Genomic DNA, 57545 nt, shown 5'->3' with positions numbered 1-57545 from the left:
CATTTACATCTGGTTAAAATAGTGCCGTGCATGTTGAAGAACAGAGCTCGTAATAAGAGCTCTGTTCTTTTTTACATCCAAAAATATAGAAAGTGGTGAGTCATTCACGAAATATTACAAATTCTTAATAACACGAAAACGAACACTTAATAATCCTCTGCTAACCTTGAGTTATAAGACTCCAGTTGAAAGGCGTGAGGAAGATGAGTGGACCACTTCTGAATACGGCGCCCCAGCATGCCAAGCTGTCGGTTAGGCTTGCAAGCAGCGCACAAGAGATTGAGCAGGCTATGCGACTTAGGTATCAAGTTTTCGTCGAGGAAGAGAAGAATATGAGGATGCTGAATGAGCAGGGGCTTGAGAGAGACGTCTACGATGCTTACTGTGATCATCTCATTGTGAAAGATATCGAAACCGAGCAAGTGATCGGTACCTATCGGTTGCTGCCTGGGGATCGAGCATTGAGCGGGATCGGATTTTATTCCGAAACTGAATTTGATCTTACTGCCTTTTCAGATTTGAAAAGTCAAACGCTGGAGCTTGGACGGAGCTGTATTGCTCCCGAATATCGTGGTGGAAAAGCGATTCAACTCCTATGGGAAGGCATTGCTGGATATATTAGCGAGCGGAATTATACGCACTTAATTGGTTGTGCAAGTGTGCATATGGGCAATTTAGAGGAACTCAATTTGATCTACTCGATGCTGCGCCATAAGCAGGTGATAACAGACCGATTCGGTATTGAACCGCTTGCCACACATCGAATCCCTGGCCTTGCTCGCATAGAAATCGATGGCAACGAAAAAGAACTATTCCGTAAACTGCCGCCTCTAATGAAAGGCTATCAATGGCTCGGAGCGGAGATTGGCGGAGACCCGGCATATGATGAGCTGTTTGAAACCGTTGATTTCTTTATTATTTTACAAAAAGATCGGGTTACACGTCGTTATAAACGCCACTTTCTGACTACTTAAGCAGGTAAGGAGGACTTACCTTGTATGAATGGATTTCCAAGCTGACATTGAATGAACGTAGGTTACTTCGCATCGAGAGAGTGCTTCGCGTTTTTCCCATATGGATGATGTCGGCTGCTTGTTCTATGTTAGCGATTGCGCTTTATCAGGTTTTCCAAAAAGGGTTTCTAAAGCGAGTGGAACACAATTTAATAGACTTACTTGGTGAAATGCCTAAGAGCTCATTAAAGGCTATCTCCAAGCATTATGTTCAAAATGTCGTGTATACGCTTTATGAAATTCTATTCCTTTCTGCTCGGTTGAAAAATCTTCATGCTAATCACTTTGACGTGCAAGGTGAGGAACATCTGGAGGACGCACAGCGTCAAGCGAAGGGAAAGGGATTCATTGTCTATGCCCCGCATGTTGGTAATTTTTTCAACTATTATTGGTATTTGACTCAGAAATTCGATTGCTTAACGGTGGCTTCCGCGGGAAGTCCCGAACTTAAACCTCTGTATATGAAGTTCGCCGCTATGGGATGTAACGGCTTAGATTACGACAGTGTCCCCCCGTTGGAGCTATATCGTACATTAAAAAAGCACGTACAGAACGGCGGGGTTATTTTCATCCTCGGTGACTTCTGGAGACCGACATTTCCTTTATCCAGGCTATTTGGCCGACTAACTCGTACGCCTGAAGGTGCAGCCATGTTAGCGCTTGAGCTTGATGTGCCGGTTGTGCCTTTCTACGGGTATCGCGTCAAAGGGTTTAAACATAGGTTAGTTTATGGATCTCCAATGCTTTTACACAAACAATTTGAGCGTTCAGGACGTTCAGAGCGTGCTGAGGTAAATTTGCATTTGAATGCGTTCATGGAGCGAGTTATCCGCGAGCAGCCTTCGGCATGGTTTTATTGGTTTAATGTCCATGAACGGTGGGAGAATGTTCCATCAATAACGGCTGATAACACAAGTAACGATGTGATCGGAAGTATAGATTTGACCGCGGAAGCAGCAGGATGACTCACACAACGACCAAAAGGATTGGTGATCGACACATGGACACAGGAAGCCACTTATTGTTCGGCGTCACGTTAGCGGGATTGGCATGTTTGGAACCGGCTGTTGCGCAGGAACCTGCGCTGGCCCATGCCATACTTGCAGGAACACTCATTGGTTCGCATGCCCCTGATTTTGACACTTTTGCACGTCTGAGAGGATATGCGAATTACGTTCGTGTACATCGCGGAATCACACATTCGTTGCCGGCTTTGTTCATTTGGCCCATCCTTCTAAGTCTGCCCCTTGCTGCCATGTTTGGTGTGTGGGAGCATCTGATTAGCTTATATCTATGGACTTTTGCAGCTGTCGTGTTCCACGTATTTCTAGATTTGTTCAATGTGTATGGCGTCCAGTGCTTCCGTCCATTTTCGCAGAAATGGTTCCATCTCGACACCCTCTGTCTCTATGAACCCTTCTTATTTGGTCTTCATGGCCTTGGTGTCCTTCTATGGTTGTTCATCTGGGATGGAAATAGTGGCAGCCATATCGGAGAGATGTTCGCTTTGATATATGCGGCAACCTTCCTCTATATTGCTATAAGAGCCTCGCAGCGCAATCGATTCGTTAAGCTTGTAAAAAGCGAGTTGAACCTCGCAGAGGGCATCTGTCATCTCATTCCGAGCCTAAGTTGGTTTCAATGGCAGTTTGTTCTTGAGGGTGACACATGCTTCTATCTAGGAGAGATCCGACATGGTCGCGTATTCATTCAAGAGGAATACAGTAAAGCGGATTACAATCAGAATGACTCACATCCTATTGTTCAGGCTACCATGGCCACGGATGGCGTTCGCGCCTTCTTACACTTCGCGCAACGGATTCACGTGTGTTGGAAAGAGAAGAACGACGGTTATGAAGTGCAGTGGCGCGATGTGCGCTTCTGGCACAAGCGCAAGCTGCCTTTCGGCGTCAACGTGATGCTGGACCGGGACATGAACGTGGTCAGCGATAAGCTCGGTTGGGATAAGAAAGCGTGGGATCCGCCGTACGTTTGATAGATTTAAAATGAATGGATAAAGTTGAATATTCTTATAAAATGAAAGAACACCTCATGACACGATTTCACTCGTGATGAAGTGTTCTTTTTTCATGAACTTAAAGGGTCTGACCAAATTCTCCACCGAATAAAAGCTCGCTTAACTCTCGTCTGCCTGATGGGATTTCGCGTTCTTGGAACTTCTCATCAAGTGCGTTGACGGGGCCACGGTAACCAATGGCGATCACTGCATGAATATCGTACTCTTCAGGGATTTGAAGGGCTTCACGGGCTTGATTCCGATCGAATCCGCCCATAGCGTGAGTGATAAGACCTTGATTGTTGGCTTCTAGAGCGAGGTAGCCCCAAGCTGTACCAGCATCGAACGCGTGACTTGGGTTATCGCCGCCTTTTGGCGTTTTGGTATGTGAAATGACAAGGGTGAGGACGGGAGCTTTTTCACACCATTCTCGGTTGCCTGGCATAATGAAGTTGTGGAATTTGGCTCTTTGCTCGGGTGTACGGGCAATAATGAAGCGCCATGGCTGCAAGTTGCTTCCGGAAGGTGCCCACCTAGCGGCTTCAAAAAGACTAAGGAGAACATCTTCTGTCACTTCTTGATCGGTAAAGGAGCGGGGCGACCAACGTGTTAGGAATTGAGGGTTTATTTCGTGGTCAGGTTGACGATTGGATTCGACTTCAGCAGGTAAAGAAGTTGTCATTATGAATTCCTCCTTATTTTGTAATCTTACTAATATTACCTGATTTCAAAGTGGATTACGAGTTTCTGGATATTCCCTTGAACGGTATGGTTTTTCATGATTATGGCAAAACTAGTTGTTATGAAATGAAGGACCAAGAAGAGGTGCGAGAAACCGTGAATATTACTAGTCATGATGTTATTATCATTGAAAGAGCGCTAAGAACAGCGATGAAACATGATAGGGAAGAGCATCGTTCAAGAGATTATCATGAAGTTTTGCTCAAAATGCAAGAGAATGCGATACAAGCTCTCTCTGTCAATGCTCAACTGGCAACTATAGAACATGAAGGAATTCGGTATGATTATGATGATTCATCCGATCTCATGTAGACATATGAACGTATTAAAGAGGCCCTAGTAAATAAATGGGGCTTTTTTATTTTGTGTGAGACGTTTATAATAGGGGAACAATCGTTCTATGCGGAGTGGTGAAAATATGATAAGAAAAAAATCCCTATCGGATTTAATACAAGGATTAAAAAGTAATGAAAATATAGTTAATTGGCATGAAGTTGAACCGCAAGAAGCAAAGACCCGTTCAATGCCTGAAAGCGTAGACCTAAGAATAAAGGCCGCATTAGCTCAAAGAGGAATAGAACAGTTATACACTCACCAGCACACAGCTTATGAAACTGTACGTAAAGGTGAAAATATTGTTGCTGTTACTCCAACTGCTTCGGGTAAAACACTTTGTTATAACCTTCCTGTATTACAGGCAGTAGCCGAAGACGACGGAAGCCGTGCGCTTTACCTATTCCCAACCAAAGCCCTGGCGCAAGACCAAAAAAGCGAATTAAACGAAATCATTACTGAAATGGGCATTGATATTAAAAGCTTTACATATGACGGCGATACTGCCCCAGCAATTAGGCAGCTTGTAAGAACAGTAGGGCATATTGTAATTACTAACCCAGATATGTTACATTCCGCAATCCTTCCCCATCATACGAAATGGGTCAGTTTATTTAGTAATCTTAAATACATTGTCATTGACGAACTACATACGTACAGGGGCGTTTTCGGCAGCCATGTAGCAAATGTTATACGTAGATTACAACGAATCTGTAAATTTTACGGCAGCAATCCACTTTTCATTTGCACGTCTGCAACTATAGCAAATCCGAAGGAACTAGCTGAACAGCTTACAGGAAAGCCTATGCGGCTAATTGACGATAACGGCGCACCAAGGGGAAGGAAGCATTTTGTTTTCTATAACCCGCCAATTGTAAATAAGTCGTTAAACATTCGGAAAAGCGCAACAGTAGAAGTAAACCAGTTAGCCAAAGAATTTTTATCAAATAAAGTACAGACCATTGTTTTTGCCCGCAGTCGGGTAAGAGTTGAGTTAATACTAAGTCACCTACAACAACTAGTAAAAAATGAACTAGGGGCCAAATCCATTAGGGGATACCGGGGCGGCTACTTACCGAATCAGCGCCGGGAAATTGAAAGAGGATTAAGGAACGGGGAGATTTTAGGCGTAGTTAGTACGAATGCTTTAGAACTTGGGGTAGACATTGGGCAGCTGCAAGTCTGTATCATGTCGGGGTATCCGGGGAGCGTCGCCAGTACATGGCAGCAAGCAGGCCGGGCTGGAAGACGGCATGGGGAAGCCCTGGTCGTTATGGTAGCCAGCAATACCCCTATAGACCAGTATCTCGTCTTAAATCCCGAATACTTTTTCGAACGTTCCCCGGAATCAGCAAGAATTAACCCGGAAAATTTATTAATCCTGGTAGATCATTTACGATGTGCAGCGTATGAACTTCCTGTGAAAATTGGGGAAGAATTCGGTCCATTGGAGATAACCGACATATTGGAATACTTAGTAGAAGAAAGGGTACTTACTCATGCTGGGGATTCGTTTTACTGGGCCAGTCAGTCATTTCCTGCCCATGAAGTAAGTCTTCGATCCGCAGCGCAGGAAAATGTAGTCATTATCGATCAGTCAGATGTAGCGAATGTAAAAATTATTGGCGAGATGGACAGATATAGCGCCATGACCCTTTTGCACGACGAAGCTATCTATCTACATGAGGGAGTACAGTTTCAAGTAGAAAAATTAGACTGGGAACATAAGAAGGCATACGTACGGGAAGTCGATGTAGAGTATTACACCGACGCGAACCTGGCAGTAAAGCTAAAAGTCTTATCTATAGACCGAACGGGAAAAAGGCGAACAACGTCAATTCATTACGGCGACGCTGCAGTAAATGTTATGGCAACCATGTTTAAAAAAATCCGTTTGACCAGTTTCGAAAATATTGGATACGGTCCGATTAAGCTTCCCGAAGAAGAACTGCATACCAGCGCGACCTGGGTAGAAATAAATGAGGTTGACCCGGCTTTAGAAACAAAAACACTAGAGCAGCTATTAATGGGAATATCCAATGTAATAAGGCATATCGTACCCATTCTTGTCATGTGCGACCGTAGCGACATTCACGTAGTTTCACAAATAAGGGCAGAACATTCGCAGCTGCCTACGATATTTATATACGACCATTACCCCGGCGGTATCGGATTAGCGGAAGACGTATATAAACGATTCGACGAAATAAAAGAAGCAGCCAGAAACTTAATTCGAAAATGCCCCTGTGAAGATGGCTGCCCTTCATGTATTGGAACTGAAATAGAAGGGATGGACGCAAAGAAAAAATCCCTTCTTTTAATGGAGGGATTATAAATGCGTGGTTCTGTAGCCTACTACATAAAAATCCGTTTGAAAAAGAATGGGGACATATGTTCCGGTCCTATTCGGTTGTCGCATCTGGTTCCGCTGTATTTGATGTGCGATCCGATGGACATTCGGGTTGTTCCGCAGCTCGAAGGCGGTGCCCGATGAGCGGGCTCCGTGAGAGGCTGGGCCGCCTGCGGGGACCTGCGGCGGCTCAGGCAGCACCGCCGACCCTGTCTGTGCCAGAAGGCGAGTGGGCGCAGCTCGGCGCCCATGTAGAAACGAGCCCGGCGGGCTCGTTCGTCATGCGGCGCCGTATGTACGGCGCGGACAGCGTGCACGGCAAGTATCGGCTGCGTGAGCTGGCCGATGTTGCGCAGCAGCTGTCCTGCTTTCACGACCGTGACGCCGTCGTCCGGCTCGAAGAGCTGCTCTTCTTCGACACCGAAACGACCGGACTCGGCATAGGTAGCGGCAACGTGCCGTTCATGGTCGGCATCGGCTTTTATACCGGTGAGCTGTTCACGGTAGAACAGCTCTTGATTCGCAACCCAGCGGAAGAGCATGCTATGCTTGTTTACTTGCAAGAACTGCTCGACCGCTTCACGCATATCATTTCCTACAATGGCCGAACGTTCGATTGGCCTATTCTAAAGAATCGGTATGTTCTTAATCGACTCCAATTTGACGATGCGAAGCTGTTTCAGCTTGATCTCCTTTACCCCTCGCGAAGCTTGTGGCGAAACACGCTGCCATCTTGCCGTCTGAGCAAAGTTGAAGAGAGCAGACTAGGTTTTGAGCGAGTAGATGATGTACCGGGGTCCATGGCACCCGCTTTATATTTTCAATATTTGGCGGAGAAAAATCCATCCGTACTTGAAGGTGTGTTCGTTCATAATGAGCACGATATCGTTACTTTAGCTGCACTTGCCATACATTTCGGCAAACTAGTGAGTGGAGAAATTGAACTTGATCCCGAACTCGAACTAGAAGAACTGTTCCGAACAGGTGTATGGCTAGACAAAATGGGCCGTTCTGCAATTTCAGAGAATTACTTCGATATATTATTTGCTAGGTTAATGAATGATCTGGAATCATCTAATCCAGCTGATCAAGAATCAGCCATTCTTCTATTGGCTGCCTTTTACAAGAAGAATGGTGAGTATCTTCACGCAGTTGAATTATGGAAACGCTGGATTGTTATCAAAAACGCGAGCATTGCGCTTCATTTGGAGCCTTATTTGGAGCTAGCGATGTATTATGAGCATCGAGAGAAGAACTTTGCTCAGGCGATATTTTACGCTGAGGAGGCTTGGGCGAAGCTCTGGCGCCGCCGTTCGCTTCATCGTGGAGATAAAAGGCAAAACGAGGTCGAGGAAGCACTGGAGAAACGAATCCGCCGATTGAAAGGTAAGTTGAGGAAAACGGAAAGTCATTCGTTTGAGATGACATCTCCTGCTTTGAAGAGTAATAACACATCGACAACGAAAACCAAAACACGCAAAGTAAAGCCGATTTACGTTAGTGAAGGCCTAATTTAAAGAGGATGGATGTCAATCCTCAGAATCCTTGTGAGTAGTTAGATAAGAGCTTCTAAGACTGCTAAATTTCATTTTTCATCAATGAATCAAGAAATAGAAGCTTCTAGAGGCTCCTAATTTACGCATTTTCACCAGTTTTGATAGCATTCCAGAGTAATAGAAGTCCCTAAAGACTGCTAATACTCATTTTAATATCATTTTGATTGAAATAAGGGTCTCAAGGGGCTCTTATTTTTGAATTTCAAGACGAAGGACCCTCTATGTTTTGAAGGTAGTTCCGTTTACATTCCCAGTCATTTGGATATACAAGGAAGAAAACGGCAAGGAGAGTGTGCCATGCCCGAACTTCCAGAGATGGAAACGTATCGTCAGCAGTTGACGCGATTGATCCAAGGTGCGCCAATCACAGGGGCGGAAGTTACGCGTCCGAAATCATTAAATGTGGAGCCGGATAGTTTCATTCGAAAGCTAACCGGAAACCGTATTGTACGAATAGATCGCAGAGCTAAACATTTGCTGTTTCATCTGGAATCAGGTGAAGTTTTGTTATTGCATTTAATGCTTGGTGGTTGGATGTTCTATGGCACGGAGGATGAGAAGCCGGACCGGACAACGCAGGTTGTGATCCATTTTGGCGCGAAGCACTTATATTTCATCGGTTTGCGGTTAGGATATTTGCACATGCACACACTGCCTGAGGTCGATTTACTTTTAAGCAAGCTTGGGCCTGAGCCACTGGATTCCAGGTTTACTTTTACACAATTCCAGCAGGTGTTGAAAAGTAAGAAAAGCAACTTGAAATTATCCTTTGTTGACCAATCGTTTCTTTCGGGGATCGGGAACTGCTATTCGGATGAGATCTGCTTTTATGCGGGCATTCTACCTCTTCGTAAGCTGTCTTCACTGACAGAAGAAGAGCAAAATCGCTTATTTCAAGCCGTGCGCTCGGTTCTTCTTGAAGCTATTCAATTCGGTGGATATATAGACGAGCCTCTGTTTATTGGGGACCGTTTGACGGGGCAGTTCGATGCTAAGTGTCGTGTATATGATCGAGAAGGGGAGCCTTGTCTGCGCTGTGGACATCCACTAATCAAGGCAGAAGTTTCGAGTCGCAAATGCTTCTACTGTGCTAATTGTCAAGCGTGAAAGGGCTGATTCATAATGTTTATTGGCGCTCATGTTAGTACGCGTGGCGGCTATTTAGGTGCGGCCAAAACCGCTCTGTCTATAGGTGCTAATGCATTTCAATACTTTCCCATGAACCCGCGCAGTCTTTCTACCAAATTAATTAATCAAAGAGATACAAGCGCATGCGCACAATTTTGCCGGGAACACGGCATTTTGTCGATTGGGCATGCTCCGTATCCCCTGAACCCTGCAGCTGATGAGGCTGAACGCGAGCATATGATAATGCTATTGAGGAATGGTTTGGAAATTACGGATGCCTGCGGTTCGGTAGGATTAGTGGTACACTTTGGAAAATATATTGGAAAAGACCCGTTACAAGGCTATAAAAATATAATACAATGTTTGAATAGCGCTGCTCAGGGATATGAGGGTTCTTCTTTGATTTTGCTCGAGAATCAAGCAGGGGAAGGTGCTCAGCTTGGTCTAACCATGGAAGAAATGGTTCAAGTGCGCAAACTTAGTGAAACTCCAGATAAGATTGGATTTTGCATGGATACGTGTCATGCATTTGCAAGTGGTTTATGGCAAGGGCATAATTGGTTAGAGCTTGAGACCAAGGGGAAACAGCTTGACTATTTCCCGCATCTGAAGGCTGTTCATTTGAATGACTCCGTCCATCCTTATGGTTCCCGTCGAGACCGCCATGCGAATATTGGGGCTGGTTATATTGGCCGAGAGAATATACAGCAGATGCTAAGTTCTTCCTTTTTGAAGCAAATTCCAATCGTTCTTGAAACAGGTTCAGGCAGTGACGGTACACATGCTCAGGAAATTGCACTGGTGAAATCTTTGGTTACTAGTACTTGATTGCATTCCATCATGAACAGGGAAGGAAATCCGATCATGATTCATGTATACTTAGATGACTTGCGCCCTTGTCCCCAAGGATTTACTTTAGCCAAAGATGTCAAAGAATGCATTTTACTGCTTCAAGAGTTTGAAGTTGATATTTTATCGTTAGATCATGATTTGGGTTGGACTACGATGGAGACTGGCATGGACGTCGTCACTTGGTTGACTCAACAGCGTAAATTTCCCAAAACAATTTATATTCATACTTCCAGTCCCTCGGCTTGTACGGCAATGTACCAAGAGCTTTACACGGCCAAGCCCGAAGGGATGAGTCTATACCCTCACCGAATTCCTGACGATTTGCTCATGCAGATTGCACAAGGGACTTATAAGAGTGAGCCGTAGTCAGAAAGGAATCGACCGCAAATGATCCATTTATCCGGTATTCATTTTATTAGAGAAGAACGTCATATTTTACAGGATGTGAATGTACACATTCAGCCAGGTGAACACTGGGTATTGTTAGGCCGTAATGGTTCAGGAAAGACAACATTGCTTGAAATGATGAATGGATACGAGTTCCCGAGTCGGGGAACGGTAGACGTGCTGGGCAATCGATATGGTCAATGTGATGTGAGGGAAGTTCGCAAAAAAATCGGCTATATTTCACAGTCTTTATTCGAAAAATTGAACCTGAGTGACCCTGTCCTCGAGGTTGTCGCTACTGGTGAATATGCCTATTTACGGTTTTATCAGGAAATACCGCAAGAGGTGAAAGATCGTGCTCTAGTCATGTTGGAGCGTGTTCGCATTCCTCATTTGGCTCATCAGCCTTTAGGAAGTCTTTCGCAAGGAGAACGTAAAAAAGTCATGCTTGCCAGATCGCTCATGATGAAGCCTTCCATTCTCATTATGGACGAACCAGCGGCTGGTCTAGATTTATACGAGAGAGAACGTTTTCTTACAGATGTCAACGACCTCAGCAAGCAAAACATTACGGTCGTATATGTGACGCATCATATCGAAGAAATAATCCCTTTATTTACACATGTTGCTATCATTGAACAAGGTGAAATCATTGCTGCAGGGCGCAAAGAAGAGGTACTGACTCCGGAACATATTCATCGAGCTTTTGGGATCGAAATCACGTTGGAATGGTTCCAAGAACGACCATGGATTAAGGTTATTGAATCAAGATAGTAGATTACATAAAGGATGCGGCTATGACACATTTAACGACATATATTGGTACCTCAAATCACGGGTTCGCTCAATATGCACAAGATGAAATTCGTAAATTATTTCCATTAACTAAGTTTACTTTGTTGGTGCCGACAGAGGTGTTTTTATTCGAAGTGCCTGGGGGTACAGATGATACGATCACAACGCTTAAAGAACAGGAGCCTATGTTTCTTAGGCATGTTCAGCCTGTGAGTCAAGATTGGGATTTGAGCCGAACGGATGCGGATATCGAACATCTCAAGGCTTGGCTAAGAGAAGCCATTATTTCAGGGCTTATTAGTTCAGGCGAGAAAATAGCCACCCAAGTGCGCAAAGAAGAGCGGGCGGATGTACCTTATGCACCTTTCACCGTCAAGGCAGCTTTAGATGAAATATTGGTTTCAGAGATTCAGGCAGAACCCGTAGTTCGGTATGCGGATCAAATCATTTCCGTGTATGTTAGCGCCAAGAAGCTATTCGTGGGGCTATCCAAGCCTGCCGACAATTTGTCGGATTGGTCAGGCGGTGCGATCCGATTTATGAAGGAAGAGGATCAAATCTCGCGTGCCAAATTCAAGCTTTTGGAAGCAGAACAGCGATTCGGTATTGATTTCAGTGTTGCTCGTACGGCACTAGATATTGGTGCAGCCCCTGGTGGATGGACATCGTTACTTTTGGAGCGTGGCTTGCGTGTCACGGCTATTGACCCTGCATCCATGAGTCCCAGACTTCAAGGTAACCGTCTTCTCACGATTCTTAAGAAAAATGCTGGCGAAGTAAAGCTGCGGGAAAATGAGTTTGATTTGCTCGTCTGTGATATGAGCTGGGACCCACGCCAAATGGGTCGTTTAGTCGCTGATTTGCTCTATTCCTTACAAAGTGGGGGAACGGCAATCATTACGGTCAAACTCATGCACAAAAAACCGTTCCAAACGGTTCGAGATATTTTGAAGATTTTGGAGCCGACGCTATTTCTGCTTAAAGCCAAACAATTGTTTCACAATCGAGAAGAATTGACACTTTATTTGCAAAAGACGTAGAATGTGGAAAAAAATGTAGATTTTTAAAGAAGACCCTCTTATAATCAAGGTAAATCTTACCTGATAAGGGGGTCATTTATTTATTGATGAGTAAACAAAGCTGGATTGGAACATGTATTGGAGGAAGATATCGAATTGGAGATTTGCTCGGTCAAGGTGGAATGAGCCATGTTTATTTAGCAGAAGATTTGAAGCTGAAAGGGAAGAAATGGGCAGTGAAAGAATGTTTGCCTTTAGAAGCCGATGATATGACTCTCTTCCTGGAAGAAGCGGAAATGCTCGCTAGGCTCCAGCACCCACAGCTGCCGCAGTTAGTTGATTATTTTACAACCGAGGATGGAAAAGGCTTCTTGGTAATGGATTATATTCAAGGGCCAACGTTGCAAGATTTATTCGAAGAAAAGGGCCGCGAGCTTCCCGTTGCGAAAATTGTTCATATGGCCTTTCAGCTATGCGATTTACTTCACTATTTGCACACGTTTCAACCTCGTCCGATTATTTACCGCGATCTCAAGCCTTCCAATGTGATGTTGAATGAGCAGAACCAAGTTCGATTAATCGATTTTGGCGTTGCCCGACACTTCAAACACGGTAAACAATCCGATACCATGCAAATGGGTACGATTGGCTTTGCAGCTCCCGAGCAATTCTTGGGCTTACAAACCGATGCACGTACTGATTTATTTACACTCGGCTCCATGTTGTATTACTTATTATCGGGCGGCCAATATGCGTATATCACCCAAAAACCGTTGGAACAGATACGTCCAGAATTACCAGAAGCTTTAACCTCCACCGTACGACTACTCCTGCAAGAGCACCCGCAAAACCGTTGTCAAACTGCCATGGAAGTAAAAATGAGACTTCGTTCCATCTATTCCGAATCAGCAGCAGCCCCAGAAGCTCTAAATCTGCACACATCATATACCACTTCAACAACTGATAAATTAATTGTTATTGGCGGTTTATTTGCTGGTGTAGGTACGACATTCATGGCGATTACACTGGCAAGAATTCTTCATTCCATGCACATTCCAAACGCACTAGTTGAGCAGCCAACAATTGAACCTGATTTGTATATGCTCCTTTACGGCGATAGCAAGGCTCCCAAGGATTACCAATTCGCGTCTAATCTTATTAGTGACCGAACGTCTGCAACGATTTCATCATGGACCAACGGTTTTACAACATGGGTCCCCCTTCATCCAGAGGGGTTTCAAAGCTCATGGCATCCTGCGGATTCCTTCAAACTTCTACATACGATAAAAAAACCGATCGTCATCTGGGACATCTCCACGCATTGGGAAGATCCTTCCGTTCAAGAAATTTGTCATAGTGCGGATGAGATCATTGTAGTTGTAGACGCCTCTCCAGGAAAGTGTAATCGCCCAAGTTCAAGAGTACATTTCAATCGATTTGATACGTATCAGCAGCGTGGTAAAAAGGTGCATTATGTGGCGAACGGCACGATGCCGGGACATTTCCGGAATGAGTGGGTAGATTCGCTTCCGGAAGCACCGTTATGCACCCTACCTGAAATTCCGCGTGTTGAAGTCATGCGTGCAGTTTGGAAAGGGGAATGTATTCAAGATCAAACCGATGTTTTGGAGAAGTTGAAAGATGCTCTGACCCCTTTACTTAGAGAAATTCTGCCGGCAGATACGATCAGAAAAAGTAGTTTGAAGGGGAGTAAATCATTATTCTCACGATTCAAAAAGCATAGTTAGCCCCTTTAATAAATTTGTAAATTGATTCTCAAGTTATAACCAAACGACCTTAATTGTGTTATGATGATTCATATTTCATTTAGATGCAGATAGAGGGGGCCATACATATGGAACAACGCTTTGCTAGAGAATCCAGATGCTTCAAGACGTCACGAATTTTTCCGACCGATGTAAATAATCACAACACGCTGTTTGGTGGGAAATTGATGTCCTATATTGATGACATTGCATCGATTGCGGCACATAAACATTGCCGGAGGTCTGTCGTGACAGCCTCAACAGATTCTGTTGACTTTTTGTCGCCCATACATACGTCAGACTCGGTTTGCTTGGAGTCATTCGTGACATGGACAGGCAAAAGCTCGATGGAGGTTTTCGTCAAAGTCGTAACTGAAGATTTGAAAACAGGGGCAAGAAAAATTGCCGCAACCTCTTTCCTGACATTCGTAGCACTCGATGACAATAAAGTTCCGGTTGAAGTTCCAGATGTGGTTCCAGAAACGGAAGAAGAGAAGAAGCTGCATGAATCGGCGCCACACCGAGCAGAAATGAGACGTCTACGAAGAGTTGAAAGTAAGAAACTGGCAAGCTTCTTCACGATGAAATACCCTTGGGAATAAAAGGGATTGATTTTCTTTTAAAATGTGGTACAATTTGGATAAATTAAATCGGACAAGCGGAAGCACCGCTGATCGTGGAGATCTTATCTCCTCAATCGGCGCGTGCTTTTTTTGTTTTCTCCGAATCGCGAAGGAGGCTGATGCATGAAGGTTGAGACGACCATTCGTATTGCCATTGTGCTTACGGTTATTAGCTTTGTCTTAATCGCCAGTGGCGTGTATGCCAATGTTTCATGAATGAAATAAGAAAAGGGAGGTAGGAATGAATAAAATTCAACTTTATGTCTTAGATGATGACATCGTTTACGCAGAGAGACTTGCTGCCTTCATACGGTCTTCTGATTTCGTTGAGAGAATTCAAGTGAGGCTTTTTTCGAAAATAGAATTGGTCATTGAGTTACTTGAGAATCAGCAATTAGAAGGTGTTTTATTGCTATCCGAGGCGTACTATCCCCAGTTGATGAATCGGAGTACATCCTTATGCAAAATGATTTTGAGTGAAACGATTGCAAATTCCAAAGAAGCGGAGACGAAGATTCCGTTCTTATACCGTTTTCAATCCCTGCACCAATTAATTTCGCGCCTTCAGGCTTTTTATACGGAAAAGCATAGATTTGATGTGGGTCCTGGGACGAAAAGAACTAGAGTTCTATCTGTCTACAGCAGCAGCGGGAATTGTGGGAAAACAATGACCGCCGTTCATTTGGCGAAGCAGTTGTCTTTTCGTGGGGAACAGGTTTTTTATCTCAGCCTGGAGTTGGTCAGTTCAGCCTCTCAATGGCTTCAGGGGGATTTAGGACGATTTTCACAGCTTCTATACTACATGAAAAGCACGCCTGAGTTATTGGGACCTAAGCTGCAGCTGCTCAAATCCCACGATTCTAGGCTGCGTATCGATTATCTGACTCCCAAAGATCAAATCAGGGAGATGCAAGAAATGAGCGGTGAGCATGTCCGTCTGCTTATTGAATCATTGATCTCGTTGAACGAGTATGACTTTATCATTGTTGATTTAGAAGCTACAGTGCATCCGAGAATTGTAAAAAGTTTGGATGTCAGTGATCATATCATCTGGATTGTGCGGGACGATTTGAATGATTTATATAAAACAGAGGCACTCCAGAAGCAAATGGGTTCCATGCAGAATGTACAGTTCGTAATCAATAAATATACGGGCAAGCAAACGAATGATATCTCAGTTTTGGGCAAGGAAATAACGTATAAGCTTCCGTATATCCCCGAGTGGAAAGTTTTAAGCACCCCAGAACAGATCTGGCACTCTGGCTTATTTTCAGAACAGACGTATGACATGTTTACGGCTATACAAATAGGAAAAGGATATTCTTCTTCGGATAGGGAGGGGACTGCTGCTTCATGAAACATGAGTTGTTTCTCACATTGAAACAGCAGATTAAGGAGAGGATTGATCTTTCCAGTACGGTCAGCGATGTCACATTAATTGAACTTATTGAGGAGTCCGTTTTCAGCGCAGCAGGAGAGCACGGTTGGACTTCGAGCGAAATGCAGGCTCTAGTAAAGCGAATTTTTGATTCATTTCGGGGCTTGGATATCCTTCAACCGCTGATCGACGATCCATCCGTGACAGAGATAATGGTCAATGGGCACGAGTGCATCTTTTTCGAAAGGAAGGGCGCTGTTGAGCGATATCCGTATCCTTTGGAAAGTGCAGAGAAGCTAGAGGATCTCATTCAGATGATTGTTTCTAAAGTGAACCGGATTGTGAATCAAGCAACGCCAATTGTCGATGCGCGTCTGCCTGATGGGTCGAGGGTCAATATTGTACTTCCGCCAGCTTCCCTGAGTGGTCCCACATTAACGATTCGTAAGTTCCCAGAAAAGCCCCTGCTAATGGCGGATCTGATTGGCATGGGAAGTATATCGGAGGAGGCAGCAGAAGTCCTGCGAGTGATGGTTGAATCAGGTTTTAATGTCTTTATTGGTGGCGGAACAGGTTCAGGGAAGACGACATTTCTAAATGCACTAAGTGCTTGGATTCCCCCGCACGAACGCATCATTACGATCGAAGATTCTGCTGAGCTTCAGATACAAACTGTACCTAATTTGGTGAGAATGGAAACCAGAAATGCCAATACCGAAGGGAAAGGAGAAATTACAATTCGAGAGCTCATTCGTTCTTCCCTGCGCATGCGTCCCAATCGAATTATTGTTGGGGAGGTTCGTGGGGCTGAGGCACTAGATATGCTATCTGCAATGAATACCGGTCATGACGGTTCTCTCAGCACTGGGCATGCGAACACATCCGTGGATATGCTCAGCCGATTAGAGACGATGGTGCTTAGTGGAGCCCCACTTCCAGTGGACGTCATTCGCAAGCAAATTGCCTCAGCGCTGGATGTTATGGTTCATGTAAGCAGAATTCGTGACCGTACTCGAAGAGTAACAGAAATTCATGAGGTGTTAGGTGTAAATGATGGCGAAGTCCAATTGCACCCGCTATTCATTTTTAATGAAAAAGGGGAAACGATGGACCGCAAGGTTATTGGTGAGCTCGCATATACCGGAAACCGACTGCAAAACATGCACAAAATTCGAATGGCAGGCAAGAAGCTGCCAGATTGGTTTATACAGGTTCAGGAAGAGCGTGATGCAGGATGAAGATTTTGTTGCTTCTCCTCATTTGTGGAGTTTTCAGCTGGTTTTTTCTATTGTATTTGGAACGAAGAAAAGGATCATCTAAGAGAGCTGAATCTCAGCCCAACTTGCAACTATCCAGAATTAACCATTTGATCGACTACAACCACTATCAGCTAACCTCCAAGGAAAAAGTAAGTGCTATCCTGATGCTTGCCTTACCAGCGTTCATTGTAGGCTACATTTTCTACAAAAGCTTCGTTCTTGCAGCATCATTGGCTGCGATAGGCTTCGCTTTTCCTCGTATACGTAAGCAGCAATTAATTCAATTACGTAAAAACAAATTGTATGTACAGTTTAAACAAGCACTAAGCTGCCTATCCTCCTCCATGACAGTGGGAAAGTCGATTGAAACAGCGTTTAGGGAGGCATTAGAGGATCTGAAAATGCTGTATCCAGACCCCGCTTGCCTGATCGTCGTTGAATTTAGTATTATCTGCCGAAAAGTAGAGAATGGGGAGCCCATTGAAACTGCGTTGAAAAATTTGGCGGATCGCAGTCATTTAGAAGATGTAAGAAGCTTCACAGACGTTTTCTTAACTTGTAAGCGGACTGGTGGCAATTTGGTGGAGGTCATGAAACGAACGGCTACGGTGATTGCCGAAAAGCTTGAAATTTCTCAGGATATTTCCGTGATGATCGCACAGAAACGTTTTGAATCGAGGGTGCTGCTCTTTGCGCCGATCGTCATTGTTGCCGTGCTAGCGTTCTCTTCTCCGGAATACATGGTTCCTCTTTATTCGGGCAGCGGTGTACTTATCATGTCAGCGAGCTTGGTGCTGCTTGGTGCTTGCTATATACTCACTCAAAAAATCATGAATATCAAGGTGTAGCATGTGGATCACGATTGTATTTATTACTCAGATTGCCGTTTGTATCCTATTATTCCTTTGGGGGCGAGTGCAATATGCTGAGATTATCAAGGCTCACCCTTATCCGTTCCAAATGAAGCTGATATTGCCTTATAGCTACTTGCTCATAGACAAGCTTAATTTGATGGAAAAATTACCCGATTTTACGGCAAAAGTACATCATAAATTAATCACACTGCATGGAAGAAGCTTCGCTGCACATGGAAGTAAATGGTTTCTCGCTGAGCTTATCTCAGCATCGACTTTATGCTTAGTAATCCTAACTCTGTTATCCGTTCTGGCCGGAGGAGATAGTTCTCTGTTCGGGTTTGGTTTGCTAGCAACTGCCATTATTCCCTTGATCATGGTACGTGATTTAGATGCGAAAATCCGCAAGAAGCAGCAGCTGATGATCCTTGAATTGCCTGAAATATTGAGTACAATCGTGCTGCTCGTAAACGCAGGAGAGACCGTAAATCGAGCATGGATACGCTGTGTAGAGACCCGACCGCACAAAGCACAAACCCCACTGTATAAAGAACTGGCACAAGCCGTTCATGAGTTGGAGATGAATGTATCTTTTGCAAAAGTAATGGAGGATTTCAGCAAACGCTGTGCCCTTCATGAAGTGTCCTTGTTTACTTCTACTCTACTGCTGAACTATAAGCGAGGCGGTAGCGATTTTGTTGTTGCGCTTCACGCACTTTCGTTGGATCTTTGGCAAAGAAGGAAGTCGGTGTCACGAACATTAGGTGAAGAAGCATCATCGAAGCTTGTATTTCCCATGGTGCTCATTTTCGTTGTCGTGATGGTCATTGTTGCGGCCCCAGCTTTACTTATGATGAAACAATAATGGAGGTATGTAGAGATGAAAACGGCGTTAGATTGGCTGAAACAGTTTTGGGAAGATGAAGAAGGATTAGGTACTTTGGAGATTTTATTGATCGTTGCTGTGCTTGTAGCTATAGCTATCATTTTCAGAAAATGGATCGTCTCGTGGTTCCAGAAGTTAATTGGGGATGCCAACTCTGATTTGAAAGACAACAGCGCGGTTGTTCCTTGTGCGCCTAGTCCAACAACTAGCTGTGCGCCATAGGCGTTTACAGAGTCTCCGTGTTAATGAGGAAGGAAGCTTTACTTTAGAAGCTTCTCTTGTATTTCCGCTGATTCTATTTTGTACGGTTACGCTTCTTTTTGTGGGTATGTATGCGTATCAGAACGTATTTGTTCAGCAGCTTGCGAGGACTGCGGCAGAGCGTCTTGCCTTTAGTTGGAATAACAGCCACAAAGATTTGGTAACAGGAAACTATAACCCCAGTGAAACAGATGGCCTATATTGGAGACTTACAAATGATAGTGTGACAGATTTATTCGGAATACTGAGTGGTAGTGGCACAACAGAAGTCATTATTCCCTCGGGCAGGGCTAGTGGTCACGTGGAGAAAAAACTTACCAAATCCTCAGCATTACTACCTAAGGGAGTGACGGGAACTGCAAAATACGCTAACTATCTTTTTGACCATCAGGTTGAGGTGAAATTGACAAAGTCGTTTCTTATGCCGAAGCAGCTAAAGAGATGGTTGGATTCTGAGCACACAACTGGCAGGGCTGTTTCACATGTTGTAGAGCCTGTTGAACTTATTCGATTAACGGATATTACACGTACTTATTTCAAAGTGATCAAAGGCCGAATTTCCCCTCAAAAGGCGAGAGAGGCACTCGTAGAACCTATTCAGGATATCTTGTCTGGTCCTAGTGTGTCGATCCAATCAGAGCGTCAAGCCGCGGCATATTTGAAATCACTGGTTGGGGGTACAGAGGTCATTTTGACGACAACATCAGGAAAAAGCAGAACGATCGATGCGCTGGATGCTCGAGGCATTGGTCATCAGGCTTTTTACAATATGACGGAATTTCAGCTTCGCACCGAGCAAATGCCTAAGGATATAGAGCTCCTTGATCAAAGAACACAAGTAAAGGGCATCGTGTGGCACTTTTTCAAAAAAGATGCCAGCGGAAAAGGAATGCCATCTAATTCATTTCGCAAGGAGCTGGAGCGCAAAGGCATTGTAGTTGTCATCCATAATTAGAAAGGGGGGAGTTTTTGAGGAAATTCGTTCGTTCAGAGAGAGGCGCAGTGTCTGTCTATCTGATTCTCATCATTGTGCCCATTTTCTTATTTCAAGCTGTACTCATTGATTTCGCAAGAATTAAGCTAGCTGAAAAAGAGACGGAATCAGCGGTCAAAGCTGCGGCGCGATCGGTTATGTCAGCTTACGATTCACAGCTGCAAGCGATGGGACTCTATGGTCTTGGCATTTCGCAGGAAGAAACGGAGGCGTTATTCCGGAAGGTTTTTGCAAGCAATTTGTCAGGTCAAGTGTCGCCAGGAGCATTTCATTATGTGGATACAAGACCAGTAGAGAATGGCATGCGTGTTACCCCGGTGTATACCTTGGCAAGTCATACGATTTTTGAGCGGCAGGTGCTGGAGGATATGAAGATCAAGGCTCCGATCGAGTATACACTTGAGATTACCGATAAGTTTCGGAAAAGCGGGACGAAAGCCCCTTTTCACCTTGGGTCTCAGTTTTCGAAAGAAGCGGCTGAGATTGAGAAACTCCTTGATCAAAGAGAAAGCGCGCTAGATGAAGCTTGGCAGAGCAGTGAAGAGCTGAATGAAAAAATATCGAAATATCATGCTTATTATCAAAAACGCATCACCGAATTAGGCGAATTAGCTGCCCAAATCGGCATTCATACAGCAGATGAAGTGAGAAGCGAAATCGTAGAAGTGAAAAATCAGTTGAGATCCATTCAAGATTCCATACGGGATCTGGATATGTCAATAGCAGCGCTAAGCCAAGCTGGACCTGGCGCAGTGGCGAGCATACAATCCCTCGCAGCTTCTAAACAAGTATTAGGGTCTCAGGCACAGGTCTTCGCCCAGAAGTTAAATGAGCTAGAAGCGTTGTTGCAACTGATCATTAAATACGCAGCTCTCCTAGCTGCTACGAAGCTGGAGGTGCCGGCTAACGGAAGAGAAATCCAGCTATTACAGCAATCAATTGAACCAGCTCTACGATTAGCAAAGCAGCGAAATGATGAGATACGTACGAAGTTAAATGGGATAGCTCAAAGTTCGGGAAGTGGAACACAAGGTGGAACCTCTGGTGCCTATGATGTGTTTCAAAATGTTCCTGTTATGGGTGATGATTATTTCTACAGATATCAGACAGCTATAGCCAGCATAACAGCGTTATTTACTTCGTTCCAAGAAGTTATTGACTCCGTATATCTATACACGTCTGATAATACAAGCAGAGCAAACCTAGCGAATAATGCTTACTTTTCTGAATCTAGTGAATTCAATAAACAGCAAAGTGTTTTGGAAAAGACAAGAATGGACAAAAATGAGGCAACGGCAACGAATAAGCGTCAGCAAAAAAACAAGATTCAAGCCATCTTGGATCAAGCGAAACAATCAATCGGTTCTTGCAGCTTGCCGAATACTCAAAGTAGTGAAACTGACCTATACAACCGCCTACAGGGGGACACCGGACAAGCAGCGGGTGAGAGAGGATTGTACCAAAAGTATCGGGAAGCTAATGCTCAGGATACAATGATCGGCAACGAGGTTGCTTATGATTTAGAGAAACCAGAACCTGTTAGCTTAAAAGCGATGGGGATGCTTGAGGCGTTTAATAACGCGGCGGAATCAATGAGAAATGAGCTTTATGTGAATGAATTTGCCCTTACGAAATTTAATTACCGAACATATGGATTGGAAAAAGACCCTGCGGGTCAGCCCAAATTGTCCAACGAGCTGGTGGATCCAGGTTCGCATAAGTTGGCAAATCAAGAGGTGGAGTATCTGTTATATGGATTTTCTTCCTGCGGGGCTAATATTTCGTCCGCATATGCGGAAATGTTTGCATTCCGTATGGCGATCCGCACAGTCGAGGCACTCCTGGATCCGAAAAAAGAGCTGCTCGGTATAGGCTCCCCCTTACTTGTGCTCTTGGCTGCTGCCGCGGAAGGCGCGCTGGAAGCTTTTCAAGACATGAATAAATTAACAAAAGGTGAATCAGTAGAGTTATCTGCGAAAATCACTACATCAGCTTTAAGTTTGACGTACAAAGACTATTTACGCATTTTTTTACTCTTACACAGTAATAATACGAAACTTATGGCTAGAATGCAGGCGCTTATCGAACTGGAAACAGGTAAGGATTTGGTTCAAGAAACGACGTATATTCAGGGAAACGGATCAAGCGAAGTGAGGTTGTGGTTTATCCCGCAAATCATGAAGCTGCTAGATGGAACTGGGATATTAGGGTGTAAAGTACAAGGGAATCGCTGCCAGTTCAACAGTACTTCAGCTGTAGCTTATTGAAGAAAAGGGGGCTGTTCATGCTTCGAAAGTTTCATCGAGAGCAAAAAGGCGGCATGGTGCTTGAGGCTTCTTTGGTGCTCCCCTTCTTTTTAGCTTTTGTGATTGGTCTGATCATATGTATTCAGATTGCCGTTTTAGAAATAGAGCTGCAAGCCGGGGTTTCGGAGGCAACAAAGTCGGTTGCCGGTCAATTATACCCTGTACGGCTTCTTGTCCAAGAAGCCAAATCGAAATTCGATCAGAGCCGTGCTGCTGAAATGTTGAGTTCAGTTGTAGATCGTGTGCAAACGGCTCGAGATCAAGTGAAGAACACTGAGAATCTGGCTGATGAATACGCCGCTTACATTCCGAATTCACTCCTGGAGCTTGTTAAATGGGAAAAAGAAAAGCGTGAGTTAGGAGAGGGGAAGGCTCAAGAAGAACTGGACGAGCTTTACGAAAGTCAAGTTAAACCGCGCATTCACGCTGCTTTCACACCGATTGTTTATGCATTTTGCAATCAAACAATCATGAAGAAAGAGAAATTTAAGGTCATTTCTGTGACCCTCCCGAGTATGGAAAGCGGTGGCAATGCTTTTTTTGGAATAGAAGCTCAAATGACCTACAAGCTTCCGCTGCCTTTTATAAGTCACACGATAATATTAAAGAAAAAGGCTGTTGAGCGGGCATGGGTAGGCGCCTAATAACGTTAAGAAAACTTTAGGAGGGACCTTTTTCCTTTGATTCATTTGATCTTATTTATTCTTATAGCCATTGCATTTGTGATAGATGCACGTAAATCACTGATCCCAAACAAGGTTACTTTCTGTGGAACAATGATTGGCTTCATATTCCACGCATGCACGGAGGGTTGGAGTGGTGTGTTTTTTGCTGTGATTGGTGCAATTACTGGTTTTACGGCTCTTCTTTTGCTTTATTTCTTCGGTGCTCTAGGTGCAGGTGATGTGAAGCTTTTTGCTGCAATTGGGGCGATAATGGGATTTACATTCGTCCTTCAATCGATGCTTTATGCCATTTTATGTGCAGGTGTTATCGGACTTATTTTGCTCCTTATTCGTAAACAAATGATAAAAACAGGTCATAAACTTGCCACATGGCTAGTTTCTATTGTTGTATGTCAAGACATGGGCAGTTTGCTAGGCATGAAACATCAAAAAAACATGAAATTTCCGTTTATGTATGCAGTTGTACCTGGCGTTGCATTGACTTGGTATTATTCGTTTTTATGAGAGAGGTGAATCCATGACGCAAGAAGTATTTGGACTTCGTTATGAATTTGTATATCGACATGGTCATTATATGGTGTTGTATAAAGAGGATGGATTGGATTCAAAGAATCTCTCGACTTTGCAGGTCAGGATGCTTGAAGCCAACGATGTACCGAACCTTCTACCGCTAGAAATACAAGAGGTGGATTTACGTATCAGTTTACTGTATAAATTGTCGGCTAAACGAATGCTGGCCCACGTTCTGAAAGTGGAGGGATTGTCTAAGCAGCATTTTGCAAAGCTCATGTATGCAATTGTTTGTGCATTAGGAGAAAGTAAAAATTACATGCTTTCTGAATCTGGATACGTTTTGAAAGATAATTTCATCTTCATTGGCAGTGATTGGTCGGACGTATATCTGACTTATGTGCCGCTGGAACCTATGAATGATGAAGAATCCGTCTTCAACTCGCTTGAGTCTCTGATGAAACAACTCTCACAGAAATCGAACGATGATGAGAGGAGCGTGGTGCTTTCGTGGATGGAGACATTAGCGCAGGTACAAAGCCTGCAAGGGTACAAGGAGAAACTGCTTGCTCTAATGGATGAACAACCACTTGTGCAAGCAGCATATCTGACTTCTAGTCATGACAACGAGCAAGTTCCAGAAATTCGTCCAAGCACGCAAATGCCTCCTGTAAAAGAAAACGGTTTGCCTAAGCCGCTTTGGAAGAGGGGTGAAGATCAGCAGCAAGTTCGGATAGACACATCAAATGAAGAGTTACTGCAGCCCAATAGTGTTCCGAAAATGAATGAAGGACAGGGAAGTCCGGTTTCCTTTATCACTTTATCGGGACGGTCACGAACGATAGTCCTTGCAGTTGTTATTTTGCTAACCGCGTTTCTTTGGCAGAATTATTTAACTTACCCATCTACAGGTACTTTGCAAATAACCTCAGGAATCTCGATTCTACTCATGACTGTTTGGTTTGTTATTCGATTTTTAGGATTACCGCGCTTTCTACGATACACAAAAGGAAGCAATGATGCTAACCTGCCCATCTTCCCGGTTGTAGAAAAGCAGCAGGATCCAAAGCTAGAAGCACCATCACCTGAATCGACCAATATCCAAAATTATTATCAAAATTTACATATGCATACGACCTTGCTCACTCACAAAAAGCCAAACGCTACGGTTTTCCTTGGCCGGCTAATGAATCAACCGTTAGGAGCCAGGATTGAATGGCAAATCGAAGGCACTACTAAAACTGCTCCACTGAATAACGATCATTTTACAATGGGCAGAGGCGATGCCAGTTTGAAGGTCGATTATGTTTTGGACGAAGCGGGAGCTTCCAGAATACATGCTGAAATAATTAAGAATGAAGAGGGTTATGTGATTAAAGATACAGGATCAACGAATGGGACCTATTTAAATGGCGAACCATTAGTTGCTTATCAGTCCTACCCGTTGAAGGATGGAGACGAGATTCGAATTGTGCGGCAGGAGATTATATTTCGTTTGTGAGATTAAGTCAATATCACTATCATTTGGCATTAACTGCGACGTCCCAAGGGGGACGTTTTTCTGCATAGATTTGTATAAAAGCCAATGAATACGCTTCCCAGATGAATTTACCTATTCCTGTCTTGCATAAGCAGTGTTATAATAAGAAGTCGCGAGTATGTGCGATTATCTTCGAAATAGACAGGAGTTTGGAATTACGAGATGAGTCTTTTGACAATTGAAGATTTAAGCCATAGCTTTGGAGATCGTACGTTATTTAAAAATGTTTCCTTCCGTCTGCTCGCTGGCGAGCGTGTCGGTATTGTTGGAGCTAATGGCGTGGGTAAATCCACGTTAATGAATATATTAACCGGAAAAGTTCTTAAAGATACAGGTAAGGTTGAATGGACGCCGCGCGTTCATTACGGTTATTTGGACCAGCATTCCGTGTTAGAACCGGGCAAAACCATTCGCGATATTTTGCGCGATGCTTTTCTTCCTCTCTTTGAAGCGGAGAAGGAGATGATGACGATTACCGAGAAAATGGGTGATGCCACACCGGAAGAGCTTGAGGTTCTTCTGGAGCAAATGGGCGAAATTCAAGAGCGTTTGGATATCGGCGGTTTCTATATGCTGGATGTGAAAATCGAAGAAATGGGTAACGGTCTTGGCCTTAATGCCATTGGTTTAGACCGTGATGTTACTTCCCTAAGCGGTGGACAGCGGACGAAAGTTCTTTTGGCTAAACTACTTTTGGAGAAACCGACTGTTCTTCTCTTAGATGAGCCGACCAACTACTTGGACGTTGAACATATTGAATGGTTGAAAATGTACCTTAAAGATTATCCATTTGCCTTTATGTTGATTTCACATGACACTGAATTCATGAATGAAGTCGTTAACGTAGTATACCACTTGGAATTCACGAAGCTGACACGTTATACGGCAAATTATGAGAAATTCCTGGATATGGCTGAAATGAACAAAACACAGCATATTGATGCTTATGAAAAGCAGCAAGAGTACATTAAAAAGCAAGAAGATTTCATCGCGCGAAATAAAGCGCGGGCGTCAACTTCAACCCGTGCCAAGAGCCGGGAGAAACAACTTGATAAGATTGACCGAATTGAGCGTCCAGAGACGGCAATGAAACCGACTTTTGTGTTCAAGGAATCGCGTTCAAGCAGCAGAGTTGTTTTTGAAGCGGAAAACTTGGAAATCGGTTATGATCGTCCTCTTTTACCGAAGATGAATGTAACGATTGAGCGCGGCGAGAAAATTGCTATTGTCGGATGCAACGGTGTTGGTAAATCTACACTTCTCAAAACGATTCTTGGAAAGCTTGAGCCTTTCAACGGCAAAACATACCGCGGGGACTACTTGAGTCCTGCCTATTTTGAACAAGAGGTAAAAGCACCGAGTATGACACCGATCGACGACGTATGGAACGAGTTCTCTTCGATGACTCAGAATGAAGTCAGAGGGGCACTTGCCCGAGTCGGGCTCAAAAATGAGCACATCACACGTGCTATGGGTAAGCTTAGCGGTGGTGAACAAGCGAAAGTAAGGCTTTGTAAACTGCTGATGAGAGAAAGTAACTGGTTGTTATTCGATGAGCCTACGAACCATTTGGACGTTGTTGCCAAAGAAGAGCTTCAAAGGGCTTTGAAAGAATATAAAGGTACCGTTCTGCTCGTTTGTCACGAACCTGAATTTTATGAAGGTTGGGTAACAAGAGTGTGGGATGTTGAAGAATGGTCTGCAAAAGTAACCAATTAGGGGGATTTCATTCATGTTAACTCACGTTGTGTTTTTTAAGCTCAAAGATCGCAGTCCGGAAGCGGTTGAAGTAACCAAGGCTGTACTTACGAACATGGAAGGTAAAATCCCGGTCCTGCGGCATATCGAAGTTGGAACCGACATTTTGCATCTGGAACGTTCGTATGATATTGCTTTGATTACCAAATTCGATTCCTTAGAGGATCTCAAGGTATATGACACGCATCCCATTCATGAAGAAGTGAAGGCCCATATGAAGACAGTTCTTGATGGAACGTCCATTTGTGTTGATTTTGTAAGCTAATCTAGTTTGAAAAACATAGGGGAACAGTGTAGTATCACTAGAAGAGACTCGTTTGTGACTTATGTCATCAACTTGCTTTTGAAACCTAGGCTGCACTGTTTTTTACCACATAAGTAAGTATAAGTTTTCGGATCACGAAAACCGCTTTCTTATTGGCGATAAAACCTACCTCTAAACGCGGTCGCTCATCTTTGAATGGCCGAGGGTAGAGGTTTTCTCATGTCTTTAGAGGAAAACTAATAAATAGAAAAGGGAGGAATCCCGAGTGAAAACGAACTTAAATAAAGCTTATATGACAGAAATTCTAGAGCTGCTTCTGCGGACTCCAAGCCCAACAGGTTACACGCACCACATTATGCAAAAAGTTGAACAAGAAGTGAATAAGCTCGGATTTGAGCTTACATATACGAATAAGGGCTGCGGTATTGTGACGATACCAGGTACCAGCCAAGACCGTGTCATTGGCATTTCTGCACACGTGGATACACTCGGCGCAATGGTTCGTTCGATCAAAGATAATGGCACTTTGAAAATCACTTCATTGGGCGGCTTTATGATGGGCGCTATTGAAAATGAATACGTTCAAATTCATACGCGCGATGAACGCGTATATGATGGAACTATTCTGACGTCGAGGCCATCTGTGCATGTGTATGAAGACGCCAGAGAGTATAAACGGGATGAAGCCAACATGGAAGTGCGTATTGATGAGCTTGTGAAGACCAAGAAAGAGGTACAAGATCTTGGCATTCGGGTGGGGGATTATATTTCGTTCGATCCGCGCGTACAAGTGAAGGAAAATGGCTTCGTGAAGTCGCGTCATTTGGATGATAAAGCGAGTGTTGCTTCCTTATTTGGGCTTTTAAAGCTGATCAAAGATGAGGGCTTGAAGCCTGAATTTACGATCAAGCTGTTCTTCTCCAATTATGAAGAGGTTGGTCATGGTTCTTCCTTCATCCCTGACGATATTACAGATTTTATTGCTGTAGATATGGGTGCTCTTGGTGATGATTTGAGCGGAAGCGAGCGTGATGTATCGATTTGCGCGAAGGATTCCTCAGGTCCTTATGATTATCAGATGACTTCGAAAATGATTGAACTGGCCGAGAAGCTGGAAATCGGCTATGCCGTTGATATTTATCCGCGATACGGTTCAGATGCTTCTGCCGCGCTTAGAGGCGGACGCGATATTCGTGCTGCATTGGTGGGACCAGGTGTTCATGCGTCACATAGCATGGAAAGAACGCATATGGATGCTGTAGTGAATACAGCAGCTCTTCTTGCGGCCTATATCATGGAGCCAGCCCACGTATGAATATACTTAGTGCAGTCAATATAACGAAAACATTCGGCGACAAGGTGCTGTTCGATGATATTTCGTTCACGGTGAACGAGAAGCAGCGCATCGGTCTCATTGGCGTGAACGGCACAGGCAAATCCACGCTGCTGAAGCTGCTGGCGGGGCTGGAAACAGCGGATCGCGGCAAGCTCGTGCACGCGAACCATTTCCGTGTGGAATACTTGCCGCAGAACCCGGAGTTCGATCCGAATTCTACGGTTCTAGAGCAAGTATTCCACGGCGATACGCCGCTCATGAAGACGCTCCGCGACTATGAGCTTGCGCTTGCTGAGTTGGAGCTGGACGCCTCCAATGAGAAGAAACAAACGCGACTGTTCAGCGCCCAGTCGCGCATGGATGAGCAAGGTGCCTGGGAAGCCAGCACCTTGGCCAAAACCGTGCTGATGAAGCTAGGCATCAGCGAGTTCGACAAGCCCGTCGGCCAGCTGTCCGGCGGTCAGCGCAAACGCGTTGCCATGGCGCGCGTTCTCATTCAGCCCGCCGATCTGCTCATCCTCGATGAGCCGACGAACCATATTGATAACGAGACGGCCATCTGGCTCGAGGAGTTCCTCAGCAAATGGCGCGGAGCCTTGCTGCTCGTTACCCATGACCGGTACTTCCTAGAGCGGGTAACCACCCGCATTCTGGAGCTGGACCGGGGGAAGATCTACAGCTACGAGGGGAACTACGAGTGGTTCCTCGAGAAGAAGTCGGAGCGGATGGAGTCCGAAGCATCCAGCGAAGATAAGCGGCAGAATCTTTTGCGCCGCGAGCTGGCTTGGCTTCGTCGCGGCGCGAAGGCGCGCACGACCAAACAGAAGGCGCGCATTGGGCGCGCCGAGGAACTGCGGGACCGCAAGGTGGATGGTCCCGGGGAGAAGCTTGACATGGCGCTGGCTGGCAGCCGTCTTGGCAAGAAGGTGATGGAGCTGGAAGACGTCACCAAAGCTTTCGAGAGCGGGAAGCCGCTGCTGAGCGGTTTCAGCTACATCGTGATGCCGAGGGATCGCCTCGGCATCATCGGTCCGAACGGCAGCGGCAAATCGACGCTGCTGAACATGCTCGCCGGGCGCATCCAGCCCGATAGCGGGACGATCGAGACCGGCACGACCGTGAAGCTTGCCTACTACACGCAAGAGAACGTCGAGATGGATGAGAAGATGCGCGTCATCGAGTACATCAAGGAGGCTGCGGAGCAGATCCGCACAGCTGATGGTGAGACCATTTCGGCGTCGCAAATGCTCGAGCGCTTCCTCTTCTCGCCAACACTTCAGTGGTCGCCAATCGGAAAGCTCTCCGGTGGTGAACGGCGTAGACTCTATTTGCTCCGCACACTTATGGGAGAACCGAACGTATTGCTTCTGGATGAGCCGACCAACGACTTGGATATCCAAACTTTGACCATACTGGAAGATTATCTGGATCAATTTCCTGGGGCCGTTATTACAGTTTCCCATGATCGATACTTTTTGGATCGTACGGTTTCGCATCTATTTGCTTTTGATGGCAAAGGCCAGATCGAGCCTTACATTGGTAACTACTCCGATTACTTGGAAGAGAAGCAGGAGCAGGTAGAAGCTGATCAGACTCGGAAAGAGTTGATACGCAATGCAAGCTCTGCCAAGTCTAATGGTGGTTCCAACACAACTACAGCAGCCGTTATTAGCAGTCCTGCAGCAGCAGGGGGCACATCGAATGCGAACCGTCCTAAGAAGCTAACGTTCAAAGAACAGAAGGAATGGGACGAAATTGAGGGTACGATAGCTTCTCTGGAAGACAAAGCGGCTAGCTTGAAAAAGCAAATTGAAGCGGCAGGCAGCGACTTTGACCGTGTTCGCGAGCTGTATGAGCAAGAGCAGCAAACAGCTTTGGATCTGGAAGCGGCGATGGAAAGATGGACTTATTTATCCGAGTTGCTAGAGGAAATAGAACGAAACAAGTAGGAGAGACTTCGCTCTTCGATTAGGGATCCAAAAAAGGAGAGACTTTAATCTTCGATTAAAGATCCCTATATATGATATGATAGAACAAACTACTATAAAGGCAGGTATGTACTAAACATGATTAATGTTAATAACGTGACGCTTCGTTACGGCAAGAGAGCCCTATTCGAGGACGCCAACATCAAATTTACACCGGGTAACTGCTACGGACTTATCGGAGCAAATGGTGCCGGTAAATCAACTTTTCTGAAAATTCTTTCCGGTGAAATTGAGCCTAACACAGGCGAAGTCAGCATCACACCTGGTGAAAGAATGGCTGTTTTGAAACAAAACCATTACGAGTTTGACGAAATCGAAGTGTTGAAAACCGTCATGATGGGTCATGCTCGCTTGTTTAAAATTATGGAAGAGAAAGATGCTTTGTATGCCAAAGCTGATTTTACAGAAGAAGATGGCATGAAGGCAGCTGAACTCGAAGGTGAATTCCAGGATCTAGATGGCTGGCAGGCGGAATCGGATGCAGCTGAGCTTCTCATCGGTCTCGGTATCCCGACTTCTATTCATGACACGAAAATGAAAGACCTTGATGGTAATGAAAAAGTACGTGTCCTCTTAGCGCAAGCCTTGTTCGGTAATCCGAATATTTTGCTGCTGGATGAGCCTACCAACCATTTGAACCTAGAGTCCATTCGTTGGCTGGAGAACTTCCTTTCCCGCTTTGAAGGCACTGTTATCGTTGTATCCCATGATCGTCACTTCCTGAACCAAGTATGTACGCATATTGCGGATATTGATTTTGGTAAAATTCAAATGTATGTCGGTAACTACGACTGGTGGTATGAGTCCAGCCAACTGGCACTTCGTTTGACGAGAGACGCGAACAAGAAAACGGAAGAAAAACGTAAAGAGTTGGAAGCCTTTATCGCACGCTTTAGCGCGAATGCCTCCAAATCAAAACAAGCTACATCCCGTAAAAAACAACTCGAGAAGCTTACTCTTGAAGATATTAGACCATCAAGCCGTAAATATCCGTTTATTCACTTCAAAGGTGAGCGTGAAGCGGGTAAGCAGTTGTTGGCTGTTGAGAAATTGTCCAAAACGATTGATGGCGTAAAAGTGTTAGACAACATATCGTTTACCATCAATAAAGGGGATAAAGTTGCCTTTGTTGGTCCGGACGGCATCGCCAAAACGACGCTCTTCAAAATCCTGATGGGTGAAATGGAAGCTGATGAAGGTACGTACACATGGGGGATTACAACTTCCCAAGCTTACTTCCCTAAAGACAGCCAAGACTATTTCAACTCTGATTTAACTTTGGTGGATTGGCTTCGTCAATACTCCAAAGACCAAGATGAATCCTTCTTACGCGGCTTCCTAGGCCGTATGCTGTTCTCAGGCGAAGAAGCGCTGAAGAAAGCAAACGTGCTATCGGGTGGAGAGAAAGTACGCTGCATGTTCTCCAAAATGATGCTAAGCGGATCCAATGTCCTCATTCTTGATGAGCCTACGAACCATTTGGATTTGGAGTCCATTACAGCACTTAACAATGGTCTTGTTGACTTCGACGGAACGATTCTATTCGTCTCCCATGACCATCAGTTCATCCAAACGATTGCTACACGCATTATGGAAATCACGCCTAAAGGACTCATCGATAAAATGTTCACCTATGATGAATACCTAGAAAGCGAAGATGTGCAAAAACAACGCGAAGCGCAATACGCGTAATGATAAATGAAAAGCGCCCTGACGTATTACTCTCAGGGCGCTTTTGCCTACGCAAAGCGACGTTTAGCTGCCGCCAGTACGACGGCGTTGATTGTTTACTTTTTTAGTCATTTGACTTTTACCGCTTTGATTATTGTTTCCAGCTTGTTTCGGGTTTGCGCGTGCAGCGGCTTGATCCGCTTTCTTCTGGGCTAGTTTCTGCTTAATGGCGTCAGCTAAACTAACTTTTTTTGGGCCTTGTTCTTCACCCATTTGATCTTCAGGCTTGTCTGACATAGGAACACCTTCTTTACGTGGTATGCTTTTAGTATAATCGAATCTAAGAAAAGATGAAAGAAGGGGTAGGGGATGTTTGATCCAACGATCTATGACAATATTAAAGTTGTGCTTGAGGGAGCTGTCTATGACTTGGATTTGGACGGTAAAATTATCATCACACGGCGGCAAGATCAAGTTGATCTATCCTCGATGTCACGCACTTATGCGATTGAATTTGCCCGAATGATCGATAAACCAAGCAAAGCCGAAATTAACCTGCATGTACATTTGAGTGATTTAGCAGCTGAAATTTTAGAAAATCCAACAGCCAAGCCAGGCTGTACGTTGACCATTAAGCTTTTTACCAAAGTTCAGGACCCAGATATCGAGTGCCCTTATATCGAAGAGCAATTAGGTGCCATTTGGGAGCAGCGTCCCCAAGTCATTCAGCTACTTTCCTATGAATATGGCTTACATCCAATTTCTTATCATAATCAAATCACATTATCCTTCGGACGCAAAGTAGATGAAAGTCAGATTGATGATTTCCCTCATCTCATCGCGTATGCTGTAGATAGTTTAGCTTGGTTGGATGAAAGAGGGAGCTAGTATGCAGGAATTAACTGAGCAGGAACTGTTAGAGCGAGTAAGCAGTTCGCAGGAAGGTTCGTTCGCTGTTTTTTTGTATACACCTTTTTGCGGTACATGCAAAGTGACGGAACGGATGTTAGACATCATTATGACAATGATGCCTGCGTTACCACTTGTAAAGTGCAATATTAACTTTCTTCCGCAAATTACTCGCGAATGGCAAATTAGCAGTGTACCATGTATAGTCATCATAGAACAGGGAATAGAGAAAGAATTTATATACCGCATGCAATCGGTGGATGAGCTGTATCTTAAACTGCTGCCACTTAACCGCATGTGAATTTGAGAAGAATGGAGTTGTTGACGAATGAGTAATTTTCAAATAGGAGATCGCGTAACCGCTGAGTATAAAACAGGAGCATATTTTGGTGAGGTTGTAGAGGTAAGCAGTTCGATGAAAGCGGCAGTCCGCATTCTGGCTGTAAAAGAGCACCCAACACAGGGGGATTTACATAACCCGATGGATCCAAGTGTAGCTTTTTTTCATCAACGACGAGCGTTGTCATTTCAAGAAATTGCCTTAATGCCTATATCCACCATACGTCCTTATGCAGGTCAGATTCCGGATTACCAAGATTCTCTGAAGAGAGCGCTACTCACGCAAATCAGTAAGCTGTCGGAAATGGAAGCGTGGGCCCGACGCTCTCTGCAGGAGCTTGATCAGTTACAGAAAGAATATTTTCCAACGAAAGATTAAGAAACTTCTAGATACAATTTCGTGCCGTCGTTATATTTGAAAATGGCGACATCACCAATGATCTCGATCATCGAGATCATTTTTAATTTTTTGCGAAATTCAAAATTCAGCTCAAGTTCCTTAAGTTTACTGGACAACAGTTCCATATGTGATCGTTTATGTGTGAAATTAAGCACGGGGATGGATTTGTTTTTGAATCTAATGGTTAATGCTTGCATGTTAAGCCCTCCTTCGAGTTTTCCTTTGGGAAAACTAACTTCTTACTACTTACTTCTTACCCATTACTTACGTCTGTCTTCACATTAATGATACTTTTCAAATGTTAGATATGTTAGGGTCAAACTATTAAAAAAGTTTTAGCAATTTATTATATGTAAAGAATAGCTCTAGAGGGCCAGTTCCTCAAAGATTAATTTGAGCACAAGAGATTGGCTGTTGCGGCGAAGGATAACCACATTTATAATAAGAAAGATTGAAATCTAAACACGTTCTGGAGGATATAGAAATGACAGCTGGAAAGCCAATTCGAATAGGTATAATAGGTTCCGGAAATATCGGGAATGTACATATGGAAGTGCTGAAAAAAGTGCCGGAGGCCGAAATCACCGCCGTTACAGATGTATATTTGCCACTTGCTGAAGCTAGAGCAAAAGAACATAACATTGAACGTGTTTATGAAAGTACGGACAAGCTGCTCTCGGACCCATCTATAGATGCGGTAATCATTGCTGTGTCTAATGAATGGCATGCGCCTATCGCGGTACAAGCGCTAGAGGCCGGTAAGCACGTCATGCTGGAGAAGCCCATGGCATTAAATCTTGCTTCGGCTAAACAAATTGTTGAAGCGGAGCGCAAAGCGGGTAAAGTTCTGATGATTCCGCACCAACTGCGTTGGGATGCCTTATCACTAGCTGTGAAACAGCAGGTTGAGAAAGGTGCCCTTGGCCACATTTATCATGCAAAAGCAGGCTGGTTAAGACGTAAAGGGATTCCAGGCTGGGGAACTTGGTTTACGCAAATGGGGAAATCCGGTGGCGGTCCTCTGATTGATCTTGGTGTGCATATGTTGGATTTATCTCTATATTTGATGGGGAATCCGAAACCTGTATCGGTCTATGGAGCGACCTACGCTGAATTCGGTCCGCGTAAAAAAGGGATCGGATCATGGGGGGCACCCAACTGGGATGGTCAATATGATGTGGAGGATTTGGCAACGGCTCTGATTAAATTTGACAATGGCGCTACGTTATCTCTGGATGTAAGTTGGGCAGCTCTCATTGAAACAGATAACCAACCTTATGTTCAGCTGCTTGGAAGCGAAGGCGGGGCCTCGATTCGTGGGACGAAAGGGAAGCTGTTCGCAGAAATGTTCGACCGTGAAGCTGATATTGACCTTACGGTGCCTGAATTCGATGAAGGACCTCGTGTCCGTATGGCGAGACATTTCTTGTCGTGTATCGAGAGCGGCTTACAGCCTTTGACATCCGTCATGACAGGCTATACGAATAACTTGATCTTGGATGCGATCTACCGTTCGTCGCAAACGGGTAATGAAGTGAAATTGGACTGGGACATCGAGTAGACAGGGGCTGCAGGAAGTGAATTGGGAGTTATTTAGTATCATCGGAACGATTGCATTCGCGGTGAGTGGAGCCATAGTTGCGATGGAGGAAGAATATGATATATTAGGCGTTTATGTACTTGGGCTTGTAACGGCTTTCGGAGGAGGGGTTATTCGAAACTTGTTGATCGGTAAACCGATCGTTCTGTTATGGGAGCAAGGTCTATATTTTCAAATAGCTTTGTTTGCAATGACACTTGTGTTTTTTATGCCAGTTCGATATATCCGATTATGGAAAACTTGGGAAGCTTTCTTTGATGCGATTGGTTTGGCTGCTTTTTCCATCCAGGGTGCGCTGTATGCAACGAATATGGGACATCCGCTTAGTGCCATTATTGTTGCTGCAGTTCTGACGGGAATTGGCGGAGGGATGGTTCGAGATGTATTAGCAGGACGTAAGCCGCTCGTGCTCAAGGATGAAATTTATGCTGTCTGGGGCATGCTGGCAGGCGCGTTGGTCGGACTTGGTTGGACGCAAGGCGCTTGGCAGTTAGCTGTCCTATTTGTGCTAATCGTGGTTCTGAGAATGTTATCGGTCTTTTATAAATGGAAGCTGCCCAAACGTTCCTTACGGGGTGCTCCTCTTGAGGCAACACGCAGATCCGATTCGTAGCATCGAACTATTTGAAGCTTGAAAGGAGGATGGTTTAAATGGAAACATCATTGATACAGGAGCAAAAGATTTCGGCAGAGACGATTGCATCGCGGATTATTTCTGTGAAGGAGTTACTGCAAACGGAGCTTGATATGTATGAGGTGTCTAAGGATGTAGAGACAGGTGAGCATTATCTTCATTATGCTTACATGCATCGAGATTTTACGAACACTGGTGAGCCGGAATCATTTCATTATTTGCTGCCCATTGACAGCGATGATGTGCTCGGTTTGATATTTGGGGAGCAGGGTTATGCCTATCCAGAGCATTGGAAAAAATCTTTTTTACGAAATGGTCCAGAGGGATTTTACATTTGGTTTGACCCATCACATGAATTGCAGCAAACTGAGGATGATGCTATTGCACAGGACCTTCTAAATAAACTGAGAGAATTTCGTGAAAATGGGAATGTAGATCCGGAAGCGGTTCGTAAGCTGCTTGAAGAACTGGATGAAACACGCAATAAAAAGGAATAGCCATGATTGAATGCCTTCATAATGTTTGTACAGAGCCAGCTTGCCGATGATTCGGCGGCGGGCTTTTTTTTGTTTAGTAAAAATCAGGATAAATGTCCATATTAACTCTAATAGCTTTTGCTTAGGAGAGGGGGGAGAAATCATGGATACAGAGTCCTACCGTTTTGCTAACTTTGGCACACGTGAAGATTTGCTGGAAGATCTGCGCAGCCTCGAGTCCCGTATGAAGGATGAACTGGGGTATGAGGTCGCCCTGATTGCTTATACGCAAGAAGATAATGCAAGTAAAAAAAGTAAGGTTTGAGCTAATAGAAGGGGGGACTATATGAAAAAAACGATGTTCAAAATCGTGGTGACCGCTATACTCGTCGGCCTGTCAGCAGGCTGTACAGCAGCGAGTCCCAAAAATCAAGCAGGCGCAAGCTCTTCTAACCCGGGAGCTGGCAGCTGGGACACAGGATTAAGAAACAATGAAAATCCTTCAATGGGTGCAAAGAGTGTCAATCAATCACCTCAGCCTACGATACTTCAACCTACGATTGATAATGTGAAAGCACATATCAACACGCATTTGCAGCTGAATCGAGATTTAGCGGATCAGATTATTCAAGCGGCGCACTTAGGATCTACAGCTGTTGCCGTAACTGACAACAATATTTATGTCGCTGTTGATATGGGGGGCATGCAAGCGATGGGTGCCGATGATGGCATTAAAATGCTAAGTAAAAATAACGACCCGGAAAACGAAGCAGGTTTATTCGGCTCGGGGGTAGGCGCACAAATGGATTGGCTCTCGGCCAAACCACTTCCAGCGGAAAGTTCCAATGCCATTCGACATTTGTTAACTCGTATTTATCCGGAAACGAATATATTCATCTCTTCGAATCCACATTTCGTGAATCGAATGTTGTACTATGACACGCAGCAGCGAAATAATAAACGAATGGATACGTATTTGAATGAATTTAACACGATGGTCCAATATGCGTTCCCAACCTATTCCTCGGGGCAAAGAAACGTCTTGCCTTAAGGATGTTTGAAAAAGGAGAAATGCGTAACTATTCCATAGTTGCTCTATAGTTGATCTCCCTCAGCTGTTTGCTGGGGGTTTTGTCGTATATATTTGTGTTCAAACCAAATGAAAGGTTTCAATGACTTCAAAAAAGGAGCTCGACGATGATACCAGAAGCTGAACTTTTAGTGCCAGGTATGTCTGTAAGTAAGAATGAGTAATCGGTATAAGGTCCGTGCTTATTGTAGTTCGCGAGAGTGTGATTATGTTCATAAGGATGATGTGATTCAAGCGATTAACTTTGAAACCGCATATGGATTGGCGCTGTATTATAATGATATCCCTACCAAACCGAGTTGTCCGAAATGCGGCGAATCGATGGCTTTTTATTCTCACTCGATTATTGATGAACCGTGGCTGCCGTGAAAAGCTTGACAATATAAGCTTTCCTGATAAATAGTAAGAGGACAAAAGGATCAGGAAAGGACCACCAAAGTCATGATGACAGACACTTTACCACAAGAAATACGTGAGCATATTGAGCAGAATAAGCTGCATAGACACACAGAGCATACCCTAGAAGATCGTAAACTCATTGGAACGGCAGCTTTCGAATCCCCTCGTGAAGACATTTTAACGGATGCCATGATTGCTCTGTATTTGGGCAAAAATGTCTTGTTGAAGGGTCCAACAGGGTCTGGAAAGACGAAGCTGGCTGAGCATGTTTCAGCGTTCTTTGATCAGCCCCTGCATGCCGTAAACTGTTCAACCGATCTCGATGCTGAAGCCTTGCTTGGATTCAAAACGTTAACTCACGATGAGCAGGGGCGTACTCAGATTGCTTTCATTCCCGGTCCGATCATGAAAGCCATGACAAAGGGACATTTTCTATACATAGACGAAATTAATATGGCCAAGCCGGAAACTTTACCATTAATAAATGGTGTTTTGGATCATCGTAGATCGATTACAAACCCTTTTACAGGAGACGTCATTACAGCACATCCGGACTTTCGAGTTATAGCAGCAATTAACGAAGGCTATATTGGTACAGTGCCGCTCAATGAAGCCTTGAAAAACCGATTTGTAACGATTGATGTTCCCTATTTGCAAGGTGAGACACTGTTTCAACTGCTAAAGAGTAAATCTGTTTTACGGGATGAAAAGCAGTTAAGAATATTCGTACAGCTATCTGCCGATTTACTATCCCTTATTGAAATGGGGCAGTTGCCCGACGAAGCAGGATCGATTCGAGCTCTACTGGATGCTTGCGATTTGACGGCTTATATTCCTCCCATGCGGGCAGTTGCGCGAGCTATTGCTGATAAATTGGAGGATGAAAGGGAGCGTGCAGCCGTGATGAATGCGGCCGAGACGTTATTCTGAGCCTATGTTTGTAGGAAAGCTAAGTTTATTAGAGGATAAAATCGATGCGATGCTCCAAATGCAGCTTGTTGATTTGGCACGGATGTTCACCAAGCGCAAAGAACTTGATGTGGAAGCGGCGTTCCATGCTGACTATGAGGACGCTTCCGCTCGTATAACCGTGAGTCAGTTTTGGCGGGATTATCCTCCGGTTGATAAAACGGCAGGAATGAAGAGTGATGTTTACCTGCGGGGTATCGGTAGTGCTTGGTTCACAGGGGCCAACGCGGTTAAGTCATATCTAAACTTTTGCCAAAGTACGAGTTTCCCGAAGCTGGCTAATTCGCTTTTTGCGCTATGTGAAGATATGCGGTTAGAGCATATTTGTCGAGCTCGCAGACCAGGAACTGCCCGCGTATTCGCACATCGGCATCGCATATTGAGGGTCTATTTTCAACATAAGCTGCGTACACACCTGAGCAAAGGCGAGTTGACAGACGCTGTTCTTTTATTGGTATATGGTTGGTTTACTGGTTTGGAATGGCAAGCAGGCTTGGGTGATGCTGGTGCTGGACTTTCTGGCCGCTTAGCTCAGCTGTATCCGATTTTGGAGCAGATTGAGGAAGCCGCACATACGGCCGAGGTTGCCTCATGCTGCGAGATGATGATGGACTCGCTTTCTTATTGGCTAGACAGAGATGCGACTGCCGCATATTTCTGGATGCAGCCGGGCAGCGGAGTGGCGGAGCCGCTGCCTGCGGGGTATAAGGGCGAGCTGAAGCGTGCGAAGCGGCTCGCGAATGATGATGTGCTCCCCGAGCAAGAGGGGGAGCGTCAGCTGCCGGGCCAGGAGCGCATGCCGACCTGGCACCGCGAGAGCAGCGACCGCAGCCCGGGGCTGCTGCGGTTCGAGCTGGAGCGCGGCTCGCGCACAGCCGCGCAGGGGTCTGCGCCCCGCGAGGGCGACGCGGCCGACCAGGCGCTCGCCATCGCCCAAGGGCGCTCGGTGCGCGCTAAGCGCACTGGCGCCGCCTCCGGCGAGCGGCGCGAGGGTGCTGCCGTGCCCGCTGCCGCGGGGCACGGGGAGGGCGCAGTCGCCGCGTATGCGACGGCGACGTGGCTGGCGCCTGAACGGCCGACTGCTGCGCAGGAGGCCGGGTACAGGCGCCTGAGCGAGCGCGCAGCGCCGCTCGCGAAGCCCTTGCAGCGTGCCATTCGGCGCACGCTGGAGCAGAAACGGATCGCCCCGCACGGCGATCGGTTGTTCGGGCGGCTCGACAAGCGGCTAACGCGAGCCGTGACGCAAGAGATGCCGCGCCTCTTCTATAAGAAGCGCGCGCCAGTACCCCAACTCGACGCGGCGTTCGCGCTGCTCGTCGACTGCTCGGCGTCCATGTATGACAAAATGGACGAAACCAAGCTCGGTCTCGTACTTTTCCACGAGACCCTCCGATCCTTACGAATCCCGCACGAAATCGTGGGATTCTGGGAGGACGCGGATCGCGTCACGGAGCAGGAAGCGCCGAACCTGTTCCAGGTTGCGGTCGACTTCGGCTCCTCCTTAGCGTCCGGAAGCGGCGCGGCTCTGCTGCAGCTTGAGCCGCAGCAAGACAACCGCGACGGCTTCGCGATTCGCTGCATGACGGAGCGGCTGCTGCGGCGCACAGAACGGCAGCGCATCCTCTTGGTGTTCTCGGATGGTGAGCCTTCGGCAGCCAATTACAATGATGTTGGCATCCTCGACACCTATGAAGCCGTGCTTCACGCTCGTCGTCAAAGTATTGAGGTCATCAGCATTTTTCTGGCAAGTGGCGCTGTCCACGAAACGGAGCGGATTGCAATGCGCAACATGTACGGGCGCAGCAGTGTTGTCGTCCCCAATGTGGAGGAGCTCGCCGAACAGTTGGTGCCCATTTTGCGCAAACTTCTGCTTAAATCTATCTTTTAATGTCGAAATCCTTTACAATAGATCAGGGTATTTTTATCTTCAATGCGGATGAATTGCCCTGCTTATCGTCATTATCTTTTTTTTACTTACATACATGTCAACCAATTATTTGCTTATTTCGACCTAACATAAGGGGGATATTATTTCATGTACGGAGCACCATTATCGAACAAAGCCAAGAAAATTATGCTGCTTGGATCCGGAGAACTTGGGAAAGAAGTTGTTATCGAAGCGCAGCGCCTAGGGATTGAAACAATCGCCGTTGACCGATACGCGAATGCACCAGCTATGCAAGTAGCACATCGCAGCCATGTCATTAATATGCTCGATGGTGAGCAGCTTAGAGCTTTGATTGAGCAAGAACGTCCGGATCTTATCGTACCTGAAATTGAAGCTATCGCTACGCCTGTTCTTGTGGAGCTTGAGAAGGAAGGATATCGTGTCATTCCTACGGCTACAGCTTCCCGTTTGACGATGGACCGCGAGGGGATTCGCCGCCTTGCTTCAGAAACACTAGAGCTGCGGACAGCTAAGTATGCTTTTGCAAATAGCCTAGAAGAATTACATGCTGCTGTTGCGGAGATTGGTACACCATGTGTTATTAAGCCGATCATGAGCTCCTCAGGTAAAGGTCAAAGCGTATGCCGCACACCTGAGAATGTGGAACAATCGTGGAACATCGCCATGGAAGGCGGCCGCGCGAAAAACGCTAGAGTGATTGTGGAAGAATTCATTCATTTTGAATCAGAAATTACGCTGTTGACTGTTCGTTCAGTTTCCGGCACTACGTATTGTGAGCCGATTGGTCACATTCAAAAAGATGGGGATTACATCGAATCGTGGCAGCCTCATGCAATGACGGAGCAGCAAATTTCAGACGCCCAACATATGGCCAAAACCATTACGGACGCACTCGGAGGCTTTGGGCTTTATGGGGTTGAGCTGTTCCTGACCAAGGAAGGCGTTTATTTCAGTGAAGTTTCGCCGCGACCGCATGATACAGGCATGGTTACGATGGCAACACAGGATTTGAGCGAGTTCGCCCTGCATGCTAGAGCGATTCTGGGACTGCCTATTACAGGTATTCGTCTTTTGACACCAGGTGCCAGCTATACCCTTAAAGCGGATCGTGAACAGGTAGAGTATACAATTAGCGGTTTAGAGCAAGCTTTAACCGTACCCAATACACAGGTTCGCGTCTTTGGTAAGCCGGAGACGAAAGTGGGACGCCGCATGGCTGTTGCGCTGAGCAGTGCAGATACGGTAGAGGAAGCGCGAAGCCTTGCGAAGAAAGCGGCTGGATTGCTCAAACTAAATTACGAATAAGATTAGGTTACCCAAGTCAAGTCATCATCAGGAGGCAAGCACAATGGAAGCTAAACCAGCAAGACTCTCCCGAACCGTTTTGACAGAAATCATTTTGCCGGCAGACACGAATTATCACAATACCGTGTTTGGCGGCCGCGTGATGCAATATATAGATAAGGTAGCAACGATTGCCTCAATGCGTCATTCACGCAGAGGTGTCGTGACAGCATCTAGCGATAGCTTAGACTTCTTCGCCCCTGTCAAACTAGGAGAGGCTATACAGTTGGAGGCCTTTGTTACGTGGACACATCGAAGTTCGATGGAGGTTTATGTGAAAATCGAGTCGGAGAACCTTCTGACAGGCGAAAAGAAGCGTACTGCGACGGCCTACCTAACCTTCGTGGCGCTAGATGATAACGGACAACCATGTCCTGTGCCAGAAATCATCCCTGAAACGGATGAAGAAAAACGCCTGTTCGAAACAGCCGAAACTCGATTTGCCGCGCGCAAGCTTCGCAAAGAAGAGCGTAATTTGAACATGTAGTCTTTTTGACCACATAAGAAAGTATAAGTTTTCGGATCACGAAAACCGCTTTCTTATTGGCGATAAAACCTAATATAGGGATCTTTGGTCGTAGACCAAAGTCTCTCCTCGTTAAACGCGGTCGCTCATCTTTGAATGGCCTCGTTAGAGGTTTTCTCATTGAAAATTGTTTCCCCTGAAGAGTCGGGCAGTTCCTTACTAGGAACTGTCCTTTTATTAATTTGGAGGAAATAACTTTCGCTTCCTTAGCCATCGCTTGATATTATGATATAATATGCCATAAACAATGATTTGAAGGAGTGAGGACGATAGAACACTATTTGTTCAAACAGCTGGCTTTCGTGAGGGGCCAAACCTTAAAATTGATGGATGGAGTTACCGAAGAAACAGCTGACAGAATTCCCGATGGCTTTCGAAATACGATTCGTTGGCAGTTAGGGCACGTCTATGTCGTGCTTGAACGGTTCGCATTTCAATATATGGGACTTCCGACTCGTTTGCCAGAAGGATTCAAGGAACAGTTCGAGTATGGTACCACGCCTTTAAACAGACCCAATTCCGCTGCCGTTCCTACTTTGCAAGAGTTGGAGAACTTGCTGAAAGATCAGCAAGAGCGGATACGTGATGTGCTCGGTCATCGCTTAGGGGAGAAAATTGATCCACCGTACACAACTTCAGCCGGAATGACCTTGGAAACGCCAGAACAGTTTCTATGTTTTAATTTGTACCATGAAGGCATGCATATAAGTGTCATTAAACTTTATAAAATTTTATTACGAGATTCATAGTCTGGGAAGAAAGCTCGAATTACCATAAACATGATTGCTGTACCAACCATTTTAATAGCTGGGGAATCTTCGACTCTTTCGGGACAAGTCCAGAAGAATGGTCGTCCTGCGGCAGGGATCGTCGTCTTATTATCGACCGATTGCACACTGGGTACTATCATTTCTGCCATTACCATTACAGACGCAAGAGGTAAATTTACCGCAACCTTCCGATCATTTGTGCCCAGTAACCAAACTGGATTCAAAGTTGCATCCGTAACCGCAGCACTCCCATCATTTCCAGGGATCGTGACTTCAGCCTCAATAGGCATCATTGTTGGAGCAAGAAATGCAGCAAAAAATAAGCTTCAGATGCGTCGGACTTGTCGGTCATGTTGAAATAACCGAAGACAAAGGGACAGATACTCCATTGGGGTTCTGCCCCTTTTTGTTTTGCTCTTCGTATGAAATAGAGGGATATTTTGGAATTTATTGAATAAAAGAAAGGAGCGTTTTTTTCTTTGAACGAAAGAGTTCCTCTGTCAATTAAAAACTTATGAAGGAGAGGATATACATGGATAAAGTGATTGATTATTATAATAGATTTGACGAATGGGGCCGTCTTGATAGAGAGCCTATTGAATTTATAGTTAACTGGCACCATATAAGGAGTTTGCTACCACAGAAAGGGCACATCTTAGATAACGGAGCTGGACCGGGTAAATACTCAATTGAATTAGCGAAATGTGGTTATGATGTTACACTAACGGATCTTACCCCGAGATTAGTGGAAATAGCTGGTGAGAAGGCAGTCGAATTGAAGTTAGAGGAATTTTTCAAAGGTTTTCATATTGCTGATGCAAGAAATTTAGACATTTTCAATGATGAGCAATTTGATGCATCTTTAATGTTGGGGCCTTTATATCATTTGCAAACGCAAGCAGATCGGGATTCTGCCGTACAAGAATTGCATCGAGTTACTAAACGGGATGGTATTGTATTTGTCGCATTTATGACAAGGATACGGCATCTAACGACTTCCTTATTATTGCCTGAACATTGGAAACCGAATGACAACATTGAGGATATAAACTCATTTTTAGAAACCGGTATATTTAATCATAAGGACGAAGGAAGATTCACAGGGGCGTATTATTTTAATATAGAAGACATTAATCCTTTCATGGAATCTCATGGATTTGAAAGCCTCAAATTGATTGGGTCATCTAGTATAGCTGGTTCATTTAAGTCAGAGCAATTTGAATATTGGCGTTCTCGTGGCGAAGAAGAATTTCAAGAAGTAATGAATATGATTTACAAAGAATCTGAGAATCCTCACATATTAGGAGTGTCTTCACATTTATTGTATATCGGTCGAAGAAAATAGATAATCTCGAGGAGTGATATAACTATGGGTTACATAATGGACTTAAGAAAGAACGTTGGAACAAGACCTTTGATTATGGCCGGTGCTTGTGTCGTTGTTATTCATAATAATTCCATTTTATTTGAGAAAAGAACTGATAATGGCATGTGGGGATTGCCAGGAGGATCCTTAGAGCCTGGGGAGACAATGGAACAGGTAGCAAGAAGAGAATTATTTGAAGAAACCGGTCTACAAGCCAAGAAGCTTGAATTATTAGATGTATTTTCAGGACAAGAGCTGTATTACAAATATCCACACGGTGATGAGGTCTATAACGTAGTGGCTGCTTATATATGTGAAGAGTTTGATGGGGTTATCAATAACGACGAGTCAGAAGTAGCAGAAATTAGATTTTTTGAATTAGATGAGATACCTGACAATATTAGTCCTCCAGATAAACCAATCATACATGCTTTTTTAAAAAAGATAGTAAATCTAGAACAAAGATTAGCAGCTTTTTCGACCAGGAGCCAAAAATGAGAAAAATGCTCGTAATACTTTTTATATTATTCATAATCACTACTGGAATTAATCTTACAGATAATGAAGTCTACGCATGTAGTTGTGTAGGTGGCAGCATTACTGAAAAGTTAGAACGATCAGATGCCGTTTTTACAGGGCGTGTAATAGAAGTTGGTGGAACTAAGAACAGTGACATAGGAAAACTTAGGAAATATACCTTTGAGGTAAATCAGGCTTGGAAAGGACAAATAACTAAAAAAATTTCAATTTATAGTTATGATGGTGATGGTGCGTCGTGTGGATACAAATTCAAGAGTAATGGATCTTATTTGGTATATTCATACTTAGGAAATGATGGTGCATTAGAAACTAATTTTTGTACAGGAAATACGGAATATCAACAAGTCAAATCAAGGCGTTAGTAGAGCTACTGAAATCACCTTAAGTCATAATAAAGAAGGAGCTTAAAATGTCCGAATATTACTGGGATAATAAGATTGAATATTTAAGAAATACTCGAGGGCTGTATTACAATGATGATTATTTAGAATTCTTAGTGAAGACTGTTTGGAAGATCGTAAAACCGGTGAACATCATTGATTATGGTTGTGGTTTTGGATATTTGGGGCTTAAACTGTTACCACTTTTACCCGAAGGATCAACCTATACGGGAATTGACAAGGGTAATGAACTTATTAATACGGCGAGGGAAGTCTTTCAAAACCAGCCTTATCCATCAGAATTTTTCGTGAGTGATATTGAAGAAGTTACAGTAGTCAGAAAGTATGACATAGCTATGTGCCATGCTTTTTTATTACATATGTCTGATTCGAAGAAAGTACTTCAGAAGATGATTGATTGTGTTTTAGATGATGGAATGGTTATTTGCTTTGAACCACATTGGATTGCTAACATGTCAAACTACTGCCTTGATGAACTGGAGCAGTCAAAAGTGATTAAATTGGGTATTTTGCAGAAATTGTACGAGGGAGATTTTAAACACAAGGGTAAGGACGGAAATATTGGAATCAAATTACCGATCTATCTCAGCCAATTAGGTTTGAAGAACGTTGAGTGTAGAGTAAGTGATAAGGTTAATTTCTTGGATCAGAATACGGACTTGCTAAGTAAGCAAAGTCTTTATAACTCTTTGAGGGAAGAAGGATTAGGGGAGTTACCTGGAGAGAAAGAGGAATTTCTTCATAGATTAGTGAATCGCGGATTAATGGTTAATGAGGCGATGAATCAATATGAAGCTGAGTTACTATTTTCAAAGGAATTCGATGATAATTCTTACTTAACATATGCACCAAACATGAAAATTACATTTGGTACTGTGAAGAGATAGAGGAATTGCATTAACTGGAAGGTAATAAGAAATCCCCGCGAAAGGAAGAGAAACCATGGGTCATCCAATTAGAGATATTAACTGGATAGTAAAAAGCAAAGTAATTGATTCATTGCTAGAACAAGGTAGTTCATTAACCTTTATCCCTTTGGACTCTGGACTTGAAGCAGAAGTAACAAAAATTTGTACAGCCGAAACAAGCTTTGTATTAAAAGTATGGAATAGGGATTCAAAGCCAGATGTTAAAAGACAGTATAAGTTGTTAGATGCTCTTTATAGCCGAGGGTTATCAGTTTCAATGCCTTTTGGTTGGGGTTTAGATAAAAATACTAATCAGGTTTTATTAACCAGTTTTGACGGGTTACCAATAAATAAAGTGAATAAGTTTAAACTTACTAAACTTGCAAATATATTAACAAATATTCATAGGTTTCCTTTTGAAGATTTGGATAGTTCAATACTTCAAAAACATGATTTTGTCAGCTATTTTTACCCGAGAATTGAAGAACATCAGGACATTAAAAATCTATTAATCCGGCTTACTGAAAGTGAGAATCCTAAACAAGATTGTCTTATTCATGGTGATTTTAATTTAGGGAATATTTTGGAAGCGGATGGAAAGTACACAATAATAGATTGGACGAACGGTCAACTTGGTGACCCAAGATATGATTTTGCTTGGTCAATTGTTTTAATTAAGATTTATGTTGGAGTAAGGTATGGTTCTTTTTATCTTTCTGCTTATCTATCGCAAAATCAATATACAAAAGAAGAACTAGAATTATTTGAGGCAGTAGCTTGCCTTAGATGGCTATTACTTAATAGAATTGTTGATCTGCCTAAAAGTTCAAATACAATTACCAGAGTAAAGAGCATAATAAAGAACAATTTACATTTAAATGGAATTTTACTACTTTGATAGCGACTTGACGAAGGCGAGGACATCAGCTAAACCTCTTGAAAATCTTTTATTCTTGAAAGAAGGTGCACTGATGCATCAACAAAAACCATTTGTTTTTGCAGTTTCAGCAGTATCTGGTGGTGGCAAAACCACTTTAGTAAAACAATTGAATGCTACTTTAGTGAAATCCAAGGCATTATATTTTGATGAGTATGATTTTGATGATAGTCCAAAAGACATTTGTGAGTGGGTAGAGATCGGGGCTGATCATAGCCAATGGAATTTAACACCACTAATTAATGATCTCAAATCTCTAATTTTTGCTGAAAACCAGTCACTCAAATATATAATACTTGATTATCCCTTTGCTTATCGGCACAAGGCAATAAGTGAGCTATTAAACTTTACAATTTTTATTGATACCCCACTGGATGTAGCATTATGTAGACGAATCCTGAGAGATTACGAAGATACGAAGACCGAAATAATTCAAAATGATATCACTAATTATCTTGATCGCGGTAGAAATGCATATCTAAATATGTTAAGTACAGTAAAACCTAATTCGGACTACATTGTTGATGGATTATTACCTATTGAAACGATCAATGAATTGATAGTACAAGAAATAACAAAGTGAATTGCATGCATATTCAGATAAGTAAAGAGTTTGGGTTTGAAAGTTTAAGAGTAGTGTATAGCATGTTCAGAGAAAGCGCTGACATCCTAAAACAACGCGTACCCACGTACCTTGGTCTTCCCGTGGGAATTTCTGAATTAAACAATATAAGGAGTTTAAATATCATGATCAGATTGTGTGAATATCTAGAAAAAGAAGTAATCTATCAGATTATCAATGATGCCGCTCAAGCATACGAAGGGGTTATTCCTAGTGATTTGTATCATGAACCATACATGACCATGGAAGAATTAACTCATGAAATGAATGAAGGAGTTATGTTTTGGGGGCTAGAGGAAAACAATGAGTTACTTGGAGTCATGGGCATACAAGATAAAGGGGAAGTAGCACTAATCAGACATGCTTATGTTAAAACGAGTCAACGTAAAGGTGGAATAGGGACCAAGCTTCTGTATCATTTAATTAATTTAACAGATAAATCAATTTTAATCGGGACCTGGGCATCGGCTGAATGGGCAATTAATTTTTATCTTAAGAATGGATTTAAATTAGTTTCACATGAAGAGAAGGGGGAATTACTACATAGATTTTGGAATGTATCTGAAAGACAAATCGAGACATCAGTAGTTCTATGTGATAATAAATGGAAATCTATTGAATAGATGAAGATAATTGCGGAATTTTCAAAGAGAGGTGACTTCGAGCTACCTCAGAGAAGATGGGTGACCGAGATTGATTTCACAAGCTTTGATTATACAAGACAATAAAGTCCTTATGGTAAAGCAATATGTTCAGAGAGGGGATATTGTATGGAATTTCCCAGGAGGCGGTATAGAGGAAAATGAAACACCAGAGCAAGCATGTATAAGAGAAACGAAAGAAGAAACAGGTTTTGATATTAAAATCGAAGGGCATTTATGTACCAATAATAACAAGCACACATTTAGAGCTCAGATCATAGGTGGAGAGATGTATCTTGATAATACAAAAGAATATAATAGTGATCTAATTGATATAGCATGGATAGAACTAAGTGATGATTTTAAATTCGATAACTACACAAAACCAATAATTGAACTACATAATAAGGATATGGATAATAAGATCATTCTTTAACAAGATCGAAGTAAAAGGAGGTAATCCAAATTGCAATTAGGAATGCCAACTTTAATAGAATTTAAAACAATTGAACAGAATGTTGACCTATGTAAAGAATTAGGTCTTGATTTCATTGAACTAAATATGAATCTTCCGATATGTTTATCCGAGAATTTAAGTCATCAGGAAATAAGGCATATTAAGAACGAATATGGCATTGAATTTACTGTTCATTTACCAGAAGAAATTGATTTATCATCGTTTCACCCTTCAATAAGAAGGGGACATTTACAGAGATGTAAAGAAACAATTGAATGGGCTAGTAGAGCAGGGATACAAACTCTGAATATGCATTTAAATAATGGCATTTACTTTACATTACCCCACGAGAGAATGTGGATTAATGAACAATACGAATCAGAATTTAATAAATTACTCTTTGAATCATATTCACAACTCTATCAGCTAGCTAATTCTTTAAATGTTGTTTTGTCGATAGAGAATACATGCAATTTTCATGTTCCGTTCATCAGAAGAGCTCTCGAGATGTTAGCGAAGTTCGAAAACTTTTACCTCACTTGGGATGTAGGGCACGATGCTAAAGTTAACTTTAAGGAAGGGGTTGTATTCCGCGAATTTACTGATCGTATTAAGCATATACATCTCCATGATTGCAATGATAAATCAGACCATCAGCCCTTATATAGCGGTAATGTTCCAATAAATGATCGGCTTCTTTTTGCCGAAAATCATGGCTTGTCCGTTGTGATTGAAGTAAAAACAAGTACATCTTTACGAGAATCAGTCGAACAAATTAAGAACAATTATAACTTTAATGGAAGACAATGATGAGAACATGGACGAAAAAGTTAAGGGAGAGCTAATGAATACAGAAATACGGCCAGATTTCACAAGGGATCTTTCCATACAGGAATTCGAAAGACATTATTGGTATAAGCAAGAATTAAATGACATATGCCGCAAGTATAATATCTCGCCGACTGGGACAAAAGCAGAGTTAGAAGAGAAAATTAAGAAACTACTGCACGGTGATGAAATTATTGATCATCGACTATCTAATACAATGATTAGGAAGAAACAACAACTTACAGAATTGTCTTTAAGCACAAAGCTTATTCCAGATGGTTTTAAGTTTAATCAAAAAGCAAGAGAGTTCTTTGCTAACTATTACAACAAACCAAAGTTTTCTTTTACGAAAGAAATGGCAACGGCGTTAAGAGAAGCAGAACGTCATGGAAATACGGAAATGACTGTAACCTATTTAATCAAAGTATATGAAGATAAGAACAAGTTTGAAAGCAAAGAAGAAAGCACATATCAATGGAACAAATTTGTTAAAGACTTCAATAAAGACTCTAAAACGAAGTTCATAAAACAAGACCGGATGAAAATTGCTGCGCAATTGTGGAAGCAAGTACGTGATAATCCAGGCAAAAAACAGTATTCAAGCAGTTTAATTGAAGAGTATTTAAACCATCCGGATGAAGGATCGCAAGCAAACCTCGGTGTGACGTAGAAATCCTGAAACCAACCCTCAAATACATCGTATAACATCTAAAAATGGCTTAATTTATGTTGATATCCTTACGGAAAACAAATAGGAGGTAAGAAAGTAATGAACGCACATGAAATTGATTATCGTATTTTAGGAAATGAAATGCAGTATGTTGAAATTGAGTTGGATCCGGGAGAAAGTGTGGTAGCTGAAGCCGGTAGTATGATGATGATGGATCAAAACATCCAGATGGAAACTGTCTTTGGAGACGGCAGCAGTGATAATAAAGGGTTCATGGGCAAGCTGCTTGGAGCTGGTAAACGATTATTAACGGGTGAAAGCTTGTTTATGACGGTTTTTACGAATCACAGCTCACATGGTAAAGAACAAGTTAATTTTGCTGCACCTTATCCTGGGAAAATCATAGCGATGGATTTGCAAGATCTCGGTGGTAAATTAGTTTGTCAAAAAGATTCCTTCCTATGCGCAGCGAAAGGTGTTTCGGTAGGTATTGCTTTTCAGCGTAAGCTAGGGGCTGGTTTCTTTGGTGGTGAGGGCTTTATCATGCAGAAGATTGAAGGCGATGGATTGGCATTTGTTCATGCGGGTGGCTCCATCTGTGAACGTGTGCTCCGTCCAGGTGAAGTGATTCGCGTGGATACGGGTTGTCTCGTAGCTATGACACAAGAGGTTGATTACGACATTGAGATGGTAAAAGGCGTTAAAACTGCGTTATTCGGCGGTGAAGGCTTATTCTTCGCTACGTTACGTGGACCTGGGCGCGTATGGATTCAATCCTTGCCGTTCAGTAGGCTGGCGGACCGTATGGCTTCAGCATCAAGAGTGGGAGGAAGGAAAGAAGAGGGAAGTATCTTAGGCGGTCTTGGTAATTTGCTTGATGGAGACGGAAGATAAGGATTGCACTCATAACGTATAACAAAAAAAGCCCGGAAGCGAATTGCACATTCGCACCGGGCTTTTCCTTTGTTCTTACTTGGCTCCACCTTCTGCAAGGATGGTTTCCCAGATTGCGCCTTTGCCATAAAGCTCTTTGTTCACTTTATCCCAACCGCCGAGGTATTCAATGTTGAATAAGCCAGCAGGCGTAGTATAGTTTTTCTCGTATTTCTTAGCAACCTCAGGTAGAACGGAACGGAAGCCTTTTTCTGCGAATACTGTTTGTGCTTCAGGCGTATATAAGAAGTCTAGGAACGCTTGCGCTACTTCACGATTACCATGTTTGTCTACGTATTTATCAATAAGGGCAACTGGATTCTCAATGGATGTTGTGTATTGTGGAATGACTTCTACGTACTTTTTACCGGATTGAATACGAGCTAGAAGCTCATTTTCATAAGTTACGATCGCATCGCCAACACCTTTATCGAAGGTAGTAAGGGAATCTGCTCCGCTTTTATCCAATACTTTAATGTTTTTGTATACTTTGCTCACGAGATCTTTTGCTGCAGCAGGGTCTTTTTTACCTGCAGCTTCGGAAGCTTTCAAGCCTGCGCCGTAGATGGCATTAATATCCCATTTGGCTCCGCCGGAAGTGCTCGGATTAGGAATCAGAACTTCAACACCCGGTTTCGTCAAATCAGCCCAGTCTTTAATTCCTTTAGGATTACCTTCACGAACACCAATTGCGGCAATTGAAGCTGTGATATTACCTTTGTAAGGATTGTTTTTCCAGTCATGCGTAATTAAACCTTTTTCAGCGATCTTTTGAATATCACCTTCCAAAGAAAGTGGAGCGATGTCAGCTTCAAAACCTTGGATAATGGCAGTAGCTTGCGCACCAGAAGCCACATAGGATTCTTGGAATTCAACTGTTTGACCTGTCTTCTTTTTCCATTGATCTTTAAATTTTGGAATAATGAGATCGAAGGATTCTTTGACGACCGAATAAGCTCCAAGTGTAATCGTCACTTTACCGCCTTCAGCTTTTGGAGAAGCGCTTGCCGCGGTTGTTGCAGCAGCTGTTGATGCCGCAGGTGTACTTGCAGATTTCGTGCCAGTACCGCAAGCTGTAAGGGCGATACTTGCTGTGAATAGTGTTGCTGTGATTAAGCCAAGCGTTTTGAAATTTTTCATGGTTTACAACTCCCCTTTTAATGTATAGAAATTTTTATATAAAAACAGGCAGCGGATCTTGTTTAGCCTGATTCTCAATCAACTTATTGTCCGTTTTCGTAAACACGGAAATATGATGGATGAGGATATTTACCTCATCTCCTGGTTTATAAATCTTTTCCTTCACGGACTGGTAAGCAAATAGCTTTAGGGCGCCTGTATCAATTTCCAAATACCAGGAATCACCGCGGAAGTGAGCATGCGTTACTTTCCCTTTTTCCCCAGCTGTAGCGAGATGAGAAACATCATGATTGCGAACTTCAATGGATTCTGGTCGAATCATCACGTTAACGTCTGGAAACCATTGACCATTGTTTTGCAATTCTTCTAAGTAAGGAAACCCGATTAGTGGGGTATATTGCGAAATGATGTTGGATTCTCCAATAAACGAGGCCACAAAAGAGGAAGCGGGCTTCGTGTAAATCTCCCAAGGGCTTCCTTGCTGCTCAATTTTTCCGCCTTGAACAAGAATGATTTCGTCCGCAACCTCAATGGCTTCATCCTGATCATGGGTGACGAATAGGGTTGTTACTTTAAACTCATCGATGAGGTTTCTGAGCCAAACACGCAGCTCTTTACGAATTTTAGCATCAATGGCTGCAAAAGGTTCATCAAGCAAGAGCAGTTGAGGTTCGGGTGCTAATGCTCTTGCGAAGGCAACCCGTTGGCGTTGACCGCCAGAGAGTTGATGAGGGTACTTACGCTCACTACCGGCAAGCCCCATCAAACCTAGAAGGTAAGTAACGCGATCATGAATGAAATCCTTTGGCTTTTTCAGAACCTTTAAGCCATAGGCCACATTTTCAAAAACGGTCATATGCTTGAACAGGGCATAGCTTTGAAACACGAAGCCAATTCCTCTTTCTTGAACCGGAAGATGAGTCGCTAGTTTCCCGTCGAAGTAAATATCGCCAGAGGTGGGGCTTTCTAATCCCGACAACATGCGAAGAATGGACGTTTTACCGCCTCCGCTTGGCCCGATCAAACCTACTAGATGACCTTTCGTAATGCTGAAATTAACGTCCTTGATGGCATGAAACTGCCCGAAATGTTTATTTAGGTTTTTGACTTCGATATGCATGCTGGGGCTCCTCCTTAATGGCTTCTCAATTTTTCACTTCTTCTTTTCAACCATTCAAGTGCTAATAAAATAGAAATCGATACGAGACCTAAGACGAAAGCAACGCTGTTCGCTGCCACGAGGTGGAATTGTTCGGCATCTTGATATACAAGGGTTGTAGCTGTTTGCGTTTGATTAATGATATTGCCAGACACGACTAGGATCGATCCAAACTCACCAAGTGCTCTTGCGATCGTTAGGATGAGACCGTATAGCACGCCCCAACGAATACCTGGCCATGTAATTTGAATGAATGTACGCCAGGCGCTAGCCCCTAAAGTAGCAGAAGCTTCTTCCGACTGTGTACCAATCTCTTCAAGTAAAGGCACCACTTCACGTACCATCAAAGGGAACGTAATGAACATCGTTGCTAAGACCATGCCGGGTACAGCATAGACAATTTTCATATTATGATCTTCCATGAAGGTGCCAAATGCCGTGTTTGGACCAAAGATCAAAATAACCATTAAACCAACAATGATAGGAGATACAGCAAAGGGTAGATCAATAAGTGCATTGATGACAGGTTTCAACCAGCGAGAGATCCAAGAACCTCTGACAATTTCTAAGGAAACGTAAATGCCGACAATGGCATTAAGAATGGTTACAATCCCTACGATAATTAAAGAAATTTTCATGGCATGAAGGGCTTCAGGTCGTACAAGAGCGTCGAAAAAAGCTTGCGGGCCTTCTTCAAAAGCACCAAAGGTAATTCCAAGAAAAGGTAACATTATAAGTAAGAAAATAACGAGAAACGAAATACTGATCAATACTTTTCTCATGCTAGGCGCCCCTTTCCGCGTGTCAGTACATTGATGATCCAGAGAATAAGGACGGACAATGTTAGGAGCACAAGAGAGATAGCGGCTGCGCCTTCGGGGTTGAAATTCTGTGTTTCACCATATATATAGACCGATGCGACCATCGTTTTACCAGGCAAATTGCCTGATATAAGGGAGATGGCTCCAAATTCGGCAAGTGATCGAGAAAAGGCGAGCATGCTGCCGGCTATGATACCTGGGAAAATGGCTGGGAAAACGATTCTACAGAAGGTGTAAAATCTACCCGCACCAAGCGTAAAGCTGGCTTGTTCTTCTGCTGGATCGATTTGTTCAAGCAAAGGTTGAACAGTTCGAATAACAAAAGGGAAGGTAACAAATACAAGGCCGATCACGATAGCCGTTTGATTATAAAGCAGCTTAATTCCCAAATGGTCGAGCCAGACACCTAGTGGACTTGAAGGTCCTAATAGGGTTAGGAACATTAAACCAGCTACTGAAGTCGGAAGCGAGAAGGGAAGATCTACCATGCTGTTTAAAATGCTTTTGCCACGGAAGGTATAACGGACAAGGACATAAGCAATGATGGTACCTACAATTGCTTGAATGATGGTTGAGACAACGCTGAGCTTAATGGTTAGCAAAATGGACTTCCAGGCTAATGGTCCTGTAACCTCTTTCCAAAATGGATCCCATCCTAGAGAAAAACCTTTCAAATAGATGGAACCTATTGGGATGACAAGAAGTACAATCAAATAGCCAATAAGCACAGATCGAACCGTAGCTTTAAAAACCTTATTTCCCACATTACACCACCTAATGTCATTAATCATATCTTTTTACTCGGAATAATAAATTGACTATACCAACGGATGGTCTGATTTGTCAATACGCCTAAACTCAATTTTATGCAAGAAAGATGAAATATTTTTCTAATAAGTATATTCGCAAGTGAAATTGCATGATTTGTACGACTAAACTACGAGTTTAAACATGATTTTCTGATGTTAAAAGACAAGCTTATTAATGAAGGGATATTTCAGAATGAATAATCGTTGTCTGAAAATAACTATTCTTCTGTGGAATAGTCTTTTAGTATGCAGAAAAAGTCATTGACGCTGCTTAAAACAGGTGATAGTATAGTAAACAAATCAAAACCAAGTAAACAGGTATGAATTATTAAATTAAATAAAAGAGTCGACCAGAAGACTGGAGACTCCCATTCTTGCTTAGTACTTTGAGGCATGAATCGGGAGTCTTTTCCGTTTTCTAACGCCACTTTACTTTATGAGAAGAAAGAAGGATTCGCATGCTAGCTAATCGCACTTCATCTTTAACTGAATCTAAGTTTTGGCAGCCTTGGGTCATACCGATCCTCATACTGCTTCTCTGGCAAGTTCTTGGATTATCCGGGTGGTTATCTGAGCGCATTCTGCCTACACCTTGGGAGGTTTTAACTGCTTTATACGGTGTAATTAAAGATGGAACTATTTTCGAATACGTAGATGTGAGCACGAAGCGGGCTTTTCTTGGGTTCCTGATTGGCGGGAGCATTGCATTCGTTATTGGTTTGCTAAATGGGGTATTCCCAATAGCCGAACGATATATTGATTCTACTGTCCAAATGGTGCGAACCATTCCCCACCTAGCGATGATTCCTCTCGTTATTATGTGGTTTGGTATCGGTGAGACATCAAAGCTGTTCCTCGTTTCATTGGGAGTTGCTTTCCCTATATACCTCAATACGTTTCATGGGATTCGATCCGTCGATCCAGGTTTAGTAGAAATGGGTAAAGTGTATGGCCTTAAAGGATTCGCGTTATTTGCGAAAGTGATTTTACCAGGGGCGTTAGCGAATATTTTACTTGGCATCCGATTTTCTTTAGGCATTATGTGGCTTAGCTTAATTGTAGCCGAGACGATTGCTGCGGATTCCGGAATTGGTTATATGGCAACACATGCCAGAGAGTTTATGCAAATGGATGTTGTTGTGTTATGTGTGATCTTGTACGCCTTATTGGGGAAATTATCTGATTTAATTGCTAAGTATTTTGAAAATCGTTGGTTGAAGTGGCATCACAACTATTTGAATAAAGCCTAGAGAAGGGGGAAAAGTCATGATCATTAAAAGCGGAGGCACTCAGCTGCATATTCGGAATGTAAACAAAGCATTTGGTCAAACACATGTGTTATCTGGGATTGATTTATCGATTAAACAGGGAGAATTTGTAGCGATAGTGGGTCGCAGTGGATGTGGAAAAAGTACATTGCTTCGTTTAATTGCAGGACTCGATGAGGCTTCAAGCGGTGCCATCTTATTAGATGCTCAGGCGATCAATGGTATTCATGACTATTGGTAACAACTTGCCCTACTCATCAATGCTTACTTATTGATAATTGTCCAAATTGCAAAAATGATATATCTCAGGAGAATTTAGTGCAGTGCTGCCATTGCAAGACAAATTTCATTGATATTTCAGAAAAACAATTAGGTGCACATTCAAAAGAATTACATCTCAGTAAATTA

Annotated in this window: 65 protein-coding genes (1 of these 65 running past the window's edge); 58 read left to right on the top strand and 7 right to left on the bottom strand. The window is 43.5% G+C overall.

Annotated features, from left to right (window positions below; translation table 11 throughout):
* The 4 genes from GC098_RS29815 to GC098_RS29800 form a co-directional block, all read left to right on the top strand.
* Window positions 1-22, top strand: the final stretch of a protein-coding gene (locus GC098_RS29815) for an LrgB family protein (protein WP_171647065.1). Its footprint begins 668 nt before the window's first position; 22 of the gene's 690 nt are visible here — the last part of the coding sequence; its start codon lies beyond the left edge, outside the window; it ends in the stop codon at window positions 20-22.
* Window positions 23-203: 181 nt separating this feature from the next.
* The gene (locus GC098_RS29810) at window positions 204-974 is read left to right on the top strand and encodes a GNAT family N-acetyltransferase (RefSeq protein WP_171647064.1); all 771 of its coding nucleotides are present in this window, start codon (window positions 204-206) and stop codon (window positions 972-974) included.
* A 20-nt stretch (window positions 975-994) separates the two neighbouring features.
* Complete coding sequence (locus GC098_RS29805) at window positions 995-1978, top strand: lysophospholipid acyltransferase family protein (RefSeq protein ID WP_171647063.1); 984 nt, start codon at window positions 995-997, stop codon at window positions 1976-1978.
* A 35-nt stretch (window positions 1979-2013) separates the two neighbouring features.
* A complete protein-coding gene (locus GC098_RS29800; RefSeq protein WP_171647062.1) occupies window positions 2014-3009 on the top strand; it encodes a metal-dependent hydrolase in 996 nt (331 codons plus the stop codon).
* Window positions 3010-3109: 100 nt separating this feature from the next.
* Here GC098_RS29800 and GC098_RS29795 read toward each other — a convergent pair whose 3' ends face one another.
* Window positions 3110-3712 (bottom strand): nitroreductase family protein, encoded by a 603-nt coding sequence (locus GC098_RS29795; RefSeq protein WP_171647060.1) that lies wholly within the window; start codon window positions 3710-3712, stop codon window positions 3110-3112.
* Window positions 3713-3789: 77 nt separating this feature from the next.
* On the opposite strand from GC098_RS29795, the gene GC098_RS29790 reads away from it, so the two are divergent.
* The 26 genes from GC098_RS29790 to GC098_RS29665 all read left to right on the top strand — a co-directional run bounded on the left by GC098_RS29790 (window position 3790) and on the right by GC098_RS29665 (window position 32293).
* Window positions 3790-4083 carry a hypothetical protein gene (locus tag GC098_RS29790; protein WP_171647058.1) on the top strand — a complete coding sequence of 98 codons (294 nt, stop codon included), beginning with the start codon at window positions 3790-3792 and terminating at the stop codon, window positions 4081-4083.
* Window positions 4084-4192: 109 nt separating this feature from the next.
* Entirely contained in the window at window positions 4193-6439 is a 2247-nt protein-coding gene (locus GC098_RS29785; RefSeq protein WP_171647083.1) for a DEAD/DEAH box helicase, read from the top strand.
* Window positions 6440-6598, top strand: coding sequence for a hypothetical protein (locus GC098_RS29780; RefSeq protein ID WP_171647056.1), 159 nt, complete (start codon window positions 6440-6442; stop codon window positions 6596-6598). It begins immediately after the preceding gene.
* Window positions 6595-7971 carry a ribonuclease H-like domain-containing protein gene (locus GC098_RS29775; protein ID WP_171647054.1) on the top strand — a complete coding sequence of 459 codons (1377 nt, stop codon included), beginning with the start codon at window positions 6595-6597 and terminating at the stop codon, window positions 7969-7971. The genes GC098_RS29780 and GC098_RS29775 overlap by 4 nt, the downstream gene beginning before the upstream one ends.
* Window positions 7972-8307: 336 nt before the next feature.
* Window positions 8308-9117, top strand: a complete 810-nt coding sequence (mutM, locus tag GC098_RS29770; protein ID WP_171647052.1) for a bifunctional DNA-formamidopyrimidine glycosylase/DNA-(apurinic or apyrimidinic site) lyase — start codon at window positions 8308-8310, stop codon at window positions 9115-9117.
* Window positions 9118-9132: 15 nt separating this feature from the next.
* Window positions 9133-9966: a deoxyribonuclease IV gene (locus GC098_RS29765; RefSeq protein ID WP_171647050.1), complete on the top strand. Its 834-nt coding sequence runs from the start codon at window positions 9133-9135 to the stop codon at window positions 9964-9966.
* A gap of 12 nt (window positions 9967-9978) precedes the next feature.
* On the top strand, window positions 9979-10356 hold the full coding sequence (locus GC098_RS29760; protein WP_246359047.1) for a cyclic-phosphate processing receiver domain-containing protein: 378 nt from the start codon (window positions 9979-9981) through the stop codon (window positions 10354-10356).
* 21 nt (window positions 10357-10377) lie between these two features.
* Window positions 10378-11151 (top strand): ABC transporter ATP-binding protein, encoded by a 774-nt coding sequence (locus tag GC098_RS29755; RefSeq protein ID WP_057302372.1) that lies wholly within the window; start codon window positions 10378-10380, stop codon window positions 11149-11151.
* Between the two features lie 23 nt (window positions 11152-11174).
* Window positions 11175-12212, top strand: a complete 1038-nt coding sequence (locus tag GC098_RS29750) for an SAM-dependent methyltransferase (RefSeq protein WP_171647048.1) — start codon at window positions 11175-11177, stop codon at window positions 12210-12212.
* A gap of 86 nt (window positions 12213-12298) precedes the next feature.
* Window positions 12299-13939: a serine/threonine protein kinase gene (locus GC098_RS29745; protein ID WP_171647046.1), complete on the top strand. Its 1641-nt coding sequence runs from the start codon at window positions 12299-12301 to the stop codon at window positions 13937-13939.
* A 107-nt stretch (window positions 13940-14046) separates the two neighbouring features.
* Window positions 14047-14559: an acyl-CoA thioesterase gene (locus GC098_RS29740; protein ID WP_057302375.1), complete on the top strand. Its 513-nt coding sequence runs from the start codon at window positions 14047-14049 to the stop codon at window positions 14557-14559.
* Between the two features lie 262 nt (window positions 14560-14821).
* Window positions 14822-15937, top strand: a complete 1116-nt coding sequence (locus GC098_RS29735; protein ID WP_171647044.1) for a nucleotide-binding protein — start codon at window positions 14822-14824, stop codon at window positions 15935-15937.
* Entirely contained in the window at window positions 15934-17196 is a 1263-nt protein-coding gene (locus GC098_RS29730) for a TadA family conjugal transfer-associated ATPase (protein WP_171647042.1), read from the top strand. Before GC098_RS29735 ends, GC098_RS29730 begins: the two co-directional genes overlap by 4 nt.
* 104 nt (window positions 17197-17300) lie before the next feature.
* Window positions 17301-18065: a type II secretion system F family protein gene (locus GC098_RS29725; RefSeq protein WP_171647040.1), complete on the top strand. Its 765-nt coding sequence runs from the start codon at window positions 17301-17303 to the stop codon at window positions 18063-18065.
* Between the two features lies 1 nt (window position 18066).
* Window positions 18067-18936 carry a type II secretion system F family protein gene (locus tag GC098_RS29720; RefSeq protein ID WP_171647038.1) on the top strand — a complete coding sequence of 290 codons (870 nt, stop codon included), beginning with the start codon at window positions 18067-18069 and terminating at the stop codon, window positions 18934-18936.
* A gap of 15 nt (window positions 18937-18951) precedes the next feature.
* Window positions 18952-19179, top strand: coding sequence for a Flp1 family type IVb pilin (locus GC098_RS29715; protein WP_171647036.1), 228 nt, complete (start codon window positions 18952-18954; stop codon window positions 19177-19179).
* The gene (locus GC098_RS29710) at window positions 19169-20173 is read left to right on the top strand and encodes a TadE/TadG family type IV pilus assembly protein (RefSeq protein ID WP_171647034.1); all 1005 of its coding nucleotides are present in this window, start codon (window positions 19169-19171) and stop codon (window positions 20171-20173) included. Before GC098_RS29715 ends, GC098_RS29710 begins: the two co-directional genes overlap by 11 nt.
* 14 nt (window positions 20174-20187) lie before the next feature.
* Window positions 20188-22479 carry a hypothetical protein gene (locus GC098_RS29705; RefSeq protein ID WP_171647032.1) on the top strand — a complete coding sequence of 764 codons (2292 nt, stop codon included), beginning with the start codon at window positions 20188-20190 and terminating at the stop codon, window positions 22477-22479.
* A gap of 17 nt (window positions 22480-22496) precedes the next feature.
* Complete coding sequence (locus tag GC098_RS29700) at window positions 22497-23162, top strand: TadE/TadG family type IV pilus assembly protein (RefSeq protein ID WP_171647031.1); 666 nt, start codon at window positions 22497-22499, stop codon at window positions 23160-23162.
* 36 nt (window positions 23163-23198) lie between these two features.
* Window positions 23199-23708, top strand: coding sequence for an A24 family peptidase (locus tag GC098_RS29695; protein ID WP_171647029.1), 510 nt, complete (start codon window positions 23199-23201; stop codon window positions 23706-23708).
* Window positions 23709-23721: 13 nt separating this feature from the next.
* The gene (locus GC098_RS29690; RefSeq protein ID WP_171647027.1) at window positions 23722-25215 is read left to right on the top strand and encodes a DUF6382 domain-containing protein; all 1494 of its coding nucleotides are present in this window, start codon (window positions 23722-23724) and stop codon (window positions 25213-25215) included.
* A 201-nt stretch (window positions 25216-25416) separates the two neighbouring features.
* Window positions 25417-26973 (top strand): ABC-F family ATP-binding cassette domain-containing protein, encoded by a 1557-nt coding sequence (locus GC098_RS29685; protein ID WP_171647025.1) that lies wholly within the window; start codon window positions 25417-25419, stop codon window positions 26971-26973.
* Window positions 26974-26986: 13 nt separating this feature from the next.
* Window positions 26987-27277, top strand: a complete 291-nt coding sequence (locus tag GC098_RS29680) for a Dabb family protein (protein ID WP_167054146.1) — start codon at window positions 26987-26989, stop codon at window positions 27275-27277.
* A gap of 265 nt (window positions 27278-27542) precedes the next feature.
* The gene (locus GC098_RS29675) at window positions 27543-28592 is read left to right on the top strand and encodes a M42 family metallopeptidase (protein WP_312880424.1); all 1050 of its coding nucleotides are present in this window, start codon (window positions 27543-27545) and stop codon (window positions 28590-28592) included.
* Window positions 28589-30562 carry an ABC-F family ATP-binding cassette domain-containing protein gene (locus GC098_RS29670; RefSeq protein WP_171647023.1) on the top strand — a complete coding sequence of 658 codons (1974 nt, stop codon included), beginning with the start codon at window positions 28589-28591 and terminating at the stop codon, window positions 30560-30562. Before GC098_RS29675 ends, GC098_RS29670 begins: the two co-directional genes overlap by 4 nt.
* A gap of 117 nt (window positions 30563-30679) precedes the next feature.
* Window positions 30680-32293: an ABC-F family ATP-binding cassette domain-containing protein gene (locus GC098_RS29665; RefSeq protein WP_171647021.1), complete on the top strand. Its 1614-nt coding sequence runs from the start codon at window positions 30680-30682 to the stop codon at window positions 32291-32293.
* Window positions 32294-32356: 63 nt separating this feature from the next.
* Here GC098_RS29665 and GC098_RS29660 read toward each other — a convergent pair whose 3' ends face one another.
* The gene (locus GC098_RS29660) at window positions 32357-32545 is read right to left on the bottom strand and encodes a hypothetical protein (RefSeq protein ID WP_052228570.1); all 189 of its coding nucleotides are present in this window, start codon (window positions 32543-32545) and stop codon (window positions 32357-32359) included.
* Window positions 32546-32641: 96 nt separating this feature from the next.
* On the opposite strand from GC098_RS29660, the gene GC098_RS29655 reads away from it, so the two are divergent.
* The 3 genes from GC098_RS29655 to kapB are packed head-to-tail and all read left to right on the top strand — an operon-like array spanning window position 32642 to window position 33899.
* Window positions 32642-33160 carry a hypothetical protein gene (locus GC098_RS29655; RefSeq protein WP_171647019.1) on the top strand — a complete coding sequence of 173 codons (519 nt, stop codon included), beginning with the start codon at window positions 32642-32644 and terminating at the stop codon, window positions 33158-33160.
* A gap of 1 nt (window position 33161) precedes the next feature.
* Window positions 33162-33482 (top strand): thioredoxin family protein, encoded by a 321-nt coding sequence (locus GC098_RS29650; protein ID WP_171647017.1) that lies wholly within the window; start codon window positions 33162-33164, stop codon window positions 33480-33482.
* Window positions 33483-33509: 27 nt separating this feature from the next.
* A complete protein-coding gene (gene kapB, locus GC098_RS29645) occupies window positions 33510-33899 on the top strand; it encodes a kinase-associated lipoprotein KapB (protein ID WP_171647015.1) in 390 nt (129 codons plus the stop codon).
* Here the strand turns inward: kapB and GC098_RS29640 are convergent.
* On the bottom strand, window positions 33896-34117 hold the full coding sequence (locus tag GC098_RS29640; protein WP_171647013.1) for a hypothetical protein: 222 nt from the start codon (window positions 34115-34117) through the stop codon (window positions 33896-33898). The two genes, kapB and GC098_RS29640, sit on opposite strands and share 4 nt — an antisense overlap.
* Window positions 34118-34404: 287 nt before the next feature.
* Here GC098_RS29640 and GC098_RS29635 point away from each other — a divergent pair, with 287 nt between their 5' ends.
* From GC098_RS29635 to GC098_RS29525, 23 genes are all read left to right on the top strand, one after another.
* Entirely contained in the window at window positions 34405-35481 is a 1077-nt protein-coding gene (locus tag GC098_RS29635; protein ID WP_057302394.1) for a Gfo/Idh/MocA family protein, read from the top strand.
* 16 nt (window positions 35482-35497) lie between these two features.
* Window positions 35498-36133: a trimeric intracellular cation channel family protein gene (locus tag GC098_RS29630; protein ID WP_171647011.1), complete on the top strand. Its 636-nt coding sequence runs from the start codon at window positions 35498-35500 to the stop codon at window positions 36131-36133.
* Window positions 36134-36171: 38 nt separating this feature from the next.
* Window positions 36172-36651 carry a hypothetical protein gene (locus GC098_RS29625; RefSeq protein WP_171647009.1) on the top strand — a complete coding sequence of 160 codons (480 nt, stop codon included), beginning with the start codon at window positions 36172-36174 and terminating at the stop codon, window positions 36649-36651.
* A 142-nt stretch (window positions 36652-36793) separates the two neighbouring features.
* Entirely contained in the window at window positions 36794-36955 is a 162-nt protein-coding gene (locus tag GC098_RS29620; RefSeq protein ID WP_171647008.1) for a hypothetical protein, read from the top strand.
* A 21-nt stretch (window positions 36956-36976) separates the two neighbouring features.
* On the top strand, window positions 36977-37681 hold the full coding sequence (locus GC098_RS29615; protein WP_171647006.1) for a hypothetical protein: 705 nt from the start codon (window positions 36977-36979) through the stop codon (window positions 37679-37681).
* A 195-nt stretch (window positions 37682-37876) separates the two neighbouring features.
* Window positions 37877-38089, top strand: a complete 213-nt coding sequence (locus GC098_RS29610) for a hypothetical protein (RefSeq protein WP_171647004.1) — start codon at window positions 37877-37879, stop codon at window positions 38087-38089.
* Window positions 38090-38164: 75 nt separating this feature from the next.
* The gene (locus GC098_RS29605) at window positions 38165-39049 is read left to right on the top strand and encodes an ATP-binding protein (protein ID WP_246359045.1); all 885 of its coding nucleotides are present in this window, start codon (window positions 38165-38167) and stop codon (window positions 39047-39049) included.
* A gap of 4 nt (window positions 39050-39053) precedes the next feature.
* A complete protein-coding gene (locus GC098_RS29600; protein ID WP_171647000.1) occupies window positions 39054-40976 on the top strand; it encodes a nitric oxide reductase activation protein NorD in 1923 nt (640 codons plus the stop codon).
* Window positions 40977-41123: 147 nt separating this feature from the next.
* Window positions 41124-42302 (top strand): formate-dependent phosphoribosylglycinamide formyltransferase, encoded by a 1179-nt coding sequence (gene purT, locus GC098_RS29595; protein WP_171646998.1) that lies wholly within the window; start codon window positions 41124-41126, stop codon window positions 42300-42302.
* A gap of 43 nt (window positions 42303-42345) precedes the next feature.
* Window positions 42346-42828 carry an acyl-CoA thioesterase gene (locus GC098_RS29590; protein ID WP_029195928.1) on the top strand — a complete coding sequence of 161 codons (483 nt, stop codon included), beginning with the start codon at window positions 42346-42348 and terminating at the stop codon, window positions 42826-42828.
* Window positions 42829-43127: 299 nt separating this feature from the next.
* Window positions 43128-43616, top strand: a complete 489-nt coding sequence (locus GC098_RS29585) for a DinB family protein (RefSeq protein WP_171646996.1) — start codon at window positions 43128-43130, stop codon at window positions 43614-43616.
* A 30-nt stretch (window positions 43617-43646) separates the two neighbouring features.
* Window positions 43647-43994 (top strand): DUF4198 domain-containing protein, encoded by a 348-nt coding sequence (locus tag GC098_RS39625; RefSeq protein ID WP_216625467.1) that lies wholly within the window; start codon window positions 43647-43649, stop codon window positions 43992-43994.
* Window positions 43995-44169: 175 nt separating this feature from the next.
* Window positions 44170-44982 (top strand): class I SAM-dependent methyltransferase, encoded by an 813-nt coding sequence (locus GC098_RS29575; protein ID WP_171646992.1) that lies wholly within the window; start codon window positions 44170-44172, stop codon window positions 44980-44982.
* A 24-nt stretch (window positions 44983-45006) separates the two neighbouring features.
* The gene (locus GC098_RS29570; protein ID WP_171646991.1) at window positions 45007-45501 is read left to right on the top strand and encodes an NUDIX hydrolase; all 495 of its coding nucleotides are present in this window, start codon (window positions 45007-45009) and stop codon (window positions 45499-45501) included.
* Window positions 45498-45905: a hypothetical protein gene (locus tag GC098_RS29565; RefSeq protein ID WP_171646989.1), complete on the top strand. Its 408-nt coding sequence runs from the start codon at window positions 45498-45500 to the stop codon at window positions 45903-45905. Before GC098_RS29570 ends, GC098_RS29565 begins: the two co-directional genes overlap by 4 nt.
* A 47-nt stretch (window positions 45906-45952) precedes the next feature.
* The gene (locus GC098_RS29560) at window positions 45953-46831 is read left to right on the top strand and encodes a methyltransferase domain-containing protein (protein ID WP_171646987.1); all 879 of its coding nucleotides are present in this window, start codon (window positions 45953-45955) and stop codon (window positions 46829-46831) included.
* 55 nt (window positions 46832-46886) lie between these two features.
* Window positions 46887-47750: an aminoglycoside phosphotransferase family protein gene (locus GC098_RS29555; protein ID WP_171646985.1), complete on the top strand. Its 864-nt coding sequence runs from the start codon at window positions 46887-46889 to the stop codon at window positions 47748-47750.
* Window positions 47751-47805: 55 nt separating this feature from the next.
* Window positions 47806-48372, top strand: a complete 567-nt coding sequence (locus GC098_RS29550; RefSeq protein ID WP_376773979.1) for a nucleoside/nucleotide kinase family protein — start codon at window positions 47806-47808, stop codon at window positions 48370-48372.
* 164 nt (window positions 48373-48536) lie between these two features.
* Window positions 48537-49034 (top strand): GNAT family N-acetyltransferase, encoded by a 498-nt coding sequence (locus GC098_RS29545; RefSeq protein WP_171646983.1) that lies wholly within the window; start codon window positions 48537-48539, stop codon window positions 49032-49034.
* Window positions 49035-49104: 70 nt separating this feature from the next.
* On the top strand, window positions 49105-49488 hold the full coding sequence (locus GC098_RS29540; RefSeq protein WP_171646981.1) for an NUDIX hydrolase: 384 nt from the start codon (window positions 49105-49107) through the stop codon (window positions 49486-49488).
* Window positions 49489-49518: 30 nt separating this feature from the next.
* The gene (locus tag GC098_RS29535) at window positions 49519-50319 is read left to right on the top strand and encodes a sugar phosphate isomerase/epimerase family protein (RefSeq protein WP_171646979.1); all 801 of its coding nucleotides are present in this window, start codon (window positions 49519-49521) and stop codon (window positions 50317-50319) included.
* A complete protein-coding gene (locus GC098_RS29530) occupies window positions 50306-51007 on the top strand; it encodes an SAP domain-containing protein (RefSeq protein ID WP_171646977.1) in 702 nt (233 codons plus the stop codon). Before GC098_RS29535 ends, GC098_RS29530 begins: the two co-directional genes overlap by 14 nt.
* Window positions 51008-51106: 99 nt before the next feature.
* The gene (locus GC098_RS29525; protein WP_171646975.1) at window positions 51107-51901 is read left to right on the top strand and encodes a TIGR00266 family protein; all 795 of its coding nucleotides are present in this window, start codon (window positions 51107-51109) and stop codon (window positions 51899-51901) included.
* Window positions 51902-51976: 75 nt separating this feature from the next.
* Here GC098_RS29525 and GC098_RS29520 read toward each other — a convergent pair whose 3' ends face one another.
* The 4 genes from GC098_RS29520 to cysT are packed head-to-tail and all read right to left on the bottom strand — an operon-like array spanning window position 51977 to window position 55851.
* A complete protein-coding gene (locus GC098_RS29520; protein ID WP_171646973.1) occupies window positions 51977-53080 on the bottom strand; it encodes a sulfate ABC transporter substrate-binding protein in 1104 nt (367 codons plus the stop codon).
* A gap of 34 nt (window positions 53081-53114) precedes the next feature.
* Window positions 53115-54200 carry an ABC transporter ATP-binding protein gene (locus GC098_RS29515; protein WP_171646971.1) on the bottom strand — a complete coding sequence of 362 codons (1086 nt, stop codon included), beginning with the start codon at window positions 54198-54200 and terminating at the stop codon, window positions 53115-53117.
* 14 nt (window positions 54201-54214) lie between these two features.
* Window positions 54215-55021: a sulfate ABC transporter permease subunit gene (locus GC098_RS29510; RefSeq protein WP_171646969.1), complete on the bottom strand. Its 807-nt coding sequence runs from the start codon at window positions 55019-55021 to the stop codon at window positions 54215-54217.
* Window positions 55018-55851: a sulfate ABC transporter permease subunit CysT gene (gene cysT / locus GC098_RS29505; RefSeq protein ID WP_171646967.1), complete on the bottom strand. Its 834-nt coding sequence runs from the start codon at window positions 55849-55851 to the stop codon at window positions 55018-55020. The genes GC098_RS29510 and cysT overlap by 4 nt, the downstream gene beginning before the upstream one ends.
* Window positions 55852-56327: 476 nt before the next feature.
* On the opposite strand from cysT, the gene GC098_RS29500 reads away from it, so the two are divergent.
* Together GC098_RS29500 and GC098_RS29495 are read left to right on the top strand one after the other, a co-directional pair.
* Window positions 56328-57119 (top strand): ABC transporter permease subunit, encoded by a 792-nt coding sequence (locus GC098_RS29500; protein WP_171646965.1) that lies wholly within the window; start codon window positions 56328-56330, stop codon window positions 57117-57119.
* Between the two features lie 16 nt (window positions 57120-57135).
* Window positions 57136-57378 (top strand): ATP-binding cassette domain-containing protein, encoded by a 243-nt coding sequence (locus tag GC098_RS29495; protein WP_171646963.1) that lies wholly within the window; start codon window positions 57136-57138, stop codon window positions 57376-57378.
* Window positions 57379-57545 lie beyond the last annotated feature (167 nt).

The organism is Paenibacillus phytorum (assembly GCF_013141715.1).
In the GTDB taxonomy this organism is placed as follows: Bacteria; Bacillota; Bacilli; order Paenibacillales; family NBRC-103111; genus Paenibacillus_E; species Paenibacillus_E phytorum.
The sequence above is the reverse complement of the archived record's forward strand: the minus strand, read 5'-3'. Positions and strand labels throughout refer to the sequence as shown.

Excerpts from the sequence above, each read along its gene's own strand:
- GC098_RS29560 (WP_171646987.1), top strand. The coding sequence starts at position 45,953 with ATGTCCGAATATTACTGGGATAATAAGATTGAATATTTAAGAAATACT.
- GC098_RS29680 (WP_167054146.1), top strand. The coding sequence starts at position 26,987 with ATGTTAACTCACGTTGTGTTTTTTAAGCTCAAAGATCGCAGTCCGGAA.
- GC098_RS29765 (WP_171647050.1), top strand. The coding sequence starts at position 9,133 with ATGTTTATTGGCGCTCATGTTAGTACGCGTGGCGGCTATTTAGGTGCG.
- GC098_RS29500 (WP_171646965.1), top strand. The coding sequence starts at position 56,328 with ATGCTAGCTAATCGCACTTCATCTTTAACTGAATCTAAGTTTTGGCAG.
- GC098_RS29610 (WP_171647004.1), top strand. The coding sequence starts at position 37,877 with ATGAGTAATCGGTATAAGGTCCGTGCTTATTGTAGTTCGCGAGAGTGT.
- GC098_RS29650 (WP_171647017.1), top strand. The coding sequence starts at position 33,162 with ATGCAGGAATTAACTGAGCAGGAACTGTTAGAGCGAGTAAGCAGTTCG.
- GC098_RS29775 (WP_171647054.1), top strand. The coding sequence starts at position 6,595 with ATGAGCGGGCTCCGTGAGAGGCTGGGCCGCCTGCGGGGACCTGCGGCG.
- GC098_RS29570 (WP_171646991.1), top strand. The coding sequence starts at position 45,007 with ATGGGTTACATAATGGACTTAAGAAAGAACGTTGGAACAAGACCTTTG.
- GC098_RS29575 (WP_171646992.1), top strand. The coding sequence starts at position 44,170 with ATGGATAAAGTGATTGATTATTATAATAGATTTGACGAATGGGGCCGT.
- GC098_RS29565 (WP_171646989.1), top strand. The coding sequence starts at position 45,498 with ATGAGAAAAATGCTCGTAATACTTTTTATATTATTCATAATCACTACT.
- kapB (WP_171647015.1), top strand. The coding sequence starts at position 33,510 with ATGAGTAATTTTCAAATAGGAGATCGCGTAACCGCTGAGTATAAAACA.
- GC098_RS29555 (WP_171646985.1), top strand. The coding sequence starts at position 46,887 with ATGGGTCATCCAATTAGAGATATTAACTGGATAGTAAAAAGCAAAGTA.
- GC098_RS29525 (WP_171646975.1), top strand. The coding sequence starts at position 51,107 with ATGAACGCACATGAAATTGATTATCGTATTTTAGGAAATGAAATGCAG.
- GC098_RS29745 (WP_171647046.1), top strand. The coding sequence starts at position 12,299 with ATGAGTAAACAAAGCTGGATTGGAACATGTATTGGAGGAAGATATCGA.
- GC098_RS29700 (WP_171647031.1), top strand. The coding sequence starts at position 22,497 with ATGCTTCGAAAGTTTCATCGAGAGCAAAAAGGCGGCATGGTGCTTGAG.
- GC098_RS39625 (WP_216625467.1), top strand. The coding sequence starts at position 43,647 with ATGATTGCTGTACCAACCATTTTAATAGCTGGGGAATCTTCGACTCTT.
- GC098_RS29715 (WP_171647036.1), top strand. The coding sequence starts at position 18,952 with ATGAAAACGGCGTTAGATTGGCTGAAACAGTTTTGGGAAGATGAAGAA.
- GC098_RS29730 (WP_171647042.1), top strand. The coding sequence starts at position 15,934 with ATGAAACATGAGTTGTTTCTCACATTGAAACAGCAGATTAAGGAGAGG.
- GC098_RS29590 (WP_029195928.1), top strand. The coding sequence starts at position 42,346 with ATGGAAGCTAAACCAGCAAGACTCTCCCGAACCGTTTTGACAGAAATC.
- GC098_RS29685 (WP_171647025.1), top strand. The coding sequence starts at position 25,417 with ATGAGTCTTTTGACAATTGAAGATTTAAGCCATAGCTTTGGAGATCGT.
- GC098_RS29795 (WP_171647060.1), bottom strand. The coding sequence starts at position 3,712 with ATGACAACTTCTTTACCTGCTGAAGTCGAATCCAATCGTCAACCTGAC.
- GC098_RS29530 (WP_171646977.1), top strand. The coding sequence starts at position 50,306 with ATGGAAGACAATGATGAGAACATGGACGAAAAAGTTAAGGGAGAGCTA.
- GC098_RS29495 (WP_171646963.1), top strand. The coding sequence starts at position 57,136 with ATGATCATTAAAAGCGGAGGCACTCAGCTGCATATTCGGAATGTAAAC.
- GC098_RS29670 (WP_171647023.1), top strand. The coding sequence starts at position 28,589 with ATGAATATACTTAGTGCAGTCAATATAACGAAAACATTCGGCGACAAG.
- GC098_RS29515 (WP_171646971.1), bottom strand. The coding sequence starts at position 54,200 with ATGCATATCGAAGTCAAAAACCTAAATAAACATTTCGGGCAGTTTCAT.
- purT (WP_171646998.1), top strand. The coding sequence starts at position 41,124 with ATGTACGGAGCACCATTATCGAACAAAGCCAAGAAAATTATGCTGCTT.
- GC098_RS29690 (WP_171647027.1), top strand. The coding sequence starts at position 23,722 with ATGACGCAAGAAGTATTTGGACTTCGTTATGAATTTGTATATCGACAT.
- GC098_RS29640 (WP_171647013.1), bottom strand. The coding sequence starts at position 34,117 with ATGCAAGCATTAACCATTAGATTCAAAAACAAATCCATCCCCGTGCTT.
- GC098_RS29635 (WP_057302394.1), top strand. The coding sequence starts at position 34,405 with ATGACAGCTGGAAAGCCAATTCGAATAGGTATAATAGGTTCCGGAAAT.
- mutM (WP_171647052.1), top strand. The coding sequence starts at position 8,308 with ATGCCCGAACTTCCAGAGATGGAAACGTATCGTCAGCAGTTGACGCGA.
- GC098_RS29605 (WP_246359045.1), top strand. The coding sequence starts at position 38,165 with ATGACAGACACTTTACCACAAGAAATACGTGAGCATATTGAGCAGAAT.
- GC098_RS29625 (WP_171647009.1), top strand. The coding sequence starts at position 36,172 with ATGGAAACATCATTGATACAGGAGCAAAAGATTTCGGCAGAGACGATT.
- GC098_RS29740 (WP_057302375.1), top strand. The coding sequence starts at position 14,047 with ATGGAACAACGCTTTGCTAGAGAATCCAGATGCTTCAAGACGTCACGA.
- GC098_RS29750 (WP_171647048.1), top strand. The coding sequence starts at position 11,175 with ATGACACATTTAACGACATATATTGGTACCTCAAATCACGGGTTCGCT.
- GC098_RS29520 (WP_171646973.1), bottom strand. The coding sequence starts at position 53,080 with ATGAAAAATTTCAAAACGCTTGGCTTAATCACAGCAACACTATTCACA.
- GC098_RS29545 (WP_171646983.1), top strand. The coding sequence starts at position 48,537 with ATGATCAGATTGTGTGAATATCTAGAAAAAGAAGTAATCTATCAGATT.
- GC098_RS29660 (WP_052228570.1), bottom strand. The coding sequence starts at position 32,545 with ATGGGTGAAGAACAAGGCCCAAAAAAAGTTAGTTTAGCTGACGCCATT.
- GC098_RS29810 (WP_171647064.1), top strand. The coding sequence starts at position 204 with ATGAGTGGACCACTTCTGAATACGGCGCCCCAGCATGCCAAGCTGTCG.
- GC098_RS29600 (WP_171647000.1), top strand. The coding sequence starts at position 39,054 with ATGTTTGTAGGAAAGCTAAGTTTATTAGAGGATAAAATCGATGCGATG.
- GC098_RS29720 (WP_171647038.1), top strand. The coding sequence starts at position 18,067 with ATGTGGATCACGATTGTATTTATTACTCAGATTGCCGTTTGTATCCTA.
- GC098_RS29780 (WP_171647056.1), top strand. The coding sequence starts at position 6,440 with ATGCGTGGTTCTGTAGCCTACTACATAAAAATCCGTTTGAAAAAGAAT.
- GC098_RS29800 (WP_171647062.1), top strand. The coding sequence starts at position 2,014 with ATGGACACAGGAAGCCACTTATTGTTCGGCGTCACGTTAGCGGGATTG.
- GC098_RS29655 (WP_171647019.1), top strand. The coding sequence starts at position 32,642 with ATGTTTGATCCAACGATCTATGACAATATTAAAGTTGTGCTTGAGGGA.
- GC098_RS29510 (WP_171646969.1), bottom strand. The coding sequence starts at position 55,021 with ATGAGAAAAGTATTGATCAGTATTTCGTTTCTCGTTATTTTCTTACTT.
- GC098_RS29615 (WP_171647006.1), top strand. The coding sequence starts at position 36,977 with ATGAAAAAAACGATGTTCAAAATCGTGGTGACCGCTATACTCGTCGGC.
- GC098_RS29735 (WP_171647044.1), top strand. The coding sequence starts at position 14,822 with ATGAATAAAATTCAACTTTATGTCTTAGATGATGACATCGTTTACGCA.
- GC098_RS29665 (WP_171647021.1), top strand. The coding sequence starts at position 30,680 with ATGATTAATGTTAATAACGTGACGCTTCGTTACGGCAAGAGAGCCCTA.
- cysT (WP_171646967.1), bottom strand. The coding sequence starts at position 55,851 with ATGATTAATGACATTAGGTGGTGTAATGTGGGAAATAAGGTTTTTAAA.
- GC098_RS29760 (WP_246359047.1), top strand. The coding sequence starts at position 9,979 with ATGAACAGGGAAGGAAATCCGATCATGATTCATGTATACTTAGATGAC.
- GC098_RS29620 (WP_171647008.1), top strand. The coding sequence starts at position 36,794 with ATGGATACAGAGTCCTACCGTTTTGCTAACTTTGGCACACGTGAAGAT.
- GC098_RS29755 (WP_057302372.1), top strand. The coding sequence starts at position 10,378 with ATGATCCATTTATCCGGTATTCATTTTATTAGAGAAGAACGTCATATT.